This is a genomic window from Amycolatopsis pigmentata, assembly GCF_042684065.1.
Taxonomy (GTDB): Bacteria; Actinomycetota; Actinomycetes; order Mycobacteriales; family Pseudonocardiaceae; genus Amycolatopsis_E; species Amycolatopsis_E pigmentata.
The window spans coordinates 488004-543284 of the sequence record NZ_JBHUKR010000011.1 but is presented as its reverse complement, the minus strand read 5'-3'; the positions used below and the strand labels follow the sequence as shown (position 1 = coordinate 543284).

Below are 55281 nucleotides of genomic sequence, written 5' to 3'. Positions count from 1 at the left end.
AAACGCATCGGTGTGCTGGCCAGCGGCGATCCGATGCTCTCGGGCATCGGTACCACGCTGGTGAAACGATTTCCGGACGTGCGCGTGGTGCCCGGTGTGTCGTCGGTCGCACTCGCCCGGGCACGGCTCGGCTGGGCGGCCGAGGAGACCGAGGTTGTCAGCGTGGTCGGGCGCAGTCCGCACCGGGTGAGCCGGGCACTCGCGCCGGGGCGCCGGATCCTGGTTCTGGGTGCCGCGCCGGACGAGATCGCCGCGCTCCTGGTGGCTCGCGGTTTCGGCGAAAGCGCCATGACCGTGCTGGAACAACTCGGCGGACCCGCCGAGCGGCGCGCCGACGGCGTGGCACGCACCTGGAGCCACACCGCCGGAGGTCTGCACGTTCTCGCCATCGAGTGCGCGGGCGGTCCCGCGTTGCCCCTGCTCGGCCTGCCCGACGACGCTTTCGAGCACGACGGCCAGCTCACCCGGCGCGACCTCCGCGCGGCCGCGCTCGCCCGGCTCACGCCGGTCCCCGGCGAACTGCTGTGGGACGTCGGCGCGGGCGCCGGCAGCGTCGCGATCGAATGGTCCCGCGCGCACCCGGCCAACCGGGCGATCGCGGTCGAACGCGACCCTGCCCGCGCGGCGCGCATCACCCGCAACGCGGAAACCCTTGGCGTGCCGGAACTTCGCGTGGTCACCGGCACCGCGCCGGAGGCGCTGGCCGGGCTTCCCGCTCCGCACGCGGTGTTCGTCGGCGGTGGCCTGGCGTCGGTGGAAACGTGCTGGTCCGCGTTACTGCCGGGCGGGCGGCTGGTGGCGCACGCGGTGACCCTTGAGTCCGAGCAAACGCTTGCCCGCGCCTACGCCGCCCACGGCGGCGAACTCATCCGGGTGGCGATCGACCACGCCGCGCCACTCGGCGGGTTCACCGGCTGGACGCCCGGCCGGACCGTGACCCAGTGGAGCGCCGCCAAACCCACCGAAGCGCGGGGAAGACCATGACCGTGTACTTCATCGGCGCCGGTCCCGGCGCGGCCGACCTGATCACCGTGCGCGGTCGCGACCTGCTCGCGCGCTGCCCGGTGTGCCTGTATCCGGGCAGCCTCACCCCGCCGGACCTGCTCGCCCACTGCCCGCCCGGGGCGAAACTGGTGGACACGGCCCGGCTTTCCCTGGACGAGATCGTGGCCGAGCTGACCACGGGGGCGGACGTGGCCCGCCTGTGTTCCGGCGATCCCTCGATCTACAGCGCGGTCGCCGAGCAGATGCGCAGACTGGACGCGGCGGGCGTGCCGTACGAAATCGTGCCGGGGGTACCGGCGTTCGCCGCCGCGGCCGCCGTGCTGGGCCGCGAGTTGACCGTGCCCGAGGTCGGCCAGAGCCTGGTCATCACGCGGATGCGGGCACGATCGACCGCGATGCCACCCGGAGAGGACCTGGCCACGTTCGCCGCGAGCGGGGCGACCCTCGCGCTGCATCTCGCGGTCAACCTGATCGAGCGGGTCGTCGAGGACCTGCTGCCGCACTACGGCGCGGACTGCCCGGCGGCGGTCGTGGCCAGGGCATCACAACCCGGTCAGCGGATCGTGCGTGCCGTACTCGGTCGCATCGCGCCCGAGGTGCGCGCGGCCGGGATCGACCGCGCCGCCGTCATCTTCGTCGGTCGCGTGCTCACCGCCGAGGCTTTCCCCGACAGCTACTTGTATTCCGCCTCGCGCGATCGCCCCGATTGAGACAGCGGCTTCCGCCCGAGGCGGATGGATTTCGGCCGGAACCGGAAATGACGGGGACCGAAACCTTCCTTTCCCACAAGGGATGGCGTTGACATCTTGCCGGACCTCCGGCCTGGAATGCGATGCTCTCCGGGAAACGACACCGACGTCCGCCATGGAGGAACGGTGAAAATCGACCTTGCCGGACGCACCGCACTGATCATCGGCGGCACCCGGGGTACCGGCTGGGAAATCGCCAAATGGTTGCACCAGGCCGGAGCTTCGGTGATCATTCACGGTCGCTCCCGGGAAGCGGTGACGGCTGCCGCGACCTGTCTGGGCGCACGTACTCACGGGGTGGCGGCGGATCTGGCCACACCGGAGGGGATTTCGACCTTGATCGAGGGTGTGGCGCGGGTTTCGGCGAGGATCGACATCCTGGTGAACAACGACGGAATCCCCGCGTCACAACCGCTGGACATAGTGCCCCGCTAGGCGAGCCCGGTCCTGATCGAAATCTTTTCGTGACCCGGACGGGTGTCACGAACATTCGCTCTCCACCGACTCACAGCGCGTCTCTGATACGACTGGGGAAGGTGAAGAACACCATGAACAATTCCGCGCCCGGAACGCGAAGACGCCGATCTTGGCTCACCGCGGTGGCGGGAGGCGCGTTCCTCCTGTTCGCCGGGGCCTGCGGGGTCCAGACCTCTCCGGCGACCACACCGGTTTCCTCGTCGACCTCGGCGTCGCTGGTCGCGCCGTCCTCCGCGACGACGAGCACGGCGCCCACCGAGCCGACCAGCACGACGGAGTCGTCACCGGCTCCCGCACCGGCGCCTGCGGCCCAGGCTCCTGCCGTCCAGGTCCCGAAAGCCGCGTCCGCACCGCCCGCCGTGACGCACAAGGCCGTCGCGAGCTGCGGTTCCGACTCCTACATCAACAGCGACGGTAACTGCGTGCCACGGCCCGCCAAGGCCGATTCGCCCCCTGCGGGCGCGACCGCGCGGTGCAAGGACGGCACCTACAGCTTCAGCCAGCACCGCCAGGGCACGTGCTCCGGCCACGGCGGAGTCGCCACCTGGCTGTAGCCGAATGCGGTAGCCGAACGCGGTAACCGGATTCAGGGGCCTGACCGGCCGACGACGGCGCCGGCGCGGTCGATCACGACGACATCGACCGTGACCGGCGCCCCGACGAGGATCTCGCGGGCCGTCGACAGGGCACGCGCGGCCACCAGGTCGCCGATGCGGAAACCCGCCGCCTCGGACAGTTGCAGGATCTGCAACGCCGTGTTGGCCTCCGAAATGGGGCCGGCCAGATCGGCGCGTCCCGCCTCGGACGCCAGAGCGGCCAGCAGGCCCGGATCCACCTGTGACCGCCCGGAATGCAGGTCGAGATGACCGGCCGCGAGCTTGGAGAACTTGGCGAAACCGCCCGCCAGCGTCAACCGGGGCACCGGGTGCCGCCGCAGGTATTTCAGCACGGCGCCGACGAAATCACCCATGTCGAGCAAGGCGCTTTCCGGCAACCCGTACAGGCGCGCGACCGTCTCCTCCGAGGTGCTGCCGGTCGCGCCCGCCACGTGCCGGTGCCCGAGCGCCCGTGCCACGTCCACGCCCTGGCGGATGCTCTCGATCCACGCCGAGCACGAATACGGCACCACCACCCCGGTGGTCCCGAGCACGGACAGCCCGCCGACGATCCCCAGCCGCGGATTCCAGGTGCGCCGCGCGAGTTCCTCCCCGCCGGGGATGGAAATCTCGATCACCACGTCGCCACTGCCTCCACACGACCCGGCGACCCGCTCGACGGCTTCGGCCATCATCCGCCGCGGCACCGGATTGATCGCGGGCTCACCCACCGCCAGTGGCAGCCCCGGCAGCGTCACCGTGCCGACGCCGTCACCGGCGCGGAACACCACGCCCTCGCCCGGTTCCGCCGGTGAAACCGTGGCGACGACCAGGGCACCGTGGGTGACGTCCGGGTCGTCACCCGCGTCCTTGACCACCCCCGCGGTCGCCGAGGAACCGGCCAGCCGATGCGTGGCGAGCGCGAAGGCAGGACGCTTTCCCTTGGGCAGCAGCACTTCCACCGGATCGGGGAACTCGCCGGTGAGCAGCGCGGTATAGGCGGCCGTCACGGCCGCCGTCGCGCACGCCCCGGTCGTCCAGCCGTACCGCACAGCGCGATTATCTATCTCGGGTTTTTCAGGACGTGCCCACGTCTCACCATCACCGGTGACCTCGCCTTGTGAATAGGGTGCTGTCGTGATTCTGCTCCTGGGTGGCACCGCCGAAGCCCGCGAACTCGCCGCCGCGCTCGCCGGGGAAACGCGCGTGGTGACCTCCCTCGCCGGCCGCGTCGCCAACCCCCGGCTGCCCGTGGGGGAAGTGCGCGTGGGCGGGTTCGGCGGTCCGGACGGTCTCGCCCGCTGGCTGACCGAACACGGCGTCCGCGCCGTCATCGACGCGACCCACCCGTTCGCCGAGCGCATCGGCACGTCGGCGGTAGCGGCCGCCGGCCGGGCCGGGGTGCCCCTGCTCCGCCTCCAGCGCCCCGGTTGGCAGCCACGCGAAGGCGACGACTGGCGCTGGGCGGACACCTTGGAACACGCCGCCACGCTGCTCGGAGACCTGGGGGAACGGATCTTCCTCACCAGCGGCCGCCAGGGCCTCGCGGCGTTCGCGGCGTGCACACGACAGTGGTTCCTGGCGCGCTGTGTCGACCCGCCGGGCCCGCCGCTGCCGCCGAGGATCCACGTCCTGCTCGACCGCGGACCGTACCCCCTGGAGAAGGAAAGGGCGCTGTTGGCCGAGCACCGGATCGACGTCCTGGTGACCAAGGACAGCGGCGGCACGATGACCGCCGCCAAGCTCACCGCCGCCCGTGAGCGCGGCATCCCGGTCGTGGTGGTGCGCAGGCCGCCGCGGCCCGAATCGCCGACGGTTCCGGACGTGCCCAGCGCGCTGGCCTGGTTACGGCACAGAATGACCCCATGACCGACGACCCCGACACCGTCTTCATCACACCTGACCGGGCTCACCGCCGGTAAGCGGGCATAATCCCGTGAGCATCGAGCCCGAAGAAAACCCGACACCCCTAGGCGATAGCGTTCGTTCAATGTGGATGGCCAGCAGGACGCCGACGGTCAACCCCGCTGAGGTGACCGAAGATCAGCCGAATCACGACGTTTCCGTCGGCGCCAGAACGCGCAGCCCGCTCTGGCGGACGCTGGCGATCGTGCTCGGCCTGTTCGCCGCGGCGTGCGCGATCTCCTACCCGTTCCTGCCGGTCGTCCAGGACACCGCCAAGATCACCTGGCCGGTGGGCGGCGACACGCGGCCGGTCAACGCCCCGCTGACCGGCTACTGGGCCCAGGACCTGCGGGTCGGCGTGCCCTGCGCGACCATCCGCTCGGTCGGCGGCCGGGAGCCGGGCGGCGCGTTGCTGTTCTCCACGATTCCGGGCGCCCGCTCCGAAAACGGGGCCGGCATGCAGCTCCGCGTGGAAAACGGCGTGCTCAGCGCGTTCAGCCGAGGTCAGCAGGTGGCCCGCCAGCCACTGCCCGCCACCGGCTGTGACGTGCAGTTCGACTCGACCGCCACGCACACCACGCTCAAGGTCGCCGGCACCCCGGTCTACGACTCCAGCGGCGACGTCCGGCCCCGTGTGATCGGTATCTACACCGACATCACCGCGGCGAAGGACCCCATCAACGGGCTGGACGTGGCGATCACCACGGACACCCGGTACCAGTCGTCGCCGACCGGCTTCAAGGTCGCCATCGGCGTGTTCGGGGTGCTCTCGCTCATCGGGTGCCTGATCGCGGTCAACCGCCTGGACGCCAAGGGCGCGCGCCGGGCGCCACGCTGGGCCCCGGTCGGCTGGTGGAAGCTCACCGCGCGCGACCTGACGGTCTTCGGCGTGCTCGGCGCCTGGGTGATCATCGGCCCGGTGACCTCGGACGACGGCTACATCCTCACCATGGCCCGGGTCGCGGACCAGGTCGGGTACCTGACCAACTACCACCGCTGGTTCGGTGTCGCGGAGGCACCGTTCGGGTGGAACGACCACATCTACGAGCTGATGGCACAGGTGTCCACGGTGCCACCGTGGATCCGTCTCCCGTCGTTCCTGCTCGGCCTGATCAGCTGGCTGCTGATCAGCCGTGAGGTCATGCCCAGGCTGGGCACGCAGGTCCGGAACAGCCGCGCGGCGAGCTGGGCGGCCGCCACGGTGTTCCTGGTCTGGTGGATGCCGTTCAACAACGGCGTGCGGCCGGAACCCTGGGCCGCGCTCGGTTCGCTGGTCGCGCTGTGCGCGGTCGAGCGGACGCTGGTCACCCGGCGGCTGCTCCCGCTGTGCCTTGGCCTGATCGGCGCGGCGTTCGCGCTCGCCGCCACCCCGACGGCGCTGATCGCGGTCGCGCCGTTCCTGGTCGCCGCCCGGCCGCTGTTCCACATGCTGCGTTCCCGCGCCCGCGACGGTGGCTGGCTCCCGGTGCTCGGGCCGATCGCCGCCGCCGGGTTCATCGTGCTGATCGTGGTGTTCATCGACCAGACCTTCGCCACGATCACCGAGGCGACCCGGTTGCGGAGCATCGTCGGGCCCAACGACCCGTGGTACGGCGAGCTTTCCCGGTACGAACTGCTGTTCGCCAACAGCGCGGACGGCTCGATGACGCGCCGGTTCCCGGTCCTGCTGCTCATCCTGTGCACCGGCACCTGCCTGGTGGTGCTGTTGCGCCGGAGCCGGATCCAGGGTGCCGCGCTGGGACCCGCCCGGCGCCTGATCGGCACGACCGCGCTGTTCTTCCTGCTTCTCGCGCTGACCCCGACCAAGTGGACGCACCACTTCGGCGCGTTCGCCGCGGTCGGCTCGGCGATGGCGGCGCTGACCGCGCTGGCCACCAGCACCACGGTGCTGCGGTCCAAGCGCAACCGCGCCGCCTTCACGGCGGGGCTTCTGGTCGTCGCGGCACTGGCCGCGACCGGGCCGAACGCCTACTGGTTCGTATCGGGGCTCGGGGTGCCGTGGTTCGACAAGGCGCCCTCGATCCACGGTTTCCACCTGTCGACCGCGCTCCTGCTGGCCGCGGCGGTCGCGGCGGTGATCGCCTTCGTGGAGAACGTCCGTGCCCAACGGCCGGGGCTGCCGCCACCGGTGACCGAGCGTCGCGGACGGGCCCTCCGTCTGGGCGCGATGTCCCTGGTGGTGGTCTGTGGCATCGTGGTCGCCTTCGAGTTCGCCAGCATGGGTAAGGCGATCCAGAAGCAGGCGCACAGCTACAGCCTCGGCGCGGCGAACGTGGCCCACCTGTTCAGCAAGAGCTGCAACCTGTCCGACCACGTGATGGTCGAGAACGACCCGGTCTCGAGCGTGCTGAAGCCGGTCAACCTGCCGACCGTGCCGGAAAAGCAGGTCACCCCGGCGAATCCGGCGCTGCCCTCGGCGGACGACGACAACGGCAAGACCGGTACCGGCTTCCACAACGACCCCAAGGGCGACGGCGGAGACCCGCTCAGTGGCCCACCGCACGGGTTCACCACCGCTACCGTGCCGATGTGGAGCAGCTACCACGACGCCAAGGGTCCGACGGGCCGCCTGCGCACCGACTGGTACACGCTTCCGGCCGACCGCGCGGGAGCGCAGGTGGCGGTCGCCGTCGCGGCTCCCCAGAACAAGGCGACGAGTGTCGGCCTCGAGTTCGGCACCGAGACGCGGCAGGGCGTCAAGGTGGTCAAGACCGAGCCGGTGCTGGGCCCCACTGTGGGTACCGTGCAGAAGAGCGGTGACGACAAGGGCAAGTGGAAGTGGACCGACAAGCGCGTCCAGGTCGGCGACCTGCCCCGTGACGTGACCGTGGTCCGGGTCGTGGCGCTGGACGACGACGTCACCGACGACGGCTGGGTCGCGGTGAGCGCGCCACGGCTGCCCGTCTTCACCACGCTCACGCAGCGCGTCGGCAATGCGCCGGTCTACATGGACTGGCCGTCCGCGTTCGTCTACCCGTGCATGAACCCGGTCGCTTCGCACGACGGCATCTCGGAGATCCCGGCCTACCGGATCACCGCCGGAGACCTGGCGCCGGAAGCCGACTGGGCCGACAACGTGGGCGGCGGACCGAACGGCTGGCTCGAGGAGCTGGCCGACGAGCCCGAGGTGCCGAGCTACCTGCAGGGCGACCCCGGCCAGTCGTGGGGCCAGCTGATCAAGGTCGACCCCTACACCGAGGGCGTGGCCCCGCATGTCGTGCGCGGCCAGCAGGTCGAGTGGGGCTGGTGGTCCCCGGGCCCCGGCCCGCAGCAGCCCAACGGCTCCACCGCGACCCGCTGACCGTTCCCCCCGCACCGCGCTCAGTAGGTGCGGGGGGTCCACACCGCGCCGTGGCCGGTCCGGGTACGGGACGACCCGACGATCAGCAGGCAGCGCATGTCCACAGTGGACGGGTCGAGTCCGGCGAGCGTGGTCACGCGAACCGATTCTTCGGCGCCACCGACGTCCCGGGCGACCACGACGGGCGTTTCTCCGTCGCGGTGGCGCAGCAGCACTTCCCGCGCTCTGGCGAGCTGGGTGGTGCGGCTGCGCGAAGCTGGGTTGTAGATCGCCAGAACCAGGTCCGCCGCGCCTGCGGCGTCGAGGCGCCGCTCGATGATCTCCCACGGTTTGAGCCGGTCGGAGAGCGAAAGCACGCAGTAGTCGTGCCCTAGTGGCGCCCCGACCCTGGCCGCGGCCGCCTGTGCCGCGGTCACCCCCGGCAGGACGCGCACGGAAACCGGATCGTCGGCGAGCGCGGCCTGGTCCAGCACCGCGGAAGCCATCGCGAAAACCCCGGGATCTCCCGACGACACCACGGCGACGCGGGCCCCCGACCGGGCCAGGTCCAACGCGGCGGCGGCACGCTCGGCTTCCACCCGGTTGCCGGAGGCATGGCGGGTCTGGCCCTTTCGCTGCGGCACCTTGGCCAGGTACGGCCCGTATCCGACCAGATGCTCGGCCCCGGCCAGCGCTTCGGCCGCCTCCGGGGTGAGCCATTCCGGGCCCGCCGGCCCAAGGCCGACGACCACCACTTCGCCCGCGCCGTCGGATGACGACCGCTCGGCCTCCGGCGTCTTCGCGCCGCGCGCGGGTCCGGCGACGAGTGCGAGCGAGAAGTACGGAACGGTTGCGGGATCGACCTCCGCGAAGGGTTCGACGCGCTGGGCGCCCCAGGTGGCGCGCTCGACGTACACCGCGTCGTCGAGTTTCCCGGCCTCGCTCAGCGCTTCGCGCACGGAATGGAAGGTGCGGCCGAGTTTCAGCACCGCGGCGGCATCCGTGTCGGCGAGCCGGCGGGCCAGTTCGGGCGCGGGCAAGGTACCGGGCAGAACCGTGAGCACTTCGTCGCGTCGCGCCAACGGCCTGCCGAGAACCGCCGAAGCGCCGCTCACCGACGTCACCCCCGGGACGGCCTCGGCTTCGTAGCGATCGGCGAGCCGTTCGTGCATGTACATGTAGGAGCCGTAGAAGAACGGGTCACCCTCGCACAGCAGAACGACGTCACGGCCAGCGTCGAGATGCTCGGCCAGCCGCTTGGCACTCAGCTCGTAGAACTCGGCGATCGCTCCCTCGTACCCTCCGGGGTGGTCGGTCGTCTCCGTGGTCACGGGGTAGACCAGGCGTTCCTCGATCTGCCCCTCGCGCAGGTACGGCTCGGCGACCGAACGCGCGATGCTGCGCCCGTGCCGCGCGCTGTGGTAGGCGATCACCTCGGCGGCCCCGATCAGCCGCGCCGCCTTGACCGTCACCAGCTCGGGATCACCCGGCCCGAGGCCGACACCCCACAGCTTTCCCGGCTTCATTCGGCCTCGCTCGCGATCGCGTTGACGGCGGCGACGGTCATCGCGCTGCCACCCCGCCTGCCTCGCAGGGTGAGATAGGGCGCGGGCGCCCGCTTCGCCAATTCCACTTTGGACTCGACCGCACCGACGAAACCCACGGGCAGCCCGATGATCGCGGCCGGCACGCCGGCACCGTCTTCGATCAGTTCGAGGAGCCGGAACAGCGCCGTCGGCGCGTTGCCGATCGCCACGACCGCCCCGGCCAGCCGCTCGCGCCACAGCTCCAGTGCCGCCGCGGACCGGGTGGTTCCGAGCTTTTCGGCGAGCGCGGGAACCCGGGGATCGGAAAGGGTGCACAGCACTTCGTTGCCTGAGGGCAGACGGCGCCGGGTCACCCCGCTGGCGATCATCCGCGCGTCACACAGGACCGGCGCGCCCTGGGTGAGCGCGGCCCGCGCGGCCGCGACGAAGTCGAGCGAGTAGGCGAGGTCTTCGGGCAGATCGACCATCCCGCAGGAATGAATCATGCGGACCGCCACCGGTTCGACGTCGCGGGGCACCATCGAAAGGTCGGCCTCCGCCCGGATGGTCGCGAAGGAACGACGGTAGATCTCCGCGCCGTCGCGGACATAGTCGATCAAAGCTCTTCCTTCCGTGCCACGACATCCAGATGAGGACCATGCGGCCGCCCGCACCGGCGTTCGCAGCCCGAGAAATGCACCCGGACCCCGGCAGGCAACACTTCGATCAGGCTACGGGCGTTCGCCCGCACGTCGGCCCGTGACTTCGCGCAACCCGGCCGCCCGATGCACGCGCTGACTCCGGCGGCGGGCTCGGCGGGTCCGGCCAGCAACCCGGTTCCGGCGAGATCGCCCTTGCGCGGCAGCACGATCGACCGCCACGGCGTGATCACCGCGACCGCGGGTGCCGTGGTCGCGGGTGCCGTGGCGTCCGCGAGGAGGTCGGCGACCGCCCGGAGTTGCCCGGCCGTGCACTCACCCAGCACCGGCGCGACGACCATGCCCGTACCCCCGTCGTCCCGCGCGAACTCACCGAGGGGGCATGGTCCACCCGACCCGGCCCGCGCGGTCCCGGCCGCAGTGCCAGGCGCACCCCCAAGGCAGTCGAGGACCACAGCCGGATCGCTCAACTCGCGGACCCGCCACGCGGCGCCTCGGACCTCCAGGAAGCGCAGCGCGACGGCGACCAGGGCGGACACCGCTTCGGGGAAGGGAATCCGCAGTCCGGTGTCCTGCCCGGCGAGCAGGAGCGCACCGGTCGCGGACGACACCGCGCGCCAGCAGATATCCGGGTCTTCGTCCGAAACGTCGCCACGACCGTCGTCGAGCGCGAACAGGAACCGGCCGGGAAGCCGGGCCGCCTCCGGCCGGGCGCACACCGCCACGTCCAACTCGCGCGCCAGCGGCCCCACGTCGACCAGGCCACCGGCAAGCCCGCTCAGCGGGGAAGCCAGGAAGTTCCGCGCGCGCTCGTGCTCCGGCGCGGGCAACAGGCCCACCGCGGACAGTCGCGCGACGAGAGCATCGACGACGGCATCGTCGTTGCGGTCCAATCCACGCAACTGCACGTTTCCCCGCGAGGTCAGGTGCACCGAACCGTCACCGAGGTCTTCCGCGCACCCGGCGACGGCGCGAAGCGCCGAACCGGTGATCCGGCCACCCGGCAGCCTCACCCGCGCCACCGCGCCGTCCGCGGCGTCGTGCGGGGCGAAAACTCCCGGGCACGCGTCGGCTCGTGCGCGCAGGACCATGCGACCACTGTATTGGCGGGTGGCCCGCGGACGCCGTAACTGTGGTCAAGACCTGGTAAGAATGTAGCACACCTGCTACATTTCATCACTGGGTCTCTACATTGGGGGAAAGATCTATGACAGTGATCGGCAAGCCGCGAGACGTGGCGGAACAGACCGAACCGGGTGAAGCGGCGATCGAGGTTCGCGATCTGCGCATGCGGTACGGCACCAATGACGTGCTCAAGGGGGTCGATTTCACGGCGCGCCGGGGCGAGGTGCTCGCGCTGCTGGGCCCGAATGGCGCCGGCAAGACCACGACCATCGAAATCCTGGAAGGTTTCCGGATGCGCTCGGCCGGCGAGGTCAGCGTGCTGGGCTCGGATCCCGCGCTCGGCGACGAGGCGTGGCGCGCCCGGCTCGGCGTCGTCCTGCAGTCCTGGCGGGACCACGCCAAGTGGGAGGTCCGGGAACTGCTCGCTCATTTCAGCTCCTACTACCGGGAATACCGCGAACCCTGGGACACCGACGAACTCATCGCGGCCGTCGGACTCGCCGAGCACTCCCACAAGCGGGCCGGCCGGCTCTCCGGCGGCCAGCGACGGAGGCTCGATGTCGCGATCGGCATCGTGGGACGTCCGGACCTGCTGTTCCTGGACGAACCGACCGCCGGCTTCGACCCCGAGGCCCGCCGCGAGTTCCACGACCTGGTGCACCGGCTGTCCGACGAGAACACCACCGTCCTGCTGACCACGCACGATCTGGACGAGGCCGAGAAGCTGGCGGACCGCATCCTCATCCTGGCCGGTGGCTCGATCATCGCGGACGGCTCCGCCGACGACCTCTCGCGCGAGATGTCGACCGAAGCCGAGGTCAAGTGGACGCGGGGCGGCCGCCGGTTCGTCCACACCACCATGCAGTCGACCAGGTTCGTCCACGACCTCTTCCTCGAGTACGGCGACGAGATCGCCGATCTGGAGGTGCGCCTCGGCAGTCTGGAGGACACATACATGGCACTGGTACGGCGCTTCGAGCAGCGAGGACTCCAGGAGGCACGATGATCGACGATCGTGAAGCGACCCCGGACTCCGTGGGTACGACCCACCGCGCGACTCGGCCGGCGCGGCCCGGCGCGGCGAGCGCGGTGCTGACCGCCGCGCGGTCGGGGCTGGCTCGTGGCCGGATCGAACTGAAGCTGACCTTCACCAACGCGCAGGACCTGTGGGCCTACCTGTTTCCCGCGGTTCTCCTGACCGTCGTGATGGTGTTCATGCGGGGTTCGACGGTGCCGGGGATGAACTTCTCGCTCAGTGCCCGCACGCTGCCGAGCGTGCTGGGGATGAACATCGCCATGGGCGGGTTCGTCAACCTCGCGCAGTCGCTGACCACCGAACGCGAGGACGGAACCCTGTTGCGTGCCAAGGCGATCCCCCACGGGATGGTGGGTTACCTGGTGGGAAAGATCGTCCAGGTGTCCGGGATGTCGGTGATCGGCTGCGTGCTCGTGCTCGTGCCGGGGTTGTTCGTGGCGGAAGGGCTGGACCTCGGTCCGGCGGCGTGGTTCACCCTGGTGTGGGTGATGCTGCTGGGCTTCGTCGCGACCATGCCGGCCGGCGCGGTGATCGGCTCGTTGATCTCCAGCCCCCGCGCGATGGGTCTGGTGATGCTCCCGCTGATGGGCCTGATCGCGATCTCGGGGATCTTCTACCCCAGCAGCGCGTTGCCAGGGTGGCTTCAGGTGACCGGGCAGGTTTTCCCGTTCTACTGGCTGGGCCTGGGGATGCGCTCGGCGCTGCTGCCCGATGCGATGTCGGCGGCCGAACTCGGGCAGTCCTGGCGGCACTGGGAAACCGTGGCCGTGCTGGGCCTGTGGGCGATCGTCGGACTGCTGGTGGCGCCGGTGGTGCTGCGCCGGATGGCACGCCGTGAGTCGGGGTCCGCCGTGGCGGCGAGGAGGGAACGGGCGCTGAGCCGGATGCCCGCCTGACGACCTTGCCAACCTTGCCAGTGTTGCCAGCCTTGCCAGTGTTGACATTGTGTAGTGAGTCATGTCGCTACAGTATCCGGGTCCACCGACAAAACCGGGCGTGCCGAACCATGAACGAGACGATCTACAACCGGATAGCGATGCTGCGGGCCGAACGCGGGATCTCACGACGCCAACTGGCCGAGGAACTCGGGGTGCACTACCAGACCATCGGCTACCTCGAACGCGGCAAGTACAACCCGAGCCTGTACCTGGCGTTGCGGATCGCGCGGTACTTCGAGGTGGGCGTGGAGGTGATCTTCTCCACGGAACCCTTCCCGCGGCTCGGCGAGCGTTCGGCTTAGGCGGGCAACGGAATGCGGCTAGGGTGGTGACCGTGACCGTGCTACTTCTGTCCACTTCGGACACCGACCTGCTGAGTGCCACCGCCTGTGGCGCCGACTACCGGCCGGCCAACCCGGCCCGGCTCGACCCGGACCGGCTCGCCGGCCTCCTGGAGGGCGCGAAGATCGTGGTCGTCCGGCTCCTCGGTTCGGCACGCACCTGGCAGTGGGGACTGGACACGGTACGCGCGAGCGGAGCGCATGTGGTGGTCCTCGGCGGCGAACAGACGCCGGACGCCGAACTGATGGCCCTTTCCACCGTCCCCGCCGGGATCGCGGCCGAGGCCCACGCCTACCTGGCACAGGGCGGTCCGGCCAACCTCACCCAGTTGCACCGGTTCCTCTCCGACACCCTGCTCCTCACCGGTGACGGGTTCGAGCCCCCCGAAACCCAGCCACTCTGGGGCGTCCTGGAACGCGAACCACGCCGCACCGAAGGACCGGTCGTCGCGATTCTCTACTACCGGGCACATCATCTCTCGGGCAACACGGCCTTCGTGGCGGCGCTGGCGGAGGCGATCGAGGACGCGGGCGGCCAGGCCCTGCCCGTGTACTGCGCGTCGTTGCGGTCGCGGGAGCCGGAGATGATGGCCGAGTTGCGGGGTGTGGACGCGCTGCTGGTCACGGTGCTGGCTGCGGGCGGTACCCGTCCCTCGACGGCCGGAGCCGGAGGTGACGACGACGCCTGGGACGTCGCCGAACTCGCCGCGCTGGACGTGCCCGTCCTGCAGGCGCTCTGCCTGACCAGTGACCGGAACACCTGGCGGGACAGCGACGAGGGACTGTCCCCTTTGGACGCCGGAAACCAGATGGCGGTGCCCGAGTTCGACGGCCGGATCATCACGGTTCCGTTCTCCTTCAAGGAAATCGACGACGACGGACTCCCCCGCTACGTGCCCGACCGCGAACGGGCCGGGCGGGTCGCCAGGATCGCCCTCGCGCACGCGCGCCTGGCGCACACACCACCCGGACAGCGCAAGATCGCACTGATGCTTTCGGCCTATCCGACCAAGCACGCGCGCATCGGCAACGCGGTCGGCCTGGACACCCCGGCGTCGGCGGTGAAGCTGCTGCGCTTGATGGCCGAGCGCGGTTATGACCTCGGGCGGGACAGGTTTCCCGGAGTCGATTCCGGGGACGGCGACGAGTTCATCCACGCGCTCATCGAGGCCGGCGGGCAGGATCCCGAATGGCTGACCGAAGACCAGTTGGCGGGCAATCCGATCCGGGTACCCGCCGCCACCTACCGCGAATGGTTCGCCGCGCTGCCCGAAGACCTGCGCGCGGAGATGGAACGGCACTGGGGCCCGCCGCCCGGGGAGCTCTACGTCGACGGTGGTGACATCGTGCTGGCCGCGCTTCAGGCGGGGAACGTCGTGGTGATGATCCAGCCGCCACGCGGTTTCGGGGAGAACCCGGTGGCCATCTACCACAACCCGGACCTTCCGCCGAGCCATCACTACTTCGCGGCGTACCGCTGGCTGGAGCGCGAGTTCGGCGCGCACGCGGTGGTACACCTGGGAAAGCACGGCTCGCTGGAGTGGCTGCCCGGCAAGACGGCCGGGCTCTCCGCGTCCTGCGCGCCGGACGCGGTGCTCGGTGACCTGCCGTTGATCTATCCGTTCCTGGTCAACGACCCGGGCGAGGGCGCGCAGGCCAAGCGCCGCGCGCACGCCACCATCGTCGACCACCTCATCCCGCCGATGGCCCGCGCGGAAAGTTACGGCGACCTCGCGCGGCTGGAGCAACTGCTCGACGAGCACGCGAACATCGCGGCGATGGACCCGGCCAAGCTGCCCGCCATCCGCGCGCAGATCTGGACGCTGATCCAGGCCGCGAAGCTGGACCACGATCTCGGCGTCGACGAACGGCCCCACGACGCCGAGTTCGACGACTTTCTCCTGCACATCGACGGTTGGTTGTGCGAGGTCAAGGACGCGCAGATCCGCGACGGCCTGCATGTGCTCGGTGAGGCACCGACGGGTGAGGCGCGGGTCAACCTGGTGCTGGCCATGCTGCGCGCGCAGCAGATGTGGGGCGGCCAGGCGGGAGCCGTGCCCGGCCTGCGATCGGTACTGGGTCTCAAGGACGACGCTTCACTGTCCGAAGTGGACTCTGTGGAGCGCGCGGCCCGCGCGCTGGTGGAGGACATGGAGGCGCGCGAATGGTCGTCCGAAGCCGTCCTCGACGTGACGGACGATCCGGCCGTCGCACGGGTGCTGCGGTTCGCGGCGGAGGAGATCGTGCCCCGGCTCGCCGGAACCGGCGGCGAGATCGACGCGGTGCTGCACGCGCTCGACGGCGGGTACGTCCCGGCCGGGCCGAGCGGGTCACCGTTGCGCGGCCTGCTCAACGTGCTGCCCACCGGTCGCAACTTCTACACCGTGGATCCCAAGGCGATTCCGAGCAGGCTGGCCTGGGAGACCGGGCACGCGCTCGCCGAGTCGTTGCTGCGACGGTACCGGGAGGACACCGGAGACTGGCCGCGGTCGGTCGGATTGTCGGTGTGGGGAACCTCCGCGATGCGGACATCGGGTGATGACGCGGCGGAAGTCCTTGCCCTGCTGGGAGTTCAGCCGGTGTGGGACGAGGCGTCCCGCAGGGTCACCGGGCTGGAACCCATCCCGCTCGCCGAACTCGGCAGGCCCAGGATCGACGTCACGGTGCGCATCAGCGGCTTTTTCCGTGATGCCTTCCCTCACGTCATCGACCTTCTCGACGACGCGGTGCGCCTCGTGGCGGGCCTCGACGAACCGGAGTCGGAGAACTTCGTCCGCGCACACACCCGGGCCGACCTCGCCACCCACGGCGACGAACGCCGCGCCACCACAAGGATCTTCGGTTCGAAGCCGGGCGCGTACGGCGCCGGACTGCTGCCGCTGCTCGACTCCGGTACCTGGCGCGACGACGCCGACCTCGCCGAGGTGTACGCGACGTGGGGCGGTTACGCCTACGGCCGCGACCTCGACGGCGAACCCGCCCGCGAAGACATGGAAAACTCCTACCGCCGGATCGCCGTCGCCGCGAAGAACACCGACACCCGCGAGCACGACATCGCCGACTCGGACGACTATTTCCAGTACCACGGCGGCATGATCGCGTTCACCCGCGCGCTCACCGGCCGTGCCCCCGTGTCCTACGTGGGCGACTCCACCAGCCCGGACGCGGTACGCACCCGCAGCCTCGCCGAAGAAACCGCCCGGGTCTTCCGAGCGCGTGTGGTGAACCCACGTTGGCTGGCCGCCATGCGCCGCCACGGTTACAAGGGCGCCTTCGAACTCGCGGCCACCGTCGACTACCTCTTCGGCTTCGACGCGACCGCCGGCGTCGTCGGCGACTGGATGTACGAGCAACTGAGCCAGTCCTACGTGCTGGACCAGGAAAACCAGGACTTCCTGGCGAAGTCGAATCCCTGGGCCCTGCGCGGCATCATCGAACGCCTCACCGAGGCGGCCGACCGGGGCCTGTGGGCCGAACCCGACCCCGAACTGCTGGACCGGATGCGTGAGGTCTACCTGCGCATGGAGGGCGAGTTGGAGGAGTGAGCCACCACGCGGCCGTCAAGCCGCGTGATTCTTGGCTCAACGCCAACGGAGGTACGACCGCTACCCGGTCGCGGTGGCGTGCGAGCCGATCCACGCACCGGCCTGAGTGGCTGCCAGGACGATCAGCGCGGTCAGCCACGGCGCCTGACGCGCGAGCCGGGATTGACCAGCCAGACCACCGAACACCAGCAGCCCGATCGGTTGGGCGACAATCGCGTAGAGGTTCCAGTCCTCGTAGATGCCCAACTGTGCGCGCCATACCGCCATCATCAGCAGCGGACCGCCCGCGGCGACAGCCAGGAACACCATCCGGGCACGTCCCGCGGCGGCTGCCTCGCGCACCAGAAGCGCCGGGACCAGCACCACCGCCGGGGCGAGCAGCACCAGCAGTTGCCACTGCAGCCAGAAGTACCGCCCATTGGCCGGCGCGAGATACCGCGACCAGTCGCCACCGTCCGCGGTGATCTGGCTGGTGGCCAGGCCGCTGCTCGGCAACCCGTGGATCGCCAGCCAGCCGATCACGGCGCCCAGCAGCAGCGGAACCGCCGCGAGCGCGGCCACCGCGTCCCGGTGGCGGTTGCGGCGCACGGCTATCCCTGCCAACACCAGCAACGAGGGCGCGAGCGTCAGCGCCTGCAGGTGGAAAGCCACTGCTATCCCGAGCAGGACACCCACGGGCCACAGCGGACTCCGCTCGTCGTCGAGGAACCGCAGCGCCGCGACGAGGTAGCCCAGCACCATGACATTCGTGAGCGTGTAGTTCTCGATGTCGCCGAAGAACACCAGCACCCAGCCTCCGGCGAACAGGCCGGCCACCACCAGCGGTCCCCGGGTCGACGGGAACCGGCGGACCAAGCCCAGACCAACGAACACCGCTACGCCACCGGCCACGCAGGACACCACGCGGTAGGTGGTGGTCACATCCCATCCCCAGAGCGGGTTCACGACCGCCCACAGCCGCGAGTGCAGGTAAAACTCGAGCAGTTCGTCATAGGTGGTGAACGCCCCGCCGTGGCCGGCCGCCGCAACGAACTTCTCCTCGAACATCGAACCGTCGGGATTGTGCTGGCGGTTGCTCGCAAGCCAGAACATCGGAACGCTGGCCATCGCCACCGCCAGCCGGACCGGCGTCAGGCCGGCAGCGGTCCCGACCCGCCCCGCCAGCCGGCGGCAGGCCCCCGGGCGGCGTGCGACGATCAGCCCGGCCACGAGGGCGAGGCCCGGAAACACCCAGCGCCACGCCAGGCCGAGGCCGGCCCACCGGTCCACCCCCATCCAGGTACTCGCACCACGGGCGGCGGCCGGCGCGCTCGGCGCGAGCGTTCCGCGCCACAGGTAGAACCCGGCGAGGCCACAGACCGTGGCCACGAGCACAGCGTGCGCCCAATACTCTCGTCGATCGACCTGGCCGGCACCGTCATGACCGGCCCGGGACACGACCGACTGGACGCTTGAAAAAGTCATCAACCGCGAACCCCTCGACATCGCTGTTTTCGCGGAGCTCGTCTGGTGCGCGCCGCGATCGCGCAGCGACAATCCTGGCCTTCCGGAAAACCATGGCCAAGGAATTTCCCCAAGACCTCAGCAGTGTGGAAAGTTCGACGCGCAGGATTTCCCTACGTGGGACATATCCGCGAAACCTCGCCGGAGGGGTTTCGGAAATTGTCGTTCGGGTGCTGGAATACTACATTCACCGACTGAGATAGCAGAGGTTTTCCTGGCAGGAAGGAAAACGCTGACGGCCCCAAACTCGACGACTCACCGAAATCATCCACCGCGGAGCCAATTCGAGCGCCAAAACGCAGGATACGTTAATTCGCCCAGAATGAGGTGAGGGCCCGCGCGCTGCGAACCGGGTCTTGCACCATCCACCAATGGCCCACCCCGTCGAGAATTTCGACCCGGGCTCCTGCCCTGGCCGCGGACCGGCGGCGCATCTCCTGAGAGCCGACGAAATGGTCGTCGGTGCCGATGATGGCGAGGCCGGGGCGCGCGGCGGCCGCAGGCAGGTTCCGTCCCAGTTCGGCCATGGCCGGCTGGATGGCGGAGCGGTAGAAGGCGAGAATGGCCTGACCCATTCGCGACCCCTGAGCGGCGGCCAGTTGTGCGGCGACCGGCCTGGCGATGCCTCTGGCGACCATGCGCTCGGTGCGTTCGCCGAGCGTGCCGCCCATCAAGGCGGCGACCGATTTTTCGCCGGCCCCGGGCGTTTGCCATTGCCGGGCGAGGTCGTGCCAGACATAGTCCGGATCGAAGACCCCCAGGGAGTCGCTGACCCAGGTCCGCAGGAGGTCGGGCCTTGTCATGGCAACGGAGACGACCGTGCTGCCGCCCACGTCGTGACCGACGAGGTCGACCGGTTCGCCCAGTGTCTCCAACTCCGCGGCCAGCCAGTCGCGGTAGTCCGACACGGTGCAGCCGAAGCCGTCCGGGATCGGCGCGCCGAAGCCCGGCGGGGACAGGCGCAGAACGTCCGGCCTGCCCAGCTCAGCGCACAGCGGGTCCCATATCGCGGCCGTCTCGGGGTTGCCGTTCACGAAAACCGTGATCATGAGGCTCCTGAAGCACCAGGTGACGTATGAGATGCGCCAGCCTTGCATACTTGTTATTCGACACGCAAGTTATGTCCGGGCTACGCTCGCGCTCATGCCGTCCCAACAGCAGCGCACCCCAGTCCGCACCGCGCGTCGCACCCAGGAGCAGCGGCGCACCGAGACGAGAGCCGCACTGCTCGGGGCGGCCGCTCAACTGGTGGTGGAGTCCGGAGTGCGCGCCGTGACGCTGGCGCGTGTCGGCGAGCGAGCCGGGTACAGCCGGGGAATCGTCACCCACCACTTCGGTTCGAAACAGGCTCTGCTCGACGCGTTGGCGAAATCCAGTCAGAGTGGGTTCGTGCCGAGCGTCGGCGACATGCCACCCGGACTCGAACGCCTGATCCTCCTGATCGAAGGCTACGTCAGTGAACTCGGCCGCGACGGGATCACCGGCCGGGCGTTCCTGTTGCTGTGGGCCGAGGCCGCGACGGCCCCCGAACTCTCTGAGAGCTTCCGGGAACGTGACGAGGCGTTCCGGGCGGACCTCCGCGACGATGTCACCGTCGGCATCGCGGACGGCACGATACGGGCGGAAACCGACCCGCAGGACGTGGCAGTTGCGGTCTTGGGGCAGTTGCGGGGCATCGGAATGCAGCGACTGCTGGCCCCCGACGCCGTCGACACCCAGCGGCTCAGCCGCACCGTCGCACAGCAGTGGCGCCGGGCACTCTCGGCATGAACGGCTATCGCGCGGGCGCCGACGGTGAAACGACAAACGTTCCTTTGCTCCGCAACGTGGCCACGAGACCGCGTTCCCGAAGTAATGCGGTCGCCCGTCGCGCGGTTCCGAGAGAAACACCGTACTCGCGAGCAAGTTTCGCCTCAGCGGGAAGAAGATCGTTGAGGGCCAACTCTCCAGAAGCGATTCTCGCTGCCAGGTGGTCGGCCATTTGTTCGTAGAGGTACGCCCTGGCCCTCGGGTCCACGCCAGGGTGCGCGTTTTGGGTTTTGTCAGCCTGGTGCAAACACCGGTGCCGATCGTCGAACTTTCACGCCTAGCCTCACCGTGTCGAACCGTCCCAAAGCCGTGGTGGCACGGATACTGGAGGACGTGAGCCAGATGTCCCACGGAAAGCCGGCCGCTGACCTGCGGTCCCCACTCGGCGGGCGCCTGTCGGCCTTCCGCAAGGCCCGGAAAACCTTGGCCGAACACCGTCGGTTGGTGGTCGTCGGCGGCTGGCTGTCCCTGCTGGCCGCGACGGTGCATATCGACCTCAACCAGCATGCCGCCGCCACAGTCCGGTTGCGTACTGCCGCCAGTCTTGCCAAGCACGCGGATCACTGTGAAATCGAGGCGTGGTGCTACGAAACCGAAGCTTGGCGCGCTCTCACCGAGGGCGAGTACGCCCGTGCGCTCGAGTTGTCCGAGCGAGCGAAAACACGGGCTCCGACCGGTAGCTCGATCGCTATCCAGGCCACCGGCCAGGTGGGACGCGCTCATGCGCGCCTTGGCCAAGCCACGGAAACATACGCCGCCATCGACCAGGTGCACCGACTCGTTTCACCGCTGAGCATGCCCGACCGGCCCGAGCATCACTACCGCTACGACCCGACCAAGTCCGTCGCCTATACCGCCACCACCCTGGCGTGGCTCGGTGATCCGGCGGCCGAAACCTGGGCGCGCGATCTCATCGCACAACTGCGACCGAAGAACGGGAAACAAGCATTCGGCCGCGCCGGGTGGCGGCAGCCAACCTCGACCTCGCCTTGACGCTCCTGGTCACCGTACATCGATTTGACTAGATGACAGTGGTTCCGCGAGACGATGGCCTGCAGGCCGTCAAGTTTGACGTTGCTCGCTGCGCTTTCCCCGCAGCAGGACTCCCGTACTACGCTACAGAGGTGAACGGGTCCCCCGAACAGGCGTTAAGCTGGGCAGAATCGGTTGTCGGGCAACGGGTTATGGAGTCGCGTGGCCTACGCGCGGGTGGCGCGCCTTGGTTGTTGCGCTTCGACGGCGGCGCGGAGTTCGTGTTGCGCAGCGGCGGTGCTTTCGACACCGAGGTGGCCGCATTGCGATTGGCCGGTGAATGTCGAATTCCCGCGCCACACCTGATCGCCGTCGGCGATGGGGTGATGCTGGTGTCGGTGGTGGCGGGCAGCAGCCGGATTCCGGTGAAGCCCACCGCCGATCGGCTGGCATCACTGGGTGCGGCGGCGGCCGCCCTGCATCGTGTCGAACTGACGCCTACCAAGGATTTACCGTTGCGCCACCGTCCCGTCGAGCTCGACGACTTCACGAGTTGGCGGGAACGGGACGGCGCGTCGGCGTTGTTGCGTGAAGCGGAGGAAGCGGTGGCCCAGTTGCCCGAACCTTCGTCCGTCCCGGTTTTCGTACACGGAGATCTGTGGCAGGGCAACACAATGTGGCGGAACGGCGAGTTGACGGCCGTTGTGGACTGGGATTGCGCTGGCGCCGGTCACCCAGGTGTCGATCTGGGGTCGTTGCGATGCGACGCCTCGATGATGTTCGGCCTCGACGCGGCCGACACCGTTCTGACAGGCTGGCAAGAGCGCGCCGGACGAGTACTGGAAGACGTGGCCTACTGGGACGTGGTGGCGGCGTTGAGCACGCCTCCGGATCTGACGGCCTGGCAGCTGACGATTCATGACCAGGGGCGGGACGACCTGGACGGGGCAGTTTTGACCGCTCGCCGGGACGCCTTCTTGCGTGTCGCGCTGGACAGATTGGCGTAGCGACGAAACATAGGTTCAACCACGCATAATTCAATACGCTTCGCCGGCCGACGCACCGGTCCGACCGTGCGATCCCCGGCAGCGCTCCGGATTCACCGCCAGCTCGATCACCTGGTCCAGCTTCCGTCCGGCCTCTTCGAGTTCGGCGGCCCTCGCGGTGATGCGAGCGCGTTCGGCGCGCAGTGTCTCGACCAGTTCGGGTGCCGCGTAACCGGTGTCGACGCTGGGCAGGATGGCCGCGATCGTGCGGCTGGGCAGTCCGGCGGCGTAGAGCTGTTGGATGAGCCACACTCGTTCGGTCGCCGTATCGGAGTAGACACGCTGGCCGCTCGAGGTGCGGTCGGCGCTCAGGATGCCCTGCTCCTCGTAGTAGCGGAGCGCCCGCGTACTCACCTTCGCCCGCCGGGCCAGTTCACCGATTCGCATAACGCGCGCATCCTTCTCGTCCTGAGCATGGCGCTCGACTTGCCTATGACGCCGACGTCAAGTTTTAGCGTAGCCGCACCAGGGCTCACGCTCGCCAGCTCGATCGAAAGGCATCCCATGGACATCACCGGCTCGACCGCACTCGTCACCGGAGCGAACCGTGGCATCGGCCGCCGCTTCGTCGACGAACTGCTCGCGCGCGGCGCGGCGAAGGTGTACGCCACGGCCCGTCGTCCCGAGCTGATCGCGGTGTCCGACTCCCGGGTGGAGGCATTGCGTCTGGATCTCCTCGATACCCGGTCGGTGACGGACGCGGCGACCGTGGCCGCCGATGTCGATCTCCTTGTCAACAACGCCGGGATAGCGACTCGGACGGACCTCCTGACCGGCGACCTCGACTCGATCCGGCTCGAACTCGACACCCACCTTTTCGGCACACTCGGGGTGATCCGCGCCTTCGCTCCGGTGCTCGCTTCGAACGGTGGCGGAGCGATCGTGAACATCCTCTCGGCGCTGTCCTGGTTCGCCGGCGAAGGAACGGGGAGCTACTCCGTCGCCAAGGCCGCCGAGTGGAACATGACCAACGCCCTCCGCGTCGAACTCGCCGGCCAGAAGACCCTGGTGCAGGCCGTTCATCTGGGGGCCGCGGACACCGACATGATGGCGGGCTACGACGTGCCGAAGATCGACCCGGTGGAGGTCGCCCGCGCCAGCCTCGACGGCGTCCAGGGCGGAGCGGTCGAAGTGCTGGTCGACGACGCCAGCCGCCATGTCAAAGCCTCGCTCTCGGCAGAGCGCTGACCCCAGGCCGTCAGCCGTGGCCTGCCAGGAAATCGTCGACGACGCGGGCGCAGAACTCCGCGTCGTTGGGCCGCCCGGTGATCAGGATGTTGAACAGCAGGGGGCCGATCAGCTGCGCGGTGGCGAACTCACTGTCGCGTTTGGACAGTTTCGCGGGGAGACATTCCATCAGCACCGCGTGGAACGGACCGCGATAGCTGTCGATGACGTGCGAACGCAACGCCGCGAGCTGGGTCTGTTCGTCGGCGTCGGCCGGGAGGTCGGCGGACAGGCCGATGGTCGACATCCAGACCACCGCCGCGACGGTGGAGGCCTTGTCGATCTGGTCGGCCTGGTTGAGCAGCAGGCGCAGCAACCGTTCGCGGGCGGGGAGGTCCGGGTCGGGCAGCCGCAACGGCGGCAGCAGTTCCTGGAAGGCCGCCGCGAGCAGTTCGGTGTGGTTCGGAAAGTGCCGGTACAGAGTGGACCGCGCGACGCCGCTGCGCGCGGTGACCGCGTCGACGGTGACCTGCTTGACCCCGCCCTCCGAAAGCAGAGCGACGGCCGCGGACAGGATCGCCGAGCGTGAACGGTCCAGCCGGGGGTCACGTCGGTCCGGAAGGTGCTGCCTGGTCATCTCACGATTGTCCTCGCCGGCGCCTCGAGCCAGAAACGAAACTGCTAGTTCTGCTACAGTACCGACAGTTTCGTTTCTAGGCGAGGCACGCGCGGAAGAGGGAACATGGCCGTACGCGAGCGAACCGTCGACCTTCCGGACCTCTCCACGGGACGCCGCGCGTGGACCGTCGCGGTGATGTGCGCCGCGGTGGGCCTGGTGATCGCGATGGTCACCGTGGTCAACACCGCGCTGCCCGAACTCGCGCTGCACACGGGGATCAGCCAGGCGGCGCAGACCTGGATCGTGGACGTCTACACCCTGGTGCTGGCCGCCCTCGTGCTCCCGGCGGGTGCCATGGGCGACCGGTACTCCCGGCGCGGGGTGCTGATCATCGGCCTGGCGGTTTTCGCGGTGAGCTGCGCGGTGCCGCTCTTCGCCGACTCGACGCCGTGGCTCATCGCGGCCAGGGCGGTCACCGGGCTGGGCGCGGCGATGATCATGCCGGCCACCCTGTCGATCATCAATGCCAGTTTCCCGCCCGAGCAGCGCGGGCACGCCATCGGCATCTGGGCGGCGGTCGCCGGGCTCGGCGGGCTGGGCGGCCTGATCGTCGCCGGTCTGCTGCTGCGATATTTCTCGTGGCAGTCGGTGTTCGTCGGCCCGGCGGTGCTCGCCGTCGTGCTGGCCATCGCGTGCTTCACGGTGCCGACCTCGACCGAACCGGCGAGCCACCGGTTTGACACCGTGGGCGCGCTGCTCAGCACCTTGGCGGTCGGATCGCTGGTGTTCGGCATCCTGCGCGCGGCGACTCTGGGCTGGGGTAACGCCGTGGTCATCGGCCCGATCGCGGCCGGCCTGCTGCTGGGTTGTCTCTTCGCCTGGTTCGAGTCCCGGCATCCGGCTCCGCTGCTGGACGTTCGCCTGTTCACCAATCCAGGCTTCGCCATCGGCTCGGTGTCCGTGATGGTGCAGTTCAGCGCGGCGTTCGGCGCCTTGTACGCGCTGGCACAGTACCTGCAACTGGTACACGGCTATTCGCCGCTGAAGTCAGGACTGGCGCTGTGGCCGATCGCGGTGTCGCTGTTCCCCCTTTCGCTTGTCTCGGCCCATCTTGCTCGCTGGTTGGGGCTGCGGCTGCTGACCTGTGCCGGCCTCGCCGTCGTCGCGGTCGGCATAGTCCTGCTCGGCGGACTGGGCGCGCACAGCGACTATCCCGCGCTGGCGATCGCCGTCTGCGTGCTCGGTGGCGGACTCGGATTGACCGCGCCCGCGGCCACGAGCGGGATCCTGGACAACGTGCCGCCGGACAAGTACGGCGTCGCGTCGGCGGTCAACGACGCGACCCGCGAAATCGGCGCGGCACTGGGCATCGCGCTGGCGGGCAGCGTGCTGTCGTCGGTCTACACCGATTCCATTCGCCCTTCGACGACAGCACTACCCCAGGCCGTCCGCGAGGTCGCGGACGGATCACTGGCCGGAGCATTGGTCGTGGCCCAACGCTCCGGCGCGCCGGGCGGAGGGCTGGCGGAGGCCGCGCGGGTCGCGTTCACCCATGGCATGTGGTTCGGCCTGCTCGCCCTCGCGGGCATCGTGGCGGCAGGCATCATCACGGTCGCGGCCATCCGCCATTGGTGAGAGGTCAGCTCCCGCCGGCGTAGGCGGCGAACTGGTCGACCAGGGGTTGAGGGGCGTTCTCGGAGAAGAGCAGGCCATGCCCCTCGACCGACATCACCGCGGAAGCCTCGGCCCGGACGAACATTTCGCTCTCGTAGGCGGTGAGGGCGGCTTCGGTGTCACCGGGGTGCGCGACGATGGCCTCACCGAGCTTGGCACCGTCCAGCATGGCGGCGTTGGCGCCTTCCCCGGCGAACGGGGACATCAGGTGCGCGGCGTCGCCGAGGAGCGTGACGCCGGGAACGCGCTGCCAGCGGTGCCCGACCGGCAGTGCGTGGATGTGCCGGGGCACCAGCACTCCGTCGGAGTCGGCGATCAGCGCGCGCAGGCTCGGATGCCAGTCGGTGAAATGCGCCAGCACCGCGGCCTTGGCGCCGGCCGGGTCGGTGAAGTCGATGCCGGAAAGCCAGTCCTCGCCGACCTCGACCGCGGCGCAGATGTGCAAGGTGCCACCAGGCTCGCGATGCCCGAGAAAGCCCTTACCGTCGCCCAGTGCCATGAACATTCCGCCGCCGACCACCGCCGCGCTCTCGGGATGGCGTGAGTCGGCGTCGAAGAGGTTGGCTTCGACGAACGAAATGCCCGTGTAGGCGGGAAGGGCGCCGGACAGCAGCGGCCGGATCTTCGACCAGGCTCCGTCCGCGCCGACCAGCAGGTCGGTCGTGAAGGTGGAGCCGTCGGCGAGGGTGACCTCGTGACGACCTTCGCCGACCGGGCGCGCCATGGTGATCTTGGCGCCCCAGCGCACGGTGCCCGCGGGCAATGAATTCAGCAGCAGGTCGCGCAACTGGCCGCGAGCGACCTCGGGTCTGCCCCCGTCCTCGTCCTCCCGTGCCATGCGGACCACGGCGTTCTTGTCGAGGACCCGCATGGCCTGGCCACCGGGATGGACGATGGCGCGGAAATCCTCGAACAGGCCCGCCGCGCGCAACGCGACCTGGCCGGAGTCGTGGTGGATGTCGAGCATGCCGCCCTGGATCCGCGCCTCCGGTGAGGCGTCGAGTTCGTAGATCGCGGCTTCGATGCCGTTGACGTGCAGGATCCTGGCCAGGGTCAGGCTGGACAGGCCGCCTCCGGCGATCGCGACGGAATGGTGCGTCATGGTGTTCCCCTTCAGTCGAGTTCGGGTTTGTCGTCGGTAGGTCTGGGCGTATGGGCGATGCCGTTGATCAACACCTGGAGCCCCCAGGACATGTGGGCCTCCGGCGTTCCGGACAGGAGTTCGTCGGCGAGCCCGGCGATGTGCGGATGGGTCCGCCGGGAAGCCGTGCGAACGACGCGAATGAGGGCGTCCCACTCCTCTTGCGTGGCCGCATCCTCGGCCGCGTGTTCGGCCGCCGTGGCGGTGGGCATCTGCAGCAGGAGGTCCACGCCCCAAGCCGCCTGTCCCGCTGGCACACCACCTTCTTCGAGCAACGCCAGCAGCGTTTCGACCAGGGCGAAGTAGTGCTTCCCGCTCGGACGGGCGACCAGCGCGGACTGGGCGAGACCGGGATAGGCGAACAGGACGGAGGTGTAGGAGAGGAGCACCTTTTCCAGACGCTCGCGCCAATCGCCCTTCTTGGGCCGTAACTCCACCGTGCCCAGGAGTTCGTCGAGGACGGCCGCCTGCAGCTCCGCGGTGTTGCGGACGTAGACGTACAGCGAAGCCGCGCCCGTGTCCAGTTCCTGCGCCACGCGGCGCATGGTGAGCTTTCGCATGCCCTCGGCCCGCAAGATCCCGACCGCCGCGGTGACGATCCCTTCGCGGGTCAGGGCCGGTTTGGCGGGCCGCTCCCGGCGGCTGACCGGCGTGCCGTCCGATGCGTCATGAGGTGTCACGAGCCCCACGGTACACGAACATGTTCGTTACGAACATGTTCGTAGATGCAGGGTGAACGCCGCGCCGCCTTCCTGCGCCGGTCCGGCGGACATCGTGCCGCCCATCCGGGTCACCAGACCGTGCGCGAGCGCGAGGCCGATACCGGAACCCACCGGGCGGCGGCCCCGGTACTTCGCGTTCAGGGCGCCGCGTTCGAAAGCCACCGGATAGTCCTCGGGAGCCAGCCCTGGCCCGCCGTCGCGCACCGCGAGCACGGCCGGATGCGTCAGGGAAAGCGTGATCGGCGCGCCCGCAGGAGTCACCCGCAACGCGTTCTCGGCCAGGCCGTCGAGGACCTGGCGGAGCCGCCGTGGATCGGCCACCGCGCACACCGGGCCCGGTGGCGACTCGACGCGGAAAACCACGCCCTCGCGCTCGCACCGCACCCGCCATACCTCGGCACAGGCGCGCACGGTATCCACCAGATCGATCTCGGCCAGATCGAGCCGGAACTCGTCGGCACCCAGCCGCGCCAGGTCGAGCAGGTCGCTGACCAGTCGTTCCAGCCGCTGCGACTCGCGCTGGATGGTCTGTCCGGCCTGCTGTGCCTGCTCGCCGGTGACCACGCCGTCGGCGATCGACTCGGCGAAACCGTGCACGGCGGTCAGCGGCGTCCGCAGTTCGTGGGACACCGACAGCAGGAACTCCCGTTGCCGCGCCTCGCTGTGCTGCAGGGCCGCGGCCAGTTCGTTCACGGCTTCGGCCACCTCGGCGACCTCGGCCGGGCCTTCCACCGGCACGCGAAGATCGCGGCGTCCCTGGCGCATCGTCGCGGCGACCCGCGCGGTGCGGCGCAGCGGGCGGGCGAGCAGCCTGCCGAGCACGAGCCCCGCCACGGCCGCGACCAGGAGCCCGGCACCGAGCGCGAACAGAATGTTGCGCAGGACCGCGCGTTGCGTGTTCGCGGCCATCTCCACCGGCTCCACGAGGGCGAACGCGCCGCCGTTGACGCCCCGTGCCTCGACCAGATAGTCCCGGCCGGCGACGGTCCTGGTCGCGGACACCGCGGCCCCCGCGCCGAGCCGCTCCAACCCTGCCTCGGCCGCCGCCCGCGTGGCGTTCTGATCAGCGTTGACCACGCCTCGCAGACGCGAAGTCACCACCGAAATCCCTTGCCCGCGCACCACTTGCGCGGCCTTGCCGAGGCCGAGCTTCGCGCCGAGCCCGGTCTCGTCGACCTGGCTCGCCAGCACGTCGGCCTGTTCCGCCAGTGACCGCGCCAACACGTCCTGCCCGGTGCGCCGCACCAGGCTCAGCGCGACGAGCCCCGCGACGATCGCGGCCACCCCGGCGACGGCGAGACAGACCGCGGTGATCCGGACGGCGAGCGAGGCGCGTTTCATCGCGCGTCCGCGGCGTATCCGACCCCACGCACCGTCCTGATCGGACTCTCCGCGCCGAGTTTGGCGCGGAGCTGGGCGATGTGAACGTCCACGGTGCGGGTTCCGGCCTCGACCGCGTAACCCCAGACCGAGCTGAGAAGTTGTGCCCGCTCGAAAACCCGGCCCGGCTGCCGGAGCAACTGGGCGAGCAGGTCGAATTCGGTCGGCGTCAACGCGACCTCCACCTCGCCCGCCCATGCCCGCCGCTGCGTGACGTCCATCCGCACCCCGCCCACCGACAGCACTTCCGACGGGGCCGGGCCGGCCGTGCGCCGGAGCACGGTCCGGACGCGGGCCGCGAGTTCCCGGGGACTGAACGGCTTCGTCACGTAGTCGTCGGCGCCGAGTTCCAGTCCCAGCAGACGGTCGACCTCATCGTCGCGGGCGGTGACGAACAGCACCGGAGTCCAGTCCCCCGCTCCGCGCATGGTGCGGCAGACCTCGATACCGTCCATTCCGGACAGTCCGATGTCCAGCACCACCGCCACCGGCTTGAGTTTCCGCACCGCCGCGAGCGCGGCCTCGCCGTCGGACTCGACGTGCACGCCGAACCCGTCGCGCCGCAGATACAGCGCGACGAGGTCGGCGATCGCGGTCTCGTCCTCGACGACCAGGACGAGACCGCGTGAAGGGGACGCCGGATTCGGCGCGGAGACGGCGGACATCGGGGGCATCCTGTCAGCCGGCGCCGTCGCCCGCCACCTCCGCGTCGATCGCGTCCAGCGTGGTCTCTATGCCCTTCAACTCCCTGGAAGGATCAGCGGGATCAGCGCCGGAGGATCCCGAAGAGACGGACGTCCCCTGCGGCCCGGAAGCGGGAGCGGCGGCCTGGCCCCGGCACGCGGCGGAGCCCAGGCCGACGGCGAGCAGGGCTACGCCGACCGCGACGGCCTTCCGCACGGTCATGACGCGGCCTTGCAGTGCGCGGCGGTGAAGGCGTCCAGCTTCTGCTGGACCGACTTCAGGTCGTTGATCCGGTCGGCACGGCGCTGGGCTCGCTGGTCGAGCTGGTCGGCGGCGGCGGTGTGTCCCTTGCCCCGCTGAGCCTGGGCACGCGCTTTCAGCCAGGCGACCGAACCCTTCACGTCCGCGCCGCCGTTGATGCGGTCCGTCAACTTCTTGGTGCGGTCCGTGAGCTTCGGCAGGAACTGGCCGCACAACTGCTGCGCCTCCTGCGGGCTCAGGGTGATCGGCGCGTAAGTGGTGGGCGGAGGCGGTGCGGGAGTGGTGGTGTCCGCCATGGCGATCGGGGTGATCGCCAGCATGGCCGCGACGCCGCAGCCGACGATCGCACTCCGGCGGCCCCACGCGGTGATGCGCATTGCTCGCTCCTTCTCCTTCGGGGTTTTCCCTGTGTTTCTCGGACACCGCATACTGTGCTGGACCAGGATTCGAAGATCATGGACGCTTTGTTCGGGTTCGGTAAGGACTTCCGGTGAGGAGCGAATGGTGATCGACCTGAACAGCGATCTGGGCGAGGGCTTCGGGGTCTGGCCACTGACCCAGGACGACGCCCTCCTCGACATCGTGACCAGCGCGAACGTGGCCTGCGGGTTCCATGCGGGCGATCCGAGCGTGCTCCGCCGCGTGACCGCGCTGGCCGCCGAGCGCGGGGTGCGGGTCGGCGCGCAGGTCGCCTACCGGGACCTGGCCGGCTTCGGGCGCCGCTTCATCGACGTGCATCCGGACGAACTGGTCAACGACGTCCTGTACCAGATCGCCGCGCTCGACGGTTTCGCCCGCGTCGCGGGAACGCGCGTCAGCTACGTCAAGCCCCACGGCGCCCTGTACAACGCGATCGTCACCCACGCCGAACAGGCATCCGCCGTCGTGGAGGCCGTCAAGCTCTACGACCCGAAGTTGCCGGTACTCGGGCTGCCGGGCTCGGAATGGCTCCGGCAGGCCGCGGCGGCCGGGCTGACCGCGCTGTCCGAGGCGTTCGCCGACCGTGCCTACACGCCAACGGGAACGCTTGTCCCGCGGCGGCTTCCCGGTGCCGTGGTGGCCGATCCCGATGAGGTCGTACGCCGCGCCGTCCGGATGGCCACCGACGGTACGGTCACCGCGACCGATGGCAGCACGATCAAGGTCGACCCGCGTTCGCTGTGCGTGCACGGGGACACTCCCGGAGCGGTCGAGATCGCCCGCCGGGTCCGTGACGCGCTCGCCGAAGCGAAGGTCATCCTCAAGCCCTTTTCATGACGTGGCAAGCCATTCACCACCGCGCCGGGCCAGCAGATACGAAGTCACGCTGACCACGGCGAGCAGAACGACGGCCAACCCGATCGGATAACGGAGTCCGGTGAAGGTGACCAGCGCGCCACCGGCGGCCGCTCCCGCGAACAGTGCCAGCACCGAGGTGAGCCGGCGCCCCGCGCGCGTACCGTCGCCGAAGATCGGCTCGCTGAACAGACCGGTCAACGTCGTGGTCAGCACGGTGGTGTTCAGATGCGGAACACCGAGCCTGCGCACCACCGCGTTCTGCACCCCCATCGCCAGGCCGAGCGGAACGACCGCACCGTACACAGTGGACACCAGAAACGCGGCGGAAAGTGCCACGGCGGCGAGCGCTGCTTCGACCGCCGCGCCGAGCGCGAGGAGCCGGCCGCGGTCCGCCCTGAGCCGGCCGCCCACCAGCGCGCCGAGCAGGAACGAGCCGAGCGCGGCCAGCGAAACCGGCACCGACAGCCCGGGCGCGCCGCCGACGGCGAAGCCGAGCAGCACCACGTTGCCCGTCTGGTTGGCGACGAACACCCGCCCGAGCCCGAGGAAGCTGACCCCGTCCACCAGACCGGTGACCAGCGTCAGCACGACCAGGAGTACAGGCAACGGCCCGTGGGAACGCTCACTCACGGGCCACCAGCGTAGCGGGAGGCCGCCATCATCGTCGCATGTGGACGAACGCCTCAGGAGTCCTTCTCGCGGTTCTGCCAGCAGAGGGCGTCCTGAAGCGCCTCGATGAGTTTTTCGTCATCGGACTCCGACTCGTCGGCGCCGAAGGGCACCCACCTTTCGTAGGCCTTCCGGCCGTCTTCGTAGCCGACGAGCAGCACGCCGGGATACGACAGCGAAAGGCACTCGCCGCCGGGCTCCTCCACGGTCACCCGGCGGCGGTGCGTCGTGATCCGCACCGAGCGCATCGCCACCTCGGAACCCATGCCCACCTGTCCGGCCGCCTGCAGATACTGACCAGTCGCTCACCGACCCCTTTTGGTTACTGAACAAGGCCACGTGGACAATGCACAGGCCGACTTCGAGCAGGGAGTGAATCAGTGGAAGGCGTTCAGTCGATCGAGCGAAGGATCGCCGAGGAACTCGGTGTGCGCGAGGGCCAGGTCCGGGCCGCCATCGACCTACTCGACAACGGGTCGACCGTGCCCTTCATCGCGCGCTACCGCAAGGAAGTGACCGGCATGCTCGACGACGCGCAACTGCGCGCGCTCGAGGAACGGCTCCGCTACCTGCGTGAACTCGACGAGCGCCGGGCCGCGGTGCTGGAGTCGATCGAAGGCCAGGGCAAGCTCACCGACGAGCTGAAAGAGCAGATCCTGGCCGCGGACACCAAGGCCCGCCTGGAAGACATCTACCTGCCCTACAAGCCCAAGCGGCGCACGAAGGCGCAGATCGCCCGCGAGGCCGGGCTGGAACCGCTGGCGGACGGCCTGCTGGGCGACCCGAACACCGAGCCGCTGGCCGCCGCGGCGGTCTTCGTGGACGCCGAAAAGGGCGTCGCCGATCCCCAGGCCGCGCTCGACGGCGCGCGGGCGATCCTGGTCGAGCGGTTCGGCGAGGACGCCGACCTCATCGGTGAGCTGCGCGAGAAGATGTGGTCGCAGGGCAGGCTGACCGCGAAGGTCCGCGCCGGCAAGGAAACCGACGGCGCCAAATTCTCCGACTATTTCGACTTCTCCGAGCCGTTCACGAAGATGCCGTCACACCGCGTGCTGGCGATGTTCCGCGGGGAGAAGGAAGAGGTCCTCGACCTCACCATCGAGCCCGAGGAGCCGAGCGACGAGCCGCGGACCGGCCCGAGCGACTACGAGCGGCGGATCGCGGAGCGGTTCGGCATCGCCGACGCCGGCCGCCCGGCCGACAAGTGGCTGCTCGACACGGTCCGCTGGGCCTGGCGCACCAAAATCCTCCTGCACCTGGGCATCGACCTGCGGTTGCGGCTGCGCCAGGCGGCCGAGGACGACGCGGTGCGCGTGTTCGCCGCCAACCTGCGTGACCTGCTGCTGGCCGCCCCGGCGGGCACCCGGGCCACGATGGGCCTCGACCCGGGCTTCCGCACCGGCGTCAAGGTCGCCGTGGTGGACGCGACCGGCAAGGTGGTCGCCACCCACACCATCTACCCGCACCAGCCGCAGAACCGGTGGGACGCCTCGATCGCCGAACTCGCGAAGCTGGCCGCGCAGCACAAGGTCGATCTGATCGCGATCGGCAACGGCACCGCGTCCCGCGAGACCGACAAGCTCGCCGGTGAGCTGATCGCGAAGCACCCCGAGCTGAAACTGACCAAGGCCGTGGTGTCGGAAGCGGGCGCTTCGGTTTATTCGGCTTCGGCCTTCGCGTCGCAGGAGCTTCCCAACCTCGACGTTTCGCTTCGCGGGGCCGTGTCGATCGCCCGCAGGCTCCAGGACCCGCTGGCCGAACTGGTCAAGATCGACCCGAAGTCGATCGGGGTCGGGCAGTACCAGCACGACGTGTCCGAGGTGTCCCTGTCCCGCTCGCTCGACGCCGTCGTCGAGGACTGCGTGAACGCGGTCGGCGTGGACGTGAACACCGCTTCGGCTCCGCTGCTGACCCGGGTCTCCGGGATCACCGCCGGGCTCGCCGAGAACATCGTCAGCCACCGCGACGAGCACGGCCCGTTCCGTTCCCGCGAACTGCTCAAGCAGGTGCCGCGCCTGGGTCCGAAGGCGTTCGAGCAGTGCGCCGGGTTCCTCCGTATCCGTGAGGGGGACGACCCGCTCGACTCCTCCAGCGTCCACCCCGAGGCGTACCCGGTGGTGCGGCGGATCCTGTCGGCGACCGGCAACGACCTGCGCGGGCTGATCGGCAACACCCGGGTGCTCACGCGCCTGAAGCCGCAGGAGTTCGTCGACGAGACCTTCGGGCTGCCCACGGTCACCGACATCCTCACCGAGCTGGAGAAACCGGGCCGCGACCCGCGCCCGGCGTTCAAGACCGCCACCTTCGCCGAAGGGGTCGAGAAGATCGCCGACCTCAAGCCGGGCATGCGGCTGGAGGGCGTGGTGACCAACGTGGCCGCGTTCGGGGCCTTCGTGGACGTCGGGGTCCACCAGGATGGGCTCGTGCACGTCTCGGCGATGTCGAAGAACTTCGTCAAGGACCCGCGTGACGTGGTCAAACCCGGGGACATCGTCAAGGTCAAGGTGCTCGAGGTGGACATCCCGCGCAAGCGGATCTCGCTCACCCTGCGCCTCGACGACGAACCCGGGGCCGGCAAGTCGCAGGGAGGCCCCGGTGACGGCGGTCGTGGAAAGGGCCAGGGCCAGCGCAAGGGCGGTGGTCAGTCCCGCCGTCGCGACTCGGGCGGCTCCGGCGGCTCCGGCGGCGGCGCTCTCGCCGACGCCCTGCGCCGCGCGGGTTACGGTCGGTGACTCTTCCTGAAGAAGGGCATTGAGCCGGACAGGTGACCCCGGGTAGCGCTACAGGAGTACAACGCAGCATCATCGAGGGGTGCACTGGGCCGACTTATTGGCAGACCGCTCAGCGCGGCGGTGGCTACAGGGCATCGCCGGCCGGCTCGAACCCGGCTGGCGGGCCCTGACCGCCGAGCCCGCGCTCTGGCCGGTGTTCGAAGACCACTCCTCGGCCGTCCGGGACGCGGTCCGGGTCGAGGACGAAATGGTCGAACGGTCCGACCGGGCGAGCGCCCTGGTGCTGATCGCCGCCCACGCCCACGATGTCTGGACGGAAGCCGAACGCGCCGACCGGCTCCCGCCCGGGGACGCCACCGGCTGGACCCGGCACGAGTGGACCGGCCTGCGTCTGCTCGCCTGCTACCGGCTGGCCGCCGCCGAACCGCACGGCCCGAAGCTTTCGCGCGCCGCCTCGGCGCTCCGGCCGGTTTCCGCCGGCGTGGCCAAGAAAGTCCGGTAGCGCGGAAATCCCTCGATTGCACCGCCTCCGGCGCGCGCCTACCCGGTCAGTCCCCTGTGGACGGTGCGAATCCGGCTCCGGGCAAGCGAGTTCGTCCTCCCTGCCTGATTTGACCTCGCTCTCGCCCCGGTCCATCCTGATCGACATCGATTTGTCGGGGAGGGACCGATGAGTTCTTTTGTCGTGGTCGGCGGCGCCGGGCGGACCGGGCGGCTGATCACCGAGCGATTGACGAGCGACGGCCATCGTGCCGTCGTGGCGGGCCGCACCGCCGAAGGTGATTCGGCGGTGAAGTTCGATCTGGCGCGGGCGCCGGACGCGGCGGTGTTCGCGGGCGCGGACGGCATCGTGATCGTCGTCGAGCCGCCGAAGGATTCGGCAGCGGCCGAGGCGGTGATGCACCGGGGCGTCGCCGAACTCGCGGCCATCGCGGCCCGCGAGGACATTCCGGTCGTCCTCGTTTCACAGATCTACCTGACCCGGAGCGCCCGCCATCCCGACATGGCGGAGCGCATCGAGGCGCGTGCCCGTGGCGAGAAGGCCCTGCGGGAAAGCGGCGCGCAGTACACGATCGTGCGACCGAGCTGGCTGCACAACCTGCCGACCGATGGCGTCCGCGTCGAACAGGGTGACACGGGCGATGGCCGGATCAGCCGTGAGGCCGTGGCCGACGCGGTGGTGGCCGCGTTGTTCGATCCATCGGCCTCGGGCAAGACGTTCGAACTCTACGACGACGCCGACTCGGGCAAGCCCGACTGGCCGACGCTCTTCGCCTCACTCGCGCCGGATCCCGAGCCCTAGCGCAGAAAACGCTTTCCGCTACCGGACGACCTTGCCCGGGTTGAGGATTCCGTGCGGGTCGAAGGCCCGTTTGACGGCCTGGTGCACGGACACCCCGACCTCGCCCAGCTCGGTCTCCAGCCACGAGCGCTTGAGCGTGCCCACGCCGTGCTCGCCGGTGATCGTGCCGCCGAGCCGGAGCCCGAGGTCCATGATCGCGTCGAACGCCGCCTGCCCGCGCCGCACCGAATCCGGGTCGGCACGGTCGAAGGCCACGTTGGGGTGAATGTTGCCGTCTCCGGCGTGCCCGGCGCACGGGATGAGCACGTCGTACTCGGCCGAGATCGCGGCGACTCCCTCGATCAGCTCGGCCAGGCGGGACCGCGGCACGCACACGTCGTCGACCAGCCGCTCGCCGAGCCGTTCCATCGCGACCCCGACCAGCCGCCGGGCCTCGATCAGCAGATCGGACTCGGCCTGGTCGGTCGCCACGATCACCTCGGTCGCCCCGCAGGCCCGGGCCGCGTCCGCGAACGCTTCGAGGTCGGCCGCCGCCTGGTGCGGTCCTCGGTCGGACTGGGCGATCAGCACGGCGCCGACGTCCGGTGGGAAGCCGAGGTCACGGTAGGCGGAAACGGCGTCGACCGACACCTTGTCCATGAACTCCAGAATGGACGGTCGCGCTCCCGTGCTCAGATATTCGGTGACCGCGGTGCAGGCCGAAGCGGGCGAGGGAAAGAACCCGATGGCGGTAAGCGGCTTCTCGGCGGCCGGGCGCAGGGCGAGCGTCACCTCGGTGATCACGCCGAGCGTGCCTTCCGAGCCGGTGAACAACCGCGCCAGGTCGTAGCCGGCGACCCCCTTGGCCGTGGCGGTGCCGGTGCGCAACACCCGTCCGTCCGCCAGCACGACTTCGAGCGCACGCACGAAGTCGCTGGTCACGCCGTACTTCACGCAGCAGAGGCCGCCGGCGTTGGTGGCCACGTTCCCGCCGATGGTGGACGACTCCCACGAGCCCGGATCCGGCGGGTAGAACAGGTTCTTTTCCGCGACCGCCGCCGAAAGCACGGAGTTGACCACGCCGGGCTGAACGGTCGCGGTGTGGTTGACCTCGTCGATGGCGAGGATGCGGTTCATCCGTTCCAGTGACAGCAGGATGGCGCCGTCGACCGCGTTGGCACCACCGGACAGTCCCGTGCGCGCGCCCTGCGGCACCACGGGAACGCGATGCTCGTGGGCGTAGGCCAGGATCCGGACGACCTCGTCCGTGTGGCGAGGCCGGGCCAGGGCGACCGGCTTTCCGGCCGGGCACAGGCCCGCCTGGTCGAACCGGTAGGCCTCCAGTACATCCGGATCGGTCGTGATGAACTCTTCGTCGAGCCCGTCGATGTCCACGGATTCACGGTACGTCACCCGATCCGGGGTAAAGATCGTTGTTCGCAGGGTGGGACAGGGCGTCCCGGTAACCCTGGTCACCCGGCGGGATCGTAGGCGTTCATCGCGGGAACGTTCTCGTACATGCGGCGCAGCAGGTCGAGCAGCCGCACCTTCTCGTCCGCGGTGAACCCCGAGAGCAACAGCCGCTCACGCTGGAGCGCGACGTCCATCAGCTGGTCGTGCAGTTCGTGGCCCGCCTCGGTGAGATGGAGCGTCCGGCCGCCGCCGGTGGTGTCGATGACGAGGAACTGCCGTTCGGAGAGAATGCGGATGGTCCGGCTGACCACCGACTTGTTCAGTCCGAGCATCGAGCCGACCTGGGCCGCGGTGCTGCCGGGCTCGTTGACGAGGGCGGAGGCTACACGCCACTCGTTGATGCCCACCCCGAAACGGCGCAGGAAGACCCGCGACCCGCCCCAGGACAGCGCGTTGGAGATCAGGCTCAGGTACGCGGGGACATAGTCCTCTCGCTGTACGCTGCGCTCCCGATATGGCACACCGTCAACAGTAACCATCGCGGCGGAAGCCGCGCGCCATGCGCACGTTCTGCCACCCCACGGTGTACGGAGAGTGTACTCGCCCGGGTTACCGATCCGAGGAGGATCAGCCTGCCACGGGCTCGCTTCGCGGGCCCTGTCCGTTGCCGGACTCGACGGGCTTTCCCTTGCTCGGTGTCTTCCGGCCCTTGCCGGCCTTGCCTTCTCCCGGCGTCTCGGCGTCCTCCGACAGGTTGCCGGCCACCGCCTCCGCCGCCTGAGCACCTTCCTTGGTGGCCTTCGCGTCGTCCGGCCTGCCCTCGCCGACCTTGTCGCGCTGCTCGGGCACCGGGAATGGTTCGGACAACAGCGGGGCGAGATCGGCCAGCATTTTGTGGGTGGTCTGCAACTGTTGGGCCGTGCGGCGCCGCAGGTCCGCCAGGACGTCGGCCTTGACCTGCGCTTCCTCGATCATCGCGGCCGCCTTGGTGGCCGCCTCGGCGACCATCCGCTCGGCGCTCTCCTTGGCCATCCGCTCCTGTTCGGCGATCTTCTCCAGGACGCTGGTCCGGCGCCTGGCCATCGCGTGGGCGAAGTCGCTCTCGATCTGCTCGCGCCGCCGCGCCGCCTGTTCCTCGAGCTTGCGCCGGTTCTGCGTGGCCTGCTTGGTCATCATCTCGACCTCGGCGCGGGTGCGGGCCATCAGCTCTTCGTGCTCGGCGGCCATCTCCTTGCGCCGCCCGTCCAGCTCGGTGACCATGCGCTCGTGCCGTTCCCGCAGCCTGCGGCTCGACTTCTCCGCGGCGGCCCAGCTCCGCTCGGCCGACGCCCTGGCCCGTTCGGTGATCTCGGCGGCCTCGTCCTCGGCCAGTTCCACCATGCGCAACAGCCGCTCGGACAGCCCGTCCGCCTCGATCGGGGTGCGGGCGATCCGGTCGATCTTCTCGCGCAACCGGTCGTTCTCGCTGCGCAGGTCTTCGAGTTGCCGTGCGAGGTCCTCGGCGCTGGCCGCCGCGGCGTCGCGGTCGGAGATCACCAGGCGCAGGTCGGCCTCGACGCTGAGGACGTATTCCCGCACCTGGCGCATGTCGTACCCGCGCCAGGTGCGGTCGAAATCCGTTCGGAGGGGAACGATGTCGTCACGAGCGTCCACCGGCACCATCCTCAGCTCCTCCTGCGTTCATCGGCGACCTGCGCGGACTCCGGCCTGACCCGGCGCAGGCCACGGCTCGCGCCCGCCCACCGGACAGTCCTTTGTGGACCTTCACGGGAAAGCCCGATGACGGCAAGCATGCTCCACCCATCGCTCGCCGTCCACCAGCATTGACTCGTCCAGGTAATTTCCCGGTGTGGCACCATCGGCGTCGTCTCGCGTTTACGCATGTCAGCATGCGCCACGAGCGTCTGGGCAGCGTCACCCCGGCAAGACCAATTTCCGCCAAGTGACATTTCCGTCGAGGCGGGCCGCTGTCGTGACGATCGTCGTGCACCATTGCCGCGTAAACATATGGCCATTACGACTCAAGTCAAGTACCCGGCTCTCTCGACTGCCACGTGGCGTGAACGGCCTCCCCCATATCGGTGGTCCAAACAGGAGAAGCTGACGCGCCGAAGCCCACGCTGCGTGTCGCACGGCCGCTACCTCCGGCGGGCCGGGCAATGGTTGGGGCGGCCTCGTGCTCGCCTGATCAACCCGTAGCCTTAAGCAGGTGACCGGTGACAGAGCAGCCGATGAAACGTCTGAAAGCCGCGACCAGCCGGACTCGGACGAGCGGACCACCATGCCCGCCGACGGGTCTGACGAGACTGACGAGCGGACCACCATGCCCGTCGACGAGTCCGACGAGTCCGCCAAGAGCGAGGAGTCTGATGAGTCCGGCGAGTCTGCCAAGGCCGACGAGACAGACGAGTCCGATGAATCCGGCGAGACAGACGAGCGGACCACGATGCCCGTCGGCGAGACTCCCGAAGAGGCCGCGAAGGGACGTCTGATCGCCGGCCGCTACCGGCTCCGGCGCAGAATCGGCGGCGGCGCGATGGGCGTGGTCTATCTCGCGCACGACGAACTGCTCGACAGAACCGTTGCGCTGAAGGAACTTCTGCTCCCGCCGACCCTCAGCGCGGAGGAAGCCGAGACCGCGCGAAAACGCTCGCAACGCGAGGCGCGGTTGGCCGCGCGTCTGCAGCACCGGCATGCCATCTCGGTGTTCAACGTCGTCGAGGACGACGGCAAACCGGTGCTGGTGATGGAATACCTGGAATCCCAGAGCCTGGCCGAGGTGGTGGCCGAGCGCGGGTCCCTGCCGCCGGACGAGGTGGCCCGGATCGGCGCCGAGGCGGCCTCGGCGCTCGCCGCCGCCCACGAGGCCGGGATCGTCCACCGCGACGTCAAGCCCGGGAACATTCTCATCGGTGCCAACGGCACCACGAAGATCACCGACTTCGGTATCTCCCGTGCGGCCGACGACGGAACGCTGACCGGCAGCGGCCGGTTCGCGGGCACGCCCGCGTTCCTGGCCCCCGAAGCCGCCCGAGGTGAGGCGCCGAGCCAAGCGTCCGATGTGTTTTCCCTGGGCGCCACGCTCTACACCACCGTCGAGGGGCGATTCCCTTACGGGGACTCGGACAACCAGATGGCCGTGCTCTACGCGGCGGCCGCCGGGCGGTTCACCGCGCCGACGAAGGCGGGGCCCCTCACGCCCGTGCTGACGCACATGATGCAGCTCAACCCGGCCGACCGCCCCACGATGGCCGAGGCCGCCCAGGCGCTGGCCAAGGTGTCGTCGCCGGAGCCCGCGCCGAGCCGGAACAACCGCGTGCTGGCGGTGGCGCTCGCGCTGGTGGTGCTGGCGGTGGCGGGGGTGGTCACGGCCTTCCTGTTGAATGGTAAGGACAACGGCGGCAGTGCCGCGCCGCCCACCTCGGCCCCGGCGACGACCGCGCCACCACCTGCCTCATCGCCGCAAAGCAGCTCCGCCGGCCCGAACCCGGCGACCACCTACGTCACGACCACGGTCATCGCGGCACCCCCGGCATCCACCGGCGAGCCCGCCGGGCCGCCGCCCGGCGGCCCGAAAGGCCCGATCTCGCTGGTGGAAGCGGTGAGCGAGTACTACCAGATCATTCCGGGCAACCTCGATCTGGGCTGGACCAAACTGGGTCCCGGCATTCAGCGGATCGGCAAGGAGGAGTACGTCAAGTACTGGAGCCCGATCAGCAATCTGGTCGTGGTGAGCGGCCCGGCGCAGACCGGCCCCGACTCGGTCACGGTCACCTTCGAATACACCAAGGGCGGCCAGCGCTACCGGGAGACCCATCAACTCGGCATGATCGTGACCAACGGCCAGCCGCTGATCAACAGCGATCCCCCGGTGGGGTACACCATCGTCGGATGAGCGGGCTTCCGGCTACCGGCCGCGGCCGGTAGCCGGGGCCGCTAAGGCTTGATGCCGATGCCGCCGAGCAGGCAGGAAGCTTCCGGCCGCCGGGCGAGCACCGGAGCGGACGGCCCCTCTTCGGGCCGCCATTCCGGGGCCCAGACCACCCCGGGCTCGACGAGTTCGAAATCCCCGAAGTACGACCGCAGGTCTTCCGGCGAGCGCGTGTACAGCGCGTTTCCGGAATGGGCGAAGATCTCCATGCCCTTGTGGAACTGCTCGCGTTCCCGGGCCGGCGCCCCGTCGACCGTGCAGTGCGACATGACCAGCGAAGAGCCGGCGGGCAGCACGCGACGGTAGGTCCTGATCACCCGGGAAACCTCGTCGTCCGGGGCCAGGAAGTGCAGGATCGACACCATGAGCAGCGCGATCGGGCGGTCCGAGTCCAGCACTCCGCTGGACATCGCGGCGTTCCAGACCTCGGTGACGTTGCGCAGGTCTTCGTGGACGACGTCGTAGCGCTCCGGTTCCTCGCGCTCTTCCAGCACCACCTGCGCGTGCGCGACCGCGACCGGGTCGCGGTCGACGTAGACGCAGCGGCTTTCGATGTCCATCTCGTTGGCGATCTCGTGCACCAGGGGCACGGTGGACACGCCGGACCCGAGATCGAGGAACTGGGTGTAGCCCGTGCGCAGGCAGTACCGCAGGGCGCGTTCGAAGAACTCCCGGCCCGCTCTCGCCCCGGCCTTGATCGACGGCGCGACATCGGACAGCTGGTCACCGAGGATACGGTCGATAGCCCAGTTAGAGGTACCACCCAGGTAGTAATCGACGACCCGGCCGGCATCCGCGTGATCCAGATCGACGCCCGTCAGCGCCCTCGTGACGCGTTGTGGCCCACTCACGTGTGCCCCCTGTCTGCCGTTGGCGAGCTGACTATCAGGTTATCAGTGACAACGAAAGAGTCTCGTCTCACATATGAGACAGACTTGAGCTGCAGAAAAACGCGTGCGGAGACCGGCCGATCCGCGTCAGCACGACGGTAGCCTCGACGGGCCCGCGCGGCTTGAGACGCCGGCGCAGCGCGTCCGGATCCACGTCGAGTCCGCGAATCAGGATCTCCAGCCTGCCCACCTCGCGACGCCGGATGAGGGCCCTCAGGTCCTTTTCTCGGTAGGGGCCGTGTTCCAGCACCTGGAACGCGCGCACTCCGGGCGGCGGCGAGTTCCCGGTCAGGTAGGCGATCCGCTCGTCGAGTTGCCACAGGCCGTGCCGTGCGCCGTAGTGCCGGACCAGACCGGCCCGGACCACCGCACCGTCCGGATCGATGATCCACTCGCCCGGCGCGGCCACGGCGATTTCGTCCGGTTCCTCGTCGGTGATCGTCCACGCCGAGCCGTCCGAACGCAGCACGCTCGCCCGTCGCCCGGCCGTGGCGAGCCCGCCCGTCCACAGACAGGCTTCGCGCACCTGGCCGTCCAGCGACACCAGTTCGACCTCCCGGGCCCAGCTCACGGCCGCGCGGTCGAGGCCGGGCGAGCACTTGACCACGAGGTCACGCCCCGCGTACACCTCGGCGAGGCTGTTCAGCGGCGGCACGAAATCCTTCGGGTTCCAGGTTCGTCGCCCGGCCCCATCACGGCGAGCCGGGTCCGCCACCACGACGGTGCCCCGGCTCACCGGGTGCAGCGCGTCCGCGCGCACCAGCGTGACGCCGGGACAGTTGTGCCGGGCCATCGCCAGCCGGACACTGTCCACATCGGACCCCAGACAGCGCCGCGCGACCTTGGCCGCCTCGGCCGTGTCGGCGCCGATCGAGCACGTCACGTCGTGCACGTCCCGCCCGGCCAGCCGCTTCGCCCGATGCCGCGCGACCGGCGACGCGCTCGCCTGCTGAAGCGCGTCACCGGTGAACAGCCACCGGCCGGCGGAGTCCAGTTTGGACACCGCCTTCCGGCGCAGCAGCACGGTTTCCAGCACGGCCGCCGACCTTGCTCCGGCCAGCCGGCGGGCGGCTTCGACGTCGGCGATCCGGGTCGCGTCGGTCAGCGCGAGCGCGTCGCACTCGGCCAAGGCGCGTTCCCCGGCGGCCGAGGCGAGAAACGCGACGTCGGACAGAGAGAACGAGTAGCTCAGGCGCCCTCCCCGGCCGCCTCCGGTTTGGTGCCGGTGATCATGACGTTGTAGAACAGCTCGCGCGGCAGGACCCTGGCCAGCACCTTCCGGTCCAGCGCGGACAGCCGCAGCCACAGGTGGTAGGCGAACAACCGCCACCGCACGGTCAGCTTCTCCGGCGGTACCGCGGCCTCGAAGGTGCGGATCGGCCAGCCCGCCAGCGCCGCGGCGAACTCCTCGGTGACCGCCCTGACCGCCCGCGCACCCGCGTTCCGCGCCATCCGCTCCAGGTCGGACGGGTCGAAGGTGTGGATGTCGACCACGGCTTCCAGCGCCGCCGCCCGCGACGAGGAATCCAGTTCCTCCTGCGGGCGGCGCCACGACGACAGCCCCGGCAACCGGGTGGCGTTCGTGGCGAGCCACCAGGTGATCCGGCCGAGACGGCGGGCGTAGAAGTCGCCGATCTTGGTCGGTTCACCGGCGAACACGAAGCGGCCACCCGGCTTGAGCACCCGCAGCACCTCGCGGAAGGCCGCCTCCACGTCCGGGATGTGGTGCAGCACGGCGTGCCCGACGACCAGGTCGAAGCTGTTGTCCGGGTAAGGAATCCGCTCCGCGTCGGCCACCCGGCCGTCCACGTCCAGACCCAGCTTTTCGGCGTTGCGGAGCGCCACCTGGACCATGCCCGGCGAAAGGTCGGTGACCGAGCCCTTCTTGATCACCCCGCCCTGCATCAGGTTGAGCAGGAAGAAACCGGTGCCGCTGCCCAGTTCCATCGCGGTCGGGTACGGACGGCCCTCCTCGCCCGCCACCGCGGTGAACACATCGGTCGCGTAGGAGACGCAGCGCTCGTCGTAGGAGATCGACCACTTCTCGTCGTAGGTGCCGGCCTCCCAGTCGTGATAGAGCACGTTGGCCAGCTTGGGATCGCGGTAGGCCGCCTGGACCTCTTCGGCGCTCGCGTGCGGGTTGGGCGGCGGATCAATCGCTGCATCCGTCATGGGGTTACTTCCCTTCGAAAGTGGCCTTGCCCGGCCCGTTCTCGACGAACGACCGCATGCCGTTCTTCTGGTCTTCGGTCGCCCACAACGCGGTGAACAGGTGCGTCTCCAGCTTCAGTCCGCCGGCGAGGTCGATGTCCAGCCCGCCGTCGATCGCGGCCTTCGCGTGCGCGAGGGCGACCGCCGGACCCTCGGCGAACTTCGAGGCCCAGGCGAGCGCGGCCGCGTAGACGTCGTCCGCGCCCACGACCTCGTCCACCAGGCCGAGAGAAAGCGCTTCCCGAGCGTCGGCGAACCGCCCGGTGTAGATCAGGTCCTTCGCCTTGGCGGGCCCGATCAGCCGCGCGAGCCGCTGGGTACCGCCCGCGCCGGGGATGATGCCGAGCAGGATCTCCGGCTGGCCCACCTTCACGTTGTCACCCGCCACCCGCCGGTCGGCCGTGAGCGCGAGTTCCAGGCCCCCGCCGAGCGCGTAACCGGTGATCGCGGCGACGGTCGGCTTCGGGATGGCCGCGACCTCGGCCATGGTGGTTTGCAAGCCGGTGCCGAACCGGCGCATCTCGACGTAGGAACGGGAGGCCATCTCCTTGACGTCCGCGCCGCCGCAGAACGTCTTCTCGCCGCCGTAGAGGATCACGGCCCGCACGTCCGACCGCTCGGACGCCTCCTTCGCCGCTTCGGCCAGCTCGGCGGTGACCTGGGCGTTGATGGCGTTGACCGGTGGCCGTTCCAGCCGGATCGTGCCGATACCGGAGTCGACTTCCAGCCGTACGAACTCGCCCACGCAGTCCTCCTCAACTCACCGGTAACTTAGCCGCCACCTTACCGGCGACGTGCGAAGAAACGATCGCCGGAGCGTTCCAGCACCAGGTCCTGATCGAAGGTCTTGGACAGGTTCTCCGCGGTGAGCACGTCGTCGAGCAGCCCTGAGGCGACCGCTCGCCCGTCGCGCAGCAGCAACGCGTGGGTGAACCCGGGCGGGATCTCTTCGACGTGGTGGGTGACCAGGACCATCGCCGGCGCGTCGGGATCCATCGCGAGCGCGGACAGCCTGGCGACCAGGTCCTCGCGGCCGCCCAGGTCCAGCCCTGCGGCGGGCTCGTCGAGCAGCAGCATCTCGGGGTCGGTCATCAGCGCGCGGGCGATCAGCGTGCGCTTGCGTTCCCCCTCCGACAGCGTGCCGAAGGTCCGCTCCGCCAGATGAGCGATGCCCATCGCGGCGAGAAGCTCCCCGGCACGATCGAGATCGAGTTTGTCGTAGGCCTCCCGCCAGCGGCCGACCACCGCGTACCCGGCGCTCACCACGACGTCGCGCACCTGCTCGTCGCCCGGCACACGGCTGCCGAGCGCGGCGCTGGTGAACCCGATGCGCGGCCGGAGTTCGAAGACGCTCACCTTGCCCAGGCGCTCGCCGAGCAGGTCCACCGTGCCCGCGGTGGGAAACAGCTCGGCCGCCGCCAGCCGGAGCAGGGTGGTCTTGCCGGCCCCGTTCGCTCCGAGCACCACCCACCGCTCGTCCAGCTCGACGTTCCAGTCGAGGTCGGCCAGCAACTCGTTGCGGCCACGGCGAACCGCGACACCCGACATCCGCACCACGAGGTCGTCCAGGTCAGTCACGGGCCCCATTGTGTCCAGTCGCCCACGCTCGTGTCTCGCCGCCCCGTGCCTATAGGTGAGAAATCACTGTGCGGGCTTTACGGACACCGATCCGGCGGTCTGGTGCGCCGGTCGTCCTTTCGCGACCCGGAACCGGCCGGGTGGCATGCCGTACGCACGACGGAACGCCCCGGCGAAGGCGAACTCGCTCGAGTAGCCGACCTGGCGGGCGACCGCGGCCAGCGGTGCGTCGGTCTCGCGTAGCAGGCGTGCGGCACAGTTGAGCCGCCAGTCGGTCAGGTAGGTCATCGGTGGCTTGCCGACCAGCGCCGTGAAGCGCTTGGTCAGGGCGGTGCGGGACAAGCCCACGGTTTCCGCGAGTCGCGACACCGTCCACGGCTCGCTCGGACTGTCGTGGATCGTGCGCAGCACGGCGGCGATCGCCGGGTCCGCGATGTCCGGCCGGTCCGCCGGAATCGTGTCCGAAAGCCACTGGCGCAGGACGTGCACGAGCATCAGGTCGAGCAGCGCCGGCCAGGTCACCGCGGTGCCCTCCTGGTCCGCTGACTCGTCGGCGAGCAGGCTGGCCAGCGACCGCAGCTTCGGGTCCCGGCCGTAGTCCGGTGACACCACGAGCAAGCCGGGCATGGCCGTGAGGTAGGGGTGCACCTGGCCCCGGTCCAGCCGGTAGGCACCGCAGAGGAACTCGAAGTCGGCCGGACCGGACGCGGGTTGCTCCACACCCAGCCGCACCAGCGGCAACTCGCCGAACGCCCCGGGGGCATGACTGAGCCCATGGTCGGCTCCGGACGGGATCAGGACGACATCGCCGCTCCGCAGTGCCTTCGGCGGCGCGTCCGGCGCGAGAAGCCAGCCGTCGCCTCGCAGGACGAAATGAAAGCCGCTGCCCGTCAGGCCGGAATACCGCATGCCCCAGCGACCGGACTGCCGGAACTTCCGGACGGTTCCCCGGCCCACCCGCACGCTGTTGATCGCCTGGCTGATCACGTCCACCGAAAAGAGGCTACTGGGCACAGATTCGTATGGGGTCGCGACAATCGGATATGGCCTCGCCCGGTCGGCGACTGGTTGAGTCGCTGACCATGAGCGAAGACAAGGCCACGCTGTGGGACTGCATCGTGATCGGCGGGGGCGCCGCCGGGCTGAGCGCCGCGCTCACCCTCGGCCGGGGCCGGCGGACCACCCTCCTGATCGACGCCGCGCGGCAGAGCAACCTCGTCACCACCGGCATAGGTGGCCTGCTCGGACATGACCGGCGCTCCCCCGCCGAATACTATGCGGCCGGGCAGCGGGAACTGGCGGCATATCCGGCCGTCGAAACGCGCCGGGCCGAAGTGATCGACGGGGCCGGCAACGACGACGAAACCTTCACCGTCACGTGCGGGGACGGTCGCCGCGAGCGAGCGAGAAGCCTGATCCTGGCGACCGGCATGGACTACCGCCACCCGCCCGTGCCCGGCCTCGCCGACCGCTGGGGTGACTCGGTTTTCCATTGCCCGTTCTGTCACGGCTGGGAGGTCGCCGATCGCCCGATGGCCGTCCTGGCGCAGGGAGCGGTGGGTGTGCACGGAGCCTTGAACCTCCGCGCCTGGAGCGATCGGGTCACCTTGGTGACCAACGGCGGCGAGCTGACCGCTCAGCAGCGAGAGCGACTGGCCGCGGGCGGGGTGGCGTGGGACGAACGGCCGATCGCCGCCCTCGACGGGCCGGGGACCGAACTGCGGACCGTCGTCTTCGCCGACGGCGATGAACTGGCCGTCGGCGCCCTACTGGTCAAAACGACGCTGCTGCAACGGTCTTCGCTCGCCAAGGACCTCGGCGCGTCCCTGATCGAACCGGACGAGATGCTCAGCGTCGAGGCGATCCGGGTGGACGCGATGTGCCGGACCGATGTTCCCGGGCTTTACGCGGCGGGCGACGCGGCGACCACCGTCCCGCCGTCGGTGGCCGCCGCGGTCGCGTCGGGCCATCTGGCCGGCGCGAGCGCTGTGGTGAGTCTGGCCACCGCCTGATGAACATGAACACCGCCGCCTCCCTCAGGCGTGGATGACGAGGCCTAGTTCGGCCGGGCTCGCGAGCAGCGGGTGGCGCGGCAGGATGCGCACGGTGTAACCGAGCGAACCCGCGTGCGGCAGCTTCAGGACCGCACCGAACTCGCCTTCGCCCGCGGGCGTCATCGGCATGGCGACGGGTTCGTGCAGATCGTCGGTGTCGGCGACCCTGCCGACCACCGCCTGAACCTCCACTTCGGACGGATCCAGCCCGGCAAGGTCGAGGTGCGCCCGCACCCGGACCTCGTTGCCCACCACCAGATCCTCCGGGGGCTCGACGGTCAGCTCGGTGTCCAGAATGCGGATCTTGCGCCACACGGTGTCGATCCGCGTCCGGTACCCGGCCAGTGACTTGGCGCCCGCGTAGGAGTCCCGCGAAGCCTCGGCCACCGTGCGCGCCGCCGGCTGGTAGCAGTTTTCCACGTACTCGGCGACCATGCGCGACGCCTGCACACGCGGGCCGAGGGTGTCCAGCGTGTGCCACACCCGTGACATCCAGCCCTTCGGCACGCCGGCGGCGTCACGGTCGTAGAACAGCGGCGCGATCTGCTGGCCGAGCAGGTCGTAGAGCGCCGCGGCCTCCAGTTCGTCGCGGCGGAGCGGGTCGGAGATGCCGTCCGCGGTGGGGATCGCCCAGCCGTTGCTGCCGTCGTAGCACTCGTCCCACCAGCCGTCCCGGATGGACAGGTTCAGCCCACCGTTGAGCGCCGACTTCATGCCCGAGGTACCGCACGCCTCCAACGGCCTGGTCGGGTTGTTCAGCCACACATCACATCCGCGATAAAGGTAGCGGGCCATCGACATGTCGTAGTCGGGCAGGAACACCAGGCGGCGCCGGATCGCCGGGTCGTCGGCGAACCGCACCATCTGCTGGATCAGCGCCTTGCCGCCCTCGTCGGCCGGATGCGACTTCCCCGCGACGACGATCTGGAGCGGCCGGTCGTCGTCGAGCAGCAGCGCGCGCAACCGCTCGGGATCACGCAGCATCAGCGTCAGCCGCTTGTAGGTGGGCACGCGGCGCGCGAACCCGACGGTCAGCACGTCCGGGTCGAAGACCCCGTCGACCCAGCCGAGTTCCAGCGCCGAGGCCCCCCGCTGCGACCAGGAGTCACGCAGGCGGCGGCGCACCTCGGCGACGAGTTTCTGACGAAGGTCGCGCCGCACCGCCCACAGCCGCTCGTCGCTGACACCCCTTCGGCTCGGCACGGGCATGGCGGAGGCGTCGGGGGCGTCCCAGGAGGAGTTCTTCATGTCCTTCCCGCCGAGGAGCGCGGTCAGTTCGCGTGCCACCCAGGTCGGTCCGTGAACGCCGTTGGTGACCGAGGTGATCGGCACCTCGTCAGCGTCGAAACCGGGCCACAGCCGGCAAAACATGCGCCGGGTGACCCGGCCGTGCAGCGCCGAGACCCCGTTCGCCCGCTGGGCGAGCCGGAGACCCATGTGCGCCATGTTGAACATGCCCGGGTTGTCCTCGGCGCCCAGCGCGAGAATCCGCCGCAGGTCGAGGCCGGGCAGGAGACGCCCGTCACCGAAATAGTGCTGCACCAGATCCACCGGGAACCGGTCGATGCCCGCCGAAACCGGCGTGTGCGTGGTGAACACGGTGCCCGCACGCACCGCGGCGAGCACCTCGTCGAAGCCGACGCCGTTCCCGTCGATGATCTCGCGCGCGCGTTCCAGGCCGAGGAAACCCGCGTGCCCCTCGTTGGTGTGGAACACCTCCGGCTGCGGATGGCCGGTGAGCTCGCAGTAGCGCCGCACCGCGCGCATCCCGCCGATCCCGGCCAGGATCTCCTGGCGGATGCGGTGATCGGCGTCGCCGCCGTAGAGACGATCGGTGACCCGGCGCAGGTCCTCGTCGTTGGCGTCGATGTCGGTGTCCAGCAGCAGCAACGGAACCCGGCCCACCCGCGCCTTCCACACCTGCGCGGTCAGTTGCCTGTTCCTCGGCATGGCCACGCGCACCAGCACCGGCTGCCCGTCGGGTTCGGTGAGGCGTTCCAGTGGCAGCCCGCTCGGGTCGATCACCGGGTAGTGCTCGACCTGCCAGCCGTCCAGGGACAGCGCCTGGCGGAAATAGCCCGACCGGTACAGCGGGCCGACACCGATCACGGGAACCCCGAGATCCGAAGCGGCCTTGAGGTGGTCGCCGGCGAGCACGCCGAGGCCACCCGAGTAGTTCGGCAGCGCTTCGTGCACGCCGAATTCGAGCGAGAAGTACCCGATGGCGGCGGGCGCGTCCGCCGCGTCGGGGCGCCGCTGGTACCAGCGTTCCTCGGTCAGGTACCGATCGAGGTCATCGGTCGCCGCGCGTGCCCTGGCCAGGAATCCCTCGTCACCCGCCAGTTCCTCGAGCCGCGTCGACGGGACGGCGAGAAGCATCCGCAACGGGTCCCGGACACGGCGGAACAGTTCGTCGTCCATCGACGCGAACAGATCGCGGGTGGGCGGATGCCATGTCCAGCGCAGGTTGGTCGCCAGCGCGCGCAAACCCGCGAGCGGTTCCGGAAGACTCGCCCGGACGGTGAACCGGCGGATCGCTCTCATAACGATCGACCATAGCGCCAGGCAGTCTTTCCGAACCGGTCAGCGATGCGATCAACGCCGCACCGGTTCGCTCGCGCCGATCTTCTCGATCACATCCGCCAGTCCGAGGCCGCGTCCCGCCGCGTAGGCCTCGGCGAATTCCGGTCCGCTGAGCCGTTCGCGCAGGCCCGCCACCACCCGGGGCGCGTCCGCCGGGTCCATGCGTTCCGGGAAGAACCCGATCTGGTCGCAGATCGCGTCACAGCCGCCGAGCAGGGTGGCGGCCTCGCGGTGACGGCCCGCGGCATCGAGGATGCCGGCCATCAGGTGGATTCCGGTCAGCGTCGAGGTGACGTCACCACCCCGGTGCACCGCGACCGCCGCCCGCGCGCGCTCGGCCGCGGTCGCGAGATCACCCCGGTCGAGCGCGACCTTCGCGCTGATCCACAGGGCCGAAGCCGGCGAAGCGGTGGACGCCCTGCTGGCCGTCGCGGGTCCCGGTTCCGGCTCGCCGCAGGCGATCGTCGAGATCCGCCAGTTCGGGGGCGCGCTCGCCAGGGAACCGCGCCACCCCAGCGCTTTGTGCCACCGCGACGCGGCGTTCAACCTGGCGACGATCGGAGCCCTGGTGCCGCCGATAGCCGACGCGGTGCGCACGCACGCCGAAGGCGTGATGACCGCGATGTCGGCCTGGTCCACCGGCTCGGTGCTGCCGAACTACGCGGCGGGTACCGGCGTGGAACGGCTCGCCCAGTCGTATGAGCCGCAGACGCTGGCGGCTGTCCGCCCTCGCCGACCGCTATGACCCGGAGGCGGTGTTCCGGGCAGGCCAGGTGCCACCGCGCACGGTCTACTAGTGCGTGCTTCAGAAGCCCGGGGTTCCGCATGAGGTGAGTAGGCGCGCGCGAGCGCCGAAGGCTTCGGATTTTCGGAGGCGGGGCGCCTGCCTGCGGAAAGTGACGGTGCTTCGAGAGCCACGGCCCGTCTACGCGAATCCGATCGCGCGCCTTTGAAACACCGGAAGTAGAGCCCGTGCGATGCCGTCGAGGGGCGGCACCGCACGACCTTCGCATCGAGGGCGTCGGGGGTGCGTACCCAAGGAACTCACCACACGCACGGCCACCAACTCGGTAAGGTTCCGGTGCCGGTGTCCGGATCTACAGCGTTGGTCGGGGGTACGCATGAAGCCTGGGGGGACCGCACGTCTCTTGGTCGCGGCGGTCGCCGGAGCACTGGTCCTGGGCTTGACGGCCTGCACGGGCGACGACGCGCGGGGCACCGCGGCGACCACCGTCGACGGGCTGCCGATCACCCATTTCGCCAGCGGGCTCAAGGCGAACGCGCCCAAGCCCGACCTGAACGTCACCAACCTCTCCGGCGACGACTCCGACAAGGTCGCCACGGCCACGATCGCCGATGTCGAGGACTACTGGAGCGACCGCCTGCCCGACGACTTCGGGATCCGGTTCGAGCCCGTCACCAGACTGCTGTCCTACGAATCGAACGGGCCGAACCAGAAGAACGCCTGCGGGGACACCCGGCGCAACGTGAACGCCTTCTACTGCGGTCGCGACGATTCGGTGAGCTGGGACCGCGGGGTGCTGCTGCCGAACATGATCCAGCAGTTCGGGCCGCTGTCGGTGGTCACCGTGCTGGCCCACGAATTCGGGCACGCGGTGCAGTTCCGGCTCAGGGACAAGGCCGGCATCAGCGGCAACACACCGACCATCGTCAAGGAACAACAGGCGGACTGCTTCGCGGGCAACTACTTCCGCTGGGTGGTCGAGGGCAAGAGCCGCTACTTCGCCGTCTCCACCTCCGACGGCCTCAACGCGGCGCTCTCCTCGCTGTTCCTGGTGCGGGACAGCGCCGGTACCTCGGCGACCGACAGCCAGGCGCACGGCACCGCCTTCGACCGGATCTTCGCCTTCCAGCTCGGCTTCGAGAAGTCGCCGAAGGACTGCGCGGCGCTGACCCTGGCCACCATCCAGCCGCGGCTGACCGAGCGGCCGTTCGACCCCACGGACCGCAACAAGGGCGACGTGCCGATCAACGACGCGACGATCAGCGCCCTCCAAGCCAGCTTGAACGACTCGTTCGCGGGGGCGAAGGTGCCGGCACCCTCGATCGTCGCCACCGGCGGCCGCTGCCCCGACAGCCCGTCCACGCCCCCGGCGTCCTACTGCCCGGCGAGCAACACGGTCAGCATCGACCTGCGCACCCTGGCCGCGCTCGGCAGGCCGGTCGACCAGGAGGCGGAGTTCAACGGCGAAGACAGCGGTGGGCACGGCGACTTCGCGGCCCTGTCCGAGGTCGCTTCGCGGTACGCGCTGGGCATCGAGAGAGGGGTCGGCGCCTCACTGACCAACCCGAACGCCGGGCTGCGCACCGCCTGTCTCGTCGGCGCCTGGGCTGCGGCGACCTCGAAATCGACGCGCGATCTCCGGCTGTCCGCCGGTGACCTGGACGAGGCGATCTCCGACCTGCTGCGGCCGGAAAGCCTGATCGCGTCGGACGTCAACGGCAGGCGCGTGGACGCCGGGTTCACCCGCGTCGAGGCCATGCGCATCGGGTACCTGCAGGGGTCGGGCCCCTGCAGTACCCAGTACGGCTGATCAGAAGAGGGCGCTCGCGAGGTCGCGGCGGGCCTTGGCGACGCGCTCGTCCGCGGGGTCGAACAGCTCGAAGAGACCGACCAGGTGCTCGCGTACGCGGTTGCGGTCGGCTCCGGCGGTGCGACGGACCGTCGAGAGCAGCCGGCCGAACCCGTCCTCCACCTTGTTCTGCGCGATCTCGAAGTCCGCCGCCGCGAGCTGGGCATCCAGATCGGACGGGTCGGCGTCGGCGCGGGCGACCGCGGCGGGGTCGGCGACGGCGGCCCTGGCCGCGAACCGAACCTGCGCCAGCGCCGCCTGTGCCAGCGCGTTGGCTGGTTCGGCGTCGAGAATCCGCTGGTAGGCGGCCTCGGCGTCGGCGTAGTCGCCACGTTCGAACGCGGCTTCCGCCTCGGTGAACCGAGGGTCCTCGGGCTCTTCGACGGGACCGGCATCCGGTATCCCGGGCAGCTTGTCCTTCAGGGCGTCGAGCAGCGAGTTCAGCCACTTCTTGATCTCCGGCTCCGGCAGCGCGCCGGAGAAGGCGTCGACCGGCTGGCCACCGGCGATCGCGACCACCGTCGGGATCGACTGCACCCCGAAGAGCTGCGCGATGCGCGGGTTCGCGTCCACATCGATCTTGGCGAGCATCCAGGCCCCGCCCGACTCGCCGGCGAGCCTCTCCAGGACCGGGCTGAGCTGCTTGCACGGCCCGCACCAGTCGGCCCACAGGTCGACGACGACGAGCTGGTTCAGAGATCGTTCGACGACCTCGGCCTGGAAATCCGCCTCGGTGACGTCGATCACGTTACCGGTGGCGTCACCGGAGGAGGTCGCCTGCGAGGGCCGCGACTGCTGTTGCCGCGCCGCGTCCGCGCGTGCCTTCAGCGCGGACAGGTCGACCGCGCCGGACAGCGCGGCGGACATGGCTGCTGACTTCGCTGCTGATCCGCGTGGATTCGTCACCCTTCCATCCTGGCACGACCTTCGCCGGGCGTGGCGCGTGCCCTTTGCGCCGCCAGGTCATGCTGCTTCCGCCGCGAGTCGGCACAACGCGTGTCATGCGCCGAGGTGCCGCTCCACCCGCTCCACCTTCGCCTCGATCTGGCCGGAGTCGTAACCGGGCCGGATGTCGGCCTTGAGGACCAGGCTCACGCGGGGCGAGCCCTCACCCGCGGCTTCGACGGCGCGTTTGACGACCTCCATCACCTCGTCCCACGAGCCTTCGATATTGGTGAACATCGCGTTGGTGGAATTCGGCAGGCCGGAATCCCGCACCACCTTGACGGCCCGCGCGACCGCCTCACTCACCCCGCCGTCGGGGTCGCCACCCGACGGGCTGACGCTGAACGCCACGATCATTCGTGCCTCCGAGGAGCCTGTTGCTTGTTGAGGCACACCCTGCCACTTCGCGAGTACCCGCTGGTAGCTTCGGCAACCATGAACCGCCCGCTCCCGTTCGACCCCATCGCTCGTGCCGCCCAGTTGTGGGAGGACCGGATCGGCCCGTCCGGCACGATGGCCGCGGTGACCGGGATCATGCGCGTGCAGCAGATCATCCAGTCCGCCGTGGACGGTGCGCTCAAACCGCACGGGCTGACGTTCGCCCGCTATGAGGCACTGGTGCTGCTGACCTTCGCGCGGCGGGCGAGCCTGCCGATGCGGGTGATGGGGGAACGGCTTCAGCTGCACCCCACCAGCGTGACCAACATCGTCGACCGGCTGGAGAAGGACGGACTGGTCAAACGGGTGCCGCACCCGACCGACCGGCGGACCACCCTGGTGGAGATCACCGAGGAGGGCCGGGCACGGCGGGCGGTGGCGACCAAGGCCGTCACGGCCATCGACTTCGGGCTCGTCGGGCTCACCGCCAAGCAGACCGAGACGCTGACCGACCTGCTCACCAAGGTCCGCCGGACCGCCGGCGACTTCGACGACTGAGCCCCGCGCCCACGACCAGAAGGGC

General features: G+C 69.7%; 55 protein-coding genes (1 of these 55 cut by a window edge). 24 read left to right on the top strand and 31 right to left on the bottom strand.

Annotation, left to right across the window (positions count from 1 at the left end; all coding sequences use genetic code 11):
• From cbiE to ACFSXZ_RS24660, 3 genes are all read left to right on the top strand, one after another.
• Window positions 1-984, top strand: partial view of a precorrin-6y C5,15-methyltransferase (decarboxylating) subunit CbiE gene (cbiE, locus tag ACFSXZ_RS24670; RefSeq protein ID WP_378267510.1) — the 3' portion only. 210 nt of this gene lie to the left of the window's left edge; the window shows 984 of its 1194 coding nt (coding positions 211-1194); the start codon falls outside the window, past its left edge; it ends in the stop codon at window positions 982-984.
• Window positions 981-1715, top strand: coding sequence for a precorrin-4 C(11)-methyltransferase (gene cobM, locus ACFSXZ_RS24665; protein ID WP_378267509.1), 735 nt, complete (start codon window positions 981-983; stop codon window positions 1713-1715). The genes cbiE and cobM overlap by 4 nt, the downstream gene beginning before the upstream one ends.
• 165 nt (window positions 1716-1880) lie before the next feature.
• Window positions 1881-2189 (top strand): SDR family NAD(P)-dependent oxidoreductase, encoded by a 309-nt coding sequence (locus ACFSXZ_RS24660; RefSeq protein ID WP_378267508.1) that lies wholly within the window; start codon window positions 1881-1883, stop codon window positions 2187-2189.
• Window positions 2190-2259: 70 nt separating this feature from the next.
• On the opposite strand, the gene ACFSXZ_RS24655 is transcribed toward ACFSXZ_RS24660, so the two are convergent.
• Window positions 2260-2601 (bottom strand): hypothetical protein, encoded by a 342-nt coding sequence (locus ACFSXZ_RS24655; RefSeq protein WP_378267507.1) that lies wholly within the window; start codon window positions 2599-2601, stop codon window positions 2260-2262.
• Here ACFSXZ_RS24655 and ACFSXZ_RS24650 point away from each other — a divergent pair.
• Window positions 2591-2785 carry a DUF3761 domain-containing protein gene (locus tag ACFSXZ_RS24650; protein WP_378267506.1) on the top strand — a complete coding sequence of 65 codons (195 nt, stop codon included), beginning with the start codon at window positions 2591-2593 and terminating at the stop codon, window positions 2783-2785. The two genes, ACFSXZ_RS24655 and ACFSXZ_RS24650, sit on opposite strands and share 11 nt — an antisense overlap.
• 32 nt (window positions 2786-2817) lie before the next feature.
• Here the strand turns inward: ACFSXZ_RS24650 and ACFSXZ_RS24645 are convergent, their stop codons facing one another.
• A complete protein-coding gene (locus ACFSXZ_RS24645; RefSeq protein ID WP_378267505.1) occupies window positions 2818-3879 on the bottom strand; it encodes a cobalt-precorrin-5B (C(1))-methyltransferase in 1062 nt (353 codons plus the stop codon).
• A gap of 85 nt (window positions 3880-3964) precedes the next feature.
• On the opposite strand from ACFSXZ_RS24645, the gene ACFSXZ_RS24640 reads away from it, so the two are divergent.
• A complete protein-coding gene (locus ACFSXZ_RS24640; protein WP_449224285.1) occupies window positions 3965-4696 on the top strand; it encodes a cobalt-precorrin-6A reductase in 732 nt (243 codons plus the stop codon).
• Window positions 4697-4823: 127 nt separating this feature from the next.
• Window positions 4824-8033 carry an arabinosyltransferase domain-containing protein gene (locus ACFSXZ_RS24635; RefSeq protein WP_449224289.1) on the top strand — a complete coding sequence of 1070 codons (3210 nt, stop codon included), beginning with the start codon at window positions 4824-4826 and terminating at the stop codon, window positions 8031-8033.
• 20 nt (window positions 8034-8053) lie between these two features.
• Here the strand turns inward: ACFSXZ_RS24635 and ACFSXZ_RS24630 are convergent, their stop codons facing one another.
• The 3 genes from ACFSXZ_RS24630 to ACFSXZ_RS24620 are packed head-to-tail and all read right to left on the bottom strand — an operon-like array spanning window position 8054 to window position 11288.
• Window positions 8054-9538 (bottom strand): precorrin-2 C(20)-methyltransferase, encoded by a 1485-nt coding sequence (locus tag ACFSXZ_RS24630; protein ID WP_378267503.1) that lies wholly within the window; start codon window positions 9536-9538, stop codon window positions 8054-8056.
• Window positions 9535-10158 carry a precorrin-8X methylmutase gene (locus ACFSXZ_RS24625; protein ID WP_378267502.1) on the bottom strand — a complete coding sequence of 208 codons (624 nt, stop codon included), beginning with the start codon at window positions 10156-10158 and terminating at the stop codon, window positions 9535-9537. The genes ACFSXZ_RS24630 and ACFSXZ_RS24625 overlap by 4 nt, the downstream gene beginning before the upstream one ends.
• On the bottom strand, window positions 10155-11288 hold the full coding sequence (locus tag ACFSXZ_RS24620) for a precorrin-3B synthase (protein WP_378267501.1): 1134 nt from the start codon (window positions 11286-11288) through the stop codon (window positions 10155-10157). The genes ACFSXZ_RS24625 and ACFSXZ_RS24620 overlap by 4 nt, the downstream gene beginning before the upstream one ends.
• A gap of 197 nt (window positions 11289-11485) precedes the next feature.
• On the opposite strand from ACFSXZ_RS24620, the gene ACFSXZ_RS24615 reads away from it, so the two are divergent.
• From ACFSXZ_RS24615 to cobN, 4 genes are all read left to right on the top strand, one after another.
• Window positions 11486-12328, top strand: coding sequence for an ABC transporter ATP-binding protein (locus tag ACFSXZ_RS24615; protein ID WP_378267605.1), 843 nt, complete (start codon window positions 11486-11488; stop codon window positions 12326-12328).
• Complete coding sequence (locus ACFSXZ_RS24610) at window positions 12325-13254, top strand: ABC transporter permease (RefSeq protein WP_378267500.1); 930 nt, start codon at window positions 12325-12327, stop codon at window positions 13252-13254. The genes ACFSXZ_RS24615 and ACFSXZ_RS24610 overlap by 4 nt, the downstream gene beginning before the upstream one ends.
• Before the next feature lie 110 nt (window positions 13255-13364).
• Complete coding sequence (locus ACFSXZ_RS24605; RefSeq protein WP_378267499.1) at window positions 13365-13598, top strand: helix-turn-helix transcriptional regulator; 234 nt, start codon at window positions 13365-13367, stop codon at window positions 13596-13598.
• 32 nt (window positions 13599-13630) lie between these two features.
• On the top strand, window positions 13631-17182 hold the full coding sequence (cobN, locus tag ACFSXZ_RS24600) for a cobaltochelatase subunit CobN (protein WP_378267498.1): 3552 nt from the start codon (window positions 13631-13633) through the stop codon (window positions 17180-17182).
• Window positions 17183-17242: 60 nt separating this feature from the next.
• Here the strand turns inward: cobN and ACFSXZ_RS24595 are convergent, their stop codons facing one another.
• Together ACFSXZ_RS24595 and ACFSXZ_RS24590 are read right to left on the bottom strand one after the other, a co-directional pair.
• Window positions 17243-18646 carry a hypothetical protein gene (locus tag ACFSXZ_RS24595; RefSeq protein ID WP_378267497.1) on the bottom strand — a complete coding sequence of 468 codons (1404 nt, stop codon included), beginning with the start codon at window positions 18644-18646 and terminating at the stop codon, window positions 17243-17245.
• A gap of 347 nt (window positions 18647-18993) precedes the next feature.
• Window positions 18994-19734: an alpha/beta fold hydrolase gene (locus ACFSXZ_RS24590; protein WP_378267496.1), complete on the bottom strand. Its 741-nt coding sequence runs from the start codon at window positions 19732-19734 to the stop codon at window positions 18994-18996.
• Window positions 19735-19828: 94 nt separating this feature from the next.
• On the opposite strand from ACFSXZ_RS24590, the gene ACFSXZ_RS24585 reads away from it, so the two are divergent.
• The gene (locus ACFSXZ_RS24585) at window positions 19829-20455 is read left to right on the top strand and encodes a TetR/AcrR family transcriptional regulator (protein WP_378267495.1); all 627 of its coding nucleotides are present in this window, start codon (window positions 19829-19831) and stop codon (window positions 20453-20455) included.
• Window positions 20456-20459: 4 nt separating this feature from the next.
• On the opposite strand, the gene ACFSXZ_RS24580 is transcribed toward ACFSXZ_RS24585, so the two are convergent.
• Window positions 20460-20666 (bottom strand): GntR family transcriptional regulator, encoded by a 207-nt coding sequence (locus ACFSXZ_RS24580; RefSeq protein ID WP_378267494.1) that lies wholly within the window; start codon window positions 20664-20666, stop codon window positions 20460-20462.
• A 161-nt stretch (window positions 20667-20827) separates the two neighbouring features.
• Here ACFSXZ_RS24580 and ACFSXZ_RS24575 point away from each other — a divergent pair, with 161 nt between their 5' ends.
• Both ACFSXZ_RS24575 and ACFSXZ_RS24570 read left to right on the top strand, forming a co-directional pair.
• Window positions 20828-21487, top strand: a complete 660-nt coding sequence (locus ACFSXZ_RS24575; RefSeq protein ID WP_378267493.1) for a hypothetical protein — start codon at window positions 20828-20830, stop codon at window positions 21485-21487.
• Window positions 21488-21678: 191 nt separating this feature from the next.
• Window positions 21679-22473 carry a phosphotransferase family protein gene (locus tag ACFSXZ_RS24570; RefSeq protein ID WP_378267492.1) on the top strand — a complete coding sequence of 265 codons (795 nt, stop codon included), beginning with the start codon at window positions 21679-21681 and terminating at the stop codon, window positions 22471-22473.
• 30 nt (window positions 22474-22503) lie between these two features.
• Here ACFSXZ_RS24570 and ACFSXZ_RS24565 read toward each other — a convergent pair whose 3' ends face one another.
• The gene (locus ACFSXZ_RS24565; RefSeq protein WP_378267491.1) at window positions 22504-22899 is read right to left on the bottom strand and encodes a MerR family transcriptional regulator; all 396 of its coding nucleotides are present in this window, start codon (window positions 22897-22899) and stop codon (window positions 22504-22506) included.
• Between the two features lie 117 nt (window positions 22900-23016).
• Between ACFSXZ_RS24565 and ACFSXZ_RS24560 the strand changes: the two genes are divergently transcribed.
• A complete protein-coding gene (locus ACFSXZ_RS24560; protein WP_378267604.1) occupies window positions 23017-23700 on the top strand; it encodes an SDR family oxidoreductase in 684 nt (227 codons plus the stop codon).
• Between the two features lie 10 nt (window positions 23701-23710).
• Here the strand turns inward: ACFSXZ_RS24560 and ACFSXZ_RS24555 are convergent, their stop codons facing one another.
• Window positions 23711-24316 (bottom strand): TetR/AcrR family transcriptional regulator, encoded by a 606-nt coding sequence (locus tag ACFSXZ_RS24555; protein WP_378267490.1) that lies wholly within the window; start codon window positions 24314-24316, stop codon window positions 23711-23713.
• Window positions 24317-24421: 105 nt separating this feature from the next.
• On the opposite strand from ACFSXZ_RS24555, the gene ACFSXZ_RS24550 reads away from it, so the two are divergent.
• Complete coding sequence (locus tag ACFSXZ_RS24550; RefSeq protein ID WP_378267489.1) at window positions 24422-25933, top strand: MFS transporter; 1512 nt, start codon at window positions 24422-24424, stop codon at window positions 25931-25933.
• Window positions 25934-25937: 4 nt separating this feature from the next.
• Here the strand turns inward: ACFSXZ_RS24550 and ACFSXZ_RS24545 are convergent, their stop codons facing one another.
• From ACFSXZ_RS24545 to ACFSXZ_RS24520, 6 genes are read right to left on the bottom strand one after another with little or no spacing between them, the layout of a single operon-like run.
• Window positions 25938-27074: an FAD-dependent oxidoreductase gene (locus ACFSXZ_RS24545; RefSeq protein ID WP_378267488.1), complete on the bottom strand. Its 1137-nt coding sequence runs from the start codon at window positions 27072-27074 to the stop codon at window positions 25938-25940.
• A gap of 11 nt (window positions 27075-27085) precedes the next feature.
• Entirely contained in the window at window positions 27086-27793 is a 708-nt protein-coding gene (locus ACFSXZ_RS24540) for a TetR/AcrR family transcriptional regulator (RefSeq protein ID WP_378267487.1), read from the bottom strand.
• A gap of 27 nt (window positions 27794-27820) precedes the next feature.
• Window positions 27821-29176 (bottom strand): HAMP domain-containing sensor histidine kinase, encoded by a 1356-nt coding sequence (locus tag ACFSXZ_RS24535; RefSeq protein WP_378267486.1) that lies wholly within the window; start codon window positions 29174-29176, stop codon window positions 27821-27823.
• On the bottom strand, window positions 29173-29880 hold the full coding sequence (locus tag ACFSXZ_RS24530; RefSeq protein WP_378267484.1) for a response regulator: 708 nt from the start codon (window positions 29878-29880) through the stop codon (window positions 29173-29175). The genes ACFSXZ_RS24535 and ACFSXZ_RS24530 overlap by 4 nt, the downstream gene beginning before the upstream one ends.
• Before the next feature lie 13 nt (window positions 29881-29893).
• Window positions 29894-30121: a hypothetical protein gene (locus ACFSXZ_RS24525; protein ID WP_378267483.1), complete on the bottom strand. Its 228-nt coding sequence runs from the start codon at window positions 30119-30121 to the stop codon at window positions 29894-29896.
• On the bottom strand, window positions 30118-30537 hold the full coding sequence (locus ACFSXZ_RS24520; RefSeq protein WP_378267482.1) for a hypothetical protein: 420 nt from the start codon (window positions 30535-30537) through the stop codon (window positions 30118-30120). Before ACFSXZ_RS24520 ends, ACFSXZ_RS24525 begins: the two co-directional genes overlap by 4 nt.
• Window positions 30538-30661: 124 nt before the next feature.
• On the opposite strand from ACFSXZ_RS24520, the gene ACFSXZ_RS24515 reads away from it, so the two are divergent.
• Complete coding sequence (locus ACFSXZ_RS24515) at window positions 30662-31417, top strand: LamB/YcsF family protein (RefSeq protein ID WP_378267481.1); 756 nt, start codon at window positions 30662-30664, stop codon at window positions 31415-31417.
• Here the strand turns inward: ACFSXZ_RS24515 and ACFSXZ_RS24510 are convergent.
• Window positions 31412-32068, bottom strand: a complete 657-nt coding sequence (locus ACFSXZ_RS24510) for a YoaK family protein (protein WP_378267480.1) — start codon at window positions 32066-32068, stop codon at window positions 31412-31414. The genes ACFSXZ_RS24515 and ACFSXZ_RS24510 overlap by 6 nt on opposite strands.
• Window positions 32069-32121: 53 nt before the next feature.
• A complete protein-coding gene (locus ACFSXZ_RS24505; protein WP_378267479.1) occupies window positions 32122-32373 on the bottom strand; it encodes a hypothetical protein in 252 nt (83 codons plus the stop codon).
• A 114-nt stretch (window positions 32374-32487) separates the two neighbouring features.
• Between ACFSXZ_RS24505 and ACFSXZ_RS24500 the strand changes: the two genes are divergently transcribed.
• The 3 genes from ACFSXZ_RS24500 to ACFSXZ_RS24490 all read left to right on the top strand — a co-directional run bounded on the left by ACFSXZ_RS24500 (window position 32488) and on the right by ACFSXZ_RS24490 (window position 36142).
• The gene (locus ACFSXZ_RS24500) at window positions 32488-34839 is read left to right on the top strand and encodes a Tex family protein (protein WP_378267478.1); all 2352 of its coding nucleotides are present in this window, start codon (window positions 32488-32490) and stop codon (window positions 34837-34839) included.
• 79 nt (window positions 34840-34918) lie between these two features.
• Window positions 34919-35341, top strand: coding sequence for a DUF6401 family natural product biosynthesis protein (locus ACFSXZ_RS24495; protein ID WP_378267477.1), 423 nt, complete (start codon window positions 34919-34921; stop codon window positions 35339-35341).
• Window positions 35342-35509: 168 nt separating this feature from the next.
• Window positions 35510-36142, top strand: coding sequence for an NAD(P)H-binding protein (locus ACFSXZ_RS24490; RefSeq protein ID WP_378267476.1), 633 nt, complete (start codon window positions 35510-35512; stop codon window positions 36140-36142).
• A gap of 18 nt (window positions 36143-36160) precedes the next feature.
• Here ACFSXZ_RS24490 and ACFSXZ_RS24485 read toward each other — a convergent pair whose 3' ends face one another.
• The 3 genes from ACFSXZ_RS24485 to ACFSXZ_RS24475 form a co-directional block, all read right to left on the bottom strand.
• Window positions 36161-37516 carry an FAD-binding oxidoreductase gene (locus ACFSXZ_RS24485; RefSeq protein ID WP_378267475.1) on the bottom strand — a complete coding sequence of 452 codons (1356 nt, stop codon included), beginning with the start codon at window positions 37514-37516 and terminating at the stop codon, window positions 36161-36163.
• 77 nt (window positions 37517-37593) lie between these two features.
• Entirely contained in the window at window positions 37594-38055 is a 462-nt protein-coding gene (locus tag ACFSXZ_RS24480; RefSeq protein WP_378267474.1) for a MarR family winged helix-turn-helix transcriptional regulator, read from the bottom strand.
• Between the two features lie 106 nt (window positions 38056-38161).
• Window positions 38162-39196 carry a DivIVA domain-containing protein gene (locus ACFSXZ_RS24475; protein ID WP_378267473.1) on the bottom strand — a complete coding sequence of 345 codons (1035 nt, stop codon included), beginning with the start codon at window positions 39194-39196 and terminating at the stop codon, window positions 38162-38164.
• Between the two features lie 547 nt (window positions 39197-39743).
• Here ACFSXZ_RS24475 and ACFSXZ_RS24470 point away from each other — a divergent pair.
• Window positions 39744-41429, top strand: coding sequence for a serine/threonine-protein kinase (locus ACFSXZ_RS24470; RefSeq protein ID WP_378267472.1), 1686 nt, complete (start codon window positions 39744-39746; stop codon window positions 41427-41429).
• 41 nt (window positions 41430-41470) lie between these two features.
• Here ACFSXZ_RS24470 and ACFSXZ_RS24465 read toward each other — a convergent pair whose 3' ends face one another.
• The 6 genes from ACFSXZ_RS24465 to ACFSXZ_RS24440 form a co-directional block, all read right to left on the bottom strand.
• A complete protein-coding gene (locus ACFSXZ_RS24465; protein WP_378267471.1) occupies window positions 41471-42316 on the bottom strand; it encodes an SAM-dependent methyltransferase in 846 nt (281 codons plus the stop codon).
• 67 nt (window positions 42317-42383) lie between these two features.
• Window positions 42384-43547, bottom strand: a complete 1164-nt coding sequence (locus ACFSXZ_RS24460; RefSeq protein WP_378267603.1) for a class I SAM-dependent methyltransferase — start codon at window positions 43545-43547, stop codon at window positions 42384-42386.
• The gene (locus ACFSXZ_RS24455) at window positions 43544-44527 is read right to left on the bottom strand and encodes a class I SAM-dependent methyltransferase (protein WP_378267470.1); all 984 of its coding nucleotides are present in this window, start codon (window positions 44525-44527) and stop codon (window positions 43544-43546) included. Before ACFSXZ_RS24455 ends, ACFSXZ_RS24460 begins: the two co-directional genes overlap by 4 nt.
• 4 nt (window positions 44528-44531) lie before the next feature.
• Window positions 44532-45311, bottom strand: a complete 780-nt coding sequence (locus ACFSXZ_RS24450; RefSeq protein WP_378267469.1) for an enoyl-CoA hydratase/isomerase family protein — start codon at window positions 45309-45311, stop codon at window positions 44532-44534.
• A gap of 38 nt (window positions 45312-45349) precedes the next feature.
• Window positions 45350-46153, bottom strand: coding sequence for an ABC transporter ATP-binding protein (locus ACFSXZ_RS24445; protein ID WP_378267468.1), 804 nt, complete (start codon window positions 46151-46153; stop codon window positions 45350-45352).
• 54 nt (window positions 46154-46207) lie between these two features.
• Window positions 46208-47137, bottom strand: a complete 930-nt coding sequence (locus tag ACFSXZ_RS24440) for an AraC family transcriptional regulator (protein WP_378267467.1) — start codon at window positions 47135-47137, stop codon at window positions 46208-46210.
• 89 nt (window positions 47138-47226) lie between these two features.
• On the opposite strand from ACFSXZ_RS24440, the gene ACFSXZ_RS24435 reads away from it, so the two are divergent.
• Window positions 47227-48156 carry an NAD(P)/FAD-dependent oxidoreductase gene (locus ACFSXZ_RS24435; protein WP_378267466.1) on the top strand — a complete coding sequence of 310 codons (930 nt, stop codon included), beginning with the start codon at window positions 47227-47229 and terminating at the stop codon, window positions 48154-48156.
• A gap of 24 nt (window positions 48157-48180) precedes the next feature.
• Here ACFSXZ_RS24435 and glgP read toward each other — a convergent pair whose 3' ends face one another.
• Window positions 48181-50742: an alpha-glucan family phosphorylase gene (gene glgP, locus ACFSXZ_RS24430; RefSeq protein ID WP_378267465.1), complete on the bottom strand. Its 2562-nt coding sequence runs from the start codon at window positions 50740-50742 to the stop codon at window positions 48181-48183.
• A gap of 51 nt (window positions 50743-50793) precedes the next feature.
• Window positions 50794-51327: a hypothetical protein gene (locus ACFSXZ_RS24425; RefSeq protein WP_378267464.1), complete on the bottom strand. Its 534-nt coding sequence runs from the start codon at window positions 51325-51327 to the stop codon at window positions 50794-50796.
• Between the two features lie 22 nt (window positions 51328-51349).
• Between ACFSXZ_RS24425 and ACFSXZ_RS24420 the strand changes: the two genes are divergently transcribed.
• Together ACFSXZ_RS24420 and ACFSXZ_RS24415 are read left to right on the top strand one after the other, a co-directional pair.
• The gene (locus ACFSXZ_RS24420; RefSeq protein ID WP_378267463.1) at window positions 51350-51526 is read left to right on the top strand and encodes a hypothetical protein; all 177 of its coding nucleotides are present in this window, start codon (window positions 51350-51352) and stop codon (window positions 51524-51526) included.
• 376 nt (window positions 51527-51902) lie between these two features.
• The gene (locus ACFSXZ_RS24415; protein ID WP_378267462.1) at window positions 51903-53336 is read left to right on the top strand and encodes a neutral zinc metallopeptidase; all 1434 of its coding nucleotides are present in this window, start codon (window positions 51903-51905) and stop codon (window positions 53334-53336) included.
• Here the strand turns inward: ACFSXZ_RS24415 and ACFSXZ_RS24410 are convergent, their stop codons facing one another.
• Window positions 53337-54242, bottom strand: coding sequence for a tetratricopeptide repeat protein (locus tag ACFSXZ_RS24410; RefSeq protein ID WP_378267461.1), 906 nt, complete (start codon window positions 54240-54242; stop codon window positions 53337-53339).
• 132 nt (window positions 54243-54374) lie between these two features.
• A complete protein-coding gene (locus ACFSXZ_RS24405; protein WP_378267460.1) occupies window positions 54375-54677 on the bottom strand; it encodes a thiamine-binding protein in 303 nt (100 codons plus the stop codon).
• A gap of 78 nt (window positions 54678-54755) precedes the next feature.
• Between ACFSXZ_RS24405 and ACFSXZ_RS24400 the strand changes: the two genes are divergently transcribed.
• Complete coding sequence (locus ACFSXZ_RS24400) at window positions 54756-55256, top strand: MarR family winged helix-turn-helix transcriptional regulator (RefSeq protein ID WP_378267459.1); 501 nt, start codon at window positions 54756-54758, stop codon at window positions 55254-55256.
• The last annotated feature ends 25 nt before the right edge of the window (window positions 55257-55281 follow it).

Coding starts and splice junctions, on each gene's coding strand:
- cobM (WP_378267509.1), top strand. CDS start 981: ATGACCGTGTACTTCATCGGCGCCGGTCCCGGCGCGGCCGACCTGATC.
- ACFSXZ_RS24635 (WP_449224289.1), top strand. CDS start 4,824: ATGGCCAGCAGGACGCCGACGGTCAACCCCGCTGAGGTGACCGAAGAT.
- ACFSXZ_RS24630 (WP_378267503.1), bottom strand. CDS start 9,538: ATGAAGCCGGGAAAGCTGTGGGGTGTCGGCCTCGGGCCGGGTGATCCC.
- ACFSXZ_RS24620 (WP_378267501.1), bottom strand. CDS start 11,288: ATGGTCCTGCGCGCACGAGCCGACGCGTGCCCGGGAGTTTTCGCCCCG.
- ACFSXZ_RS24615 (WP_378267605.1), top strand. CDS start 11,486: ATGCGGTACGGCACCAATGACGTGCTCAAGGGGGTCGATTTCACGGCG.
- ACFSXZ_RS24610 (WP_378267500.1), top strand. CDS start 12,325: ATGATCGACGATCGTGAAGCGACCCCGGACTCCGTGGGTACGACCCAC.
- ACFSXZ_RS24605 (WP_378267499.1), top strand. CDS start 13,365: ATGAACGAGACGATCTACAACCGGATAGCGATGCTGCGGGCCGAACGC.
- ACFSXZ_RS24595 (WP_378267497.1), bottom strand. CDS start 18,646: ATGACTTTTTCAAGCGTCCAGTCGGTCGTGTCCCGGGCCGGTCATGAC.
- ACFSXZ_RS24590 (WP_378267496.1), bottom strand. CDS start 19,734: ATGATCACGGTTTTCGTGAACGGCAACCCCGAGACGGCCGCGATATGG.
- ACFSXZ_RS24585 (WP_378267495.1), top strand. CDS start 19,829: ATGCCGTCCCAACAGCAGCGCACCCCAGTCCGCACCGCGCGTCGCACC.
- ACFSXZ_RS24580 (WP_378267494.1), bottom strand. CDS start 20,666: ATGGCCGACCACCTGGCAGCGAGAATCGCTTCTGGAGAGTTGGCCCTC.
- ACFSXZ_RS24570 (WP_378267492.1), top strand. CDS start 21,679: ATGGAGTCGCGTGGCCTACGCGCGGGTGGCGCGCCTTGGTTGTTGCGC.
- ACFSXZ_RS24565 (WP_378267491.1), bottom strand. CDS start 22,899: ATGCGAATCGGTGAACTGGCCCGGCGGGCGAAGGTGAGTACGCGGGCG.
- ACFSXZ_RS24560 (WP_378267604.1), top strand. CDS start 23,017: ATGGACATCACCGGCTCGACCGCACTCGTCACCGGAGCGAACCGTGGC.
- ACFSXZ_RS24555 (WP_378267490.1), bottom strand. CDS start 24,316: ATGACCAGGCAGCACCTTCCGGACCGACGTGACCCCCGGCTGGACCGT.
- ACFSXZ_RS24550 (WP_378267489.1), top strand. CDS start 24,422: ATGGCCGTACGCGAGCGAACCGTCGACCTTCCGGACCTCTCCACGGGA.
- ACFSXZ_RS24545 (WP_378267488.1), bottom strand. CDS start 27,074: ATGACGCACCATTCCGTCGCGATCGCCGGAGGCGGCCTGTCCAGCCTG.
- ACFSXZ_RS24535 (WP_378267486.1), bottom strand. CDS start 29,176: ATGAAACGCGCCTCGCTCGCCGTCCGGATCACCGCGGTCTGTCTCGCC.
- ACFSXZ_RS24530 (WP_378267484.1), bottom strand. CDS start 29,880: ATGTCCGCCGTCTCCGCGCCGAATCCGGCGTCCCCTTCACGCGGTCTC.
- ACFSXZ_RS24525 (WP_378267483.1), bottom strand. CDS start 30,121: ATGACCGTGCGGAAGGCCGTCGCGGTCGGCGTAGCCCTGCTCGCCGTC.
- ACFSXZ_RS24520 (WP_378267482.1), bottom strand. CDS start 30,537: ATGCGCATCACCGCGTGGGGCCGCCGGAGTGCGATCGTCGGCTGCGGC.
- ACFSXZ_RS24515 (WP_378267481.1), top strand. CDS start 30,662: ATGGTGATCGACCTGAACAGCGATCTGGGCGAGGGCTTCGGGGTCTGG.
- ACFSXZ_RS24505 (WP_378267479.1), bottom strand. CDS start 32,373: ATGGGTTCCGAGGTGGCGATGCGCTCGGTGCGGATCACGACGCACCGC.
- ACFSXZ_RS24490 (WP_378267476.1), top strand. CDS start 35,510: ATGAGTTCTTTTGTCGTGGTCGGCGGCGCCGGGCGGACCGGGCGGCTG.
- ACFSXZ_RS24475 (WP_378267473.1), bottom strand. CDS start 39,196: ATGGTGCCGGTGGACGCTCGTGACGACATCGTTCCCCTCCGAACGGAT.
- ACFSXZ_RS24455 (WP_378267470.1), bottom strand. CDS start 44,527: ATGACGGATGCAGCGATTGATCCGCCGCCCAACCCGCACGCGAGCGCC.
- ACFSXZ_RS24445 (WP_378267468.1), bottom strand. CDS start 46,153: ATGGGGCCCGTGACTGACCTGGACGACCTCGTGGTGCGGATGTCGGGT.
- ACFSXZ_RS24435 (WP_378267466.1), top strand. CDS start 47,227: ATGAGCGAAGACAAGGCCACGCTGTGGGACTGCATCGTGATCGGCGGG.
- glgP (WP_378267465.1), bottom strand. CDS start 50,742: ATGAGAGCGATCCGCCGGTTCACCGTCCGGGCGAGTCTTCCGGAACCG.
- ACFSXZ_RS24415 (WP_378267462.1), top strand. CDS start 51,903: ATGAAGCCTGGGGGGACCGCACGTCTCTTGGTCGCGGCGGTCGCCGGA.
- ACFSXZ_RS24410 (WP_378267461.1), bottom strand. CDS start 54,242: ATGTCCGCCGCGCTGTCCGGCGCGGTCGACCTGTCCGCGCTGAAGGCA.
- ACFSXZ_RS24405 (WP_378267460.1), bottom strand. CDS start 54,677: ATGATCGTGGCGTTCAGCGTCAGCCCGTCGGGTGGCGACCCCGACGGC.
- ACFSXZ_RS24400 (WP_378267459.1), top strand. CDS start 54,756: ATGAACCGCCCGCTCCCGTTCGACCCCATCGCTCGTGCCGCCCAGTTG.